The sequence below is a fragment of the Serratia sp. BNK-4 genome (genome assembly GCF_048685115.1).
GTDB lineage: Bacteria > Pseudomonadota > Gammaproteobacteria > Enterobacterales > Enterobacteriaceae > Serratia > Serratia bockelmannii.
Genome location: NZ_JBLQTM010000001.1, coordinates 3908453 through 3965167, shown reverse-complemented (window position 1 = coordinate 3965167; position 56715 = coordinate 3908453). Strand labels below are relative to the sequence as shown.

General features: G+C 60.8%; 51 protein-coding genes and 1 other RNA gene (2 of these 52 only partly in view). 23 read left to right on the top strand and 29 right to left on the bottom strand.

Annotated features, from left to right (window positions below; translation table 11 throughout):
- A protein-coding gene (locus ACMGGW_RS18970; protein ID WP_025304191.1) for a 2OG-Fe dioxygenase family protein crosses the window boundary here: on the bottom strand, window positions 1-849 show its 5' portion. It extends 33 nt beyond the left edge of the window; only the first 849 of its 882 coding nucleotides appear in the window; it begins with the start codon at window positions 847-849; its stop codon lies beyond the left edge, outside the window.
- A 30-nt stretch (window positions 850-879) separates the two neighbouring features.
- The gene (locus tag ACMGGW_RS18965; protein WP_025304190.1) at window positions 880-1212 is read right to left on the bottom strand and encodes a tRNA-binding protein; all 333 of its coding nucleotides are present in this window, start codon (window positions 1210-1212) and stop codon (window positions 880-882) included.
- Between the two features lie 290 nt (window positions 1213-1502).
- Here ACMGGW_RS18965 and ACMGGW_RS18960 point away from each other — a divergent pair, with 290 nt between their 5' ends.
- The 4 genes from ACMGGW_RS18960 to ACMGGW_RS18945 all read left to right on the top strand — a co-directional run bounded on the left by ACMGGW_RS18960 (window position 1503) and on the right by ACMGGW_RS18945 (window position 6584).
- A complete protein-coding gene (locus ACMGGW_RS18960) occupies window positions 1503-2420 on the top strand; it encodes a DMT family transporter (protein WP_089196249.1) in 918 nt (305 codons plus the stop codon).
- A gap of 164 nt (window positions 2421-2584) precedes the next feature.
- Window positions 2585-3673, top strand: coding sequence for an ABC transporter substrate-binding protein (locus tag ACMGGW_RS18955; RefSeq protein ID WP_043142713.1), 1089 nt, complete (start codon window positions 2585-2587; stop codon window positions 3671-3673).
- Window positions 3674-3751: 78 nt separating this feature from the next.
- Window positions 3752-5521, top strand: coding sequence for an ABC transporter permease (locus ACMGGW_RS18950; protein ID WP_025304187.1), 1770 nt, complete (start codon window positions 3752-3754; stop codon window positions 5519-5521).
- Window positions 5514-6584, top strand: coding sequence for an ABC transporter ATP-binding protein (locus tag ACMGGW_RS18945; protein WP_025304186.1), 1071 nt, complete (start codon window positions 5514-5516; stop codon window positions 6582-6584). The genes ACMGGW_RS18950 and ACMGGW_RS18945 overlap by 8 nt, the downstream gene beginning before the upstream one ends.
- Window positions 6585-6614: 30 nt before the next feature.
- On the opposite strand, the gene ACMGGW_RS18940 is transcribed toward ACMGGW_RS18945, so the two are convergent.
- The 5 genes from ACMGGW_RS18940 to ACMGGW_RS18920 all read right to left on the bottom strand — a co-directional run bounded on the left by ACMGGW_RS18940 (window position 6615) and on the right by ACMGGW_RS18920 (window position 13328).
- Window positions 6615-7580, bottom strand: a complete 966-nt coding sequence (locus ACMGGW_RS18940; protein WP_197832475.1) for a 2Fe-2S iron-sulfur cluster-binding protein — start codon at window positions 7578-7580, stop codon at window positions 6615-6617.
- A gap of 41 nt (window positions 7581-7621) precedes the next feature.
- Window positions 7622-9070 carry an NAD-dependent succinate-semialdehyde dehydrogenase gene (locus ACMGGW_RS18935; RefSeq protein WP_025304184.1) on the bottom strand — a complete coding sequence of 483 codons (1449 nt, stop codon included), beginning with the start codon at window positions 9068-9070 and terminating at the stop codon, window positions 7622-7624.
- Window positions 9071-9116: 46 nt separating this feature from the next.
- Complete coding sequence (locus ACMGGW_RS18930; protein WP_025304183.1) at window positions 9117-10241, bottom strand: aromatic ring-hydroxylating oxygenase subunit alpha; 1125 nt, start codon at window positions 10239-10241, stop codon at window positions 9117-9119.
- Between the two features lie 26 nt (window positions 10242-10267).
- Entirely contained in the window at window positions 10268-11878 is a 1611-nt protein-coding gene (locus tag ACMGGW_RS18925) for a BCCT family transporter (RefSeq protein WP_025304182.1), read from the bottom strand.
- Window positions 11879-12242: 364 nt separating this feature from the next.
- Complete coding sequence (locus ACMGGW_RS18920; protein ID WP_025304181.1) at window positions 12243-13328, bottom strand: tartrate dehydrogenase; 1086 nt, start codon at window positions 13326-13328, stop codon at window positions 12243-12245.
- A gap of 82 nt (window positions 13329-13410) precedes the next feature.
- Here ACMGGW_RS18920 and ACMGGW_RS18915 point away from each other — a divergent pair, with 82 nt between their 5' ends.
- The 4 genes from ACMGGW_RS18915 to fbaA all read left to right on the top strand — a co-directional run bounded on the left by ACMGGW_RS18915 (window position 13411) and on the right by fbaA (window position 18128).
- Window positions 13411-14370 (top strand): LysR substrate-binding domain-containing protein, encoded by a 960-nt coding sequence (locus tag ACMGGW_RS18915; protein ID WP_269149643.1) that lies wholly within the window; start codon window positions 13411-13413, stop codon window positions 14368-14370.
- A 311-nt stretch (window positions 14371-14681) separates the two neighbouring features.
- The gene (gene epd, locus ACMGGW_RS18910) at window positions 14682-15698 is read left to right on the top strand and encodes an erythrose-4-phosphate dehydrogenase (protein ID WP_004931582.1); all 1017 of its coding nucleotides are present in this window, start codon (window positions 14682-14684) and stop codon (window positions 15696-15698) included.
- A gap of 70 nt (window positions 15699-15768) precedes the next feature.
- Complete coding sequence (gene pgk / locus ACMGGW_RS18905; RefSeq protein ID WP_197832474.1) at window positions 15769-16932, top strand: phosphoglycerate kinase; 1164 nt, start codon at window positions 15769-15771, stop codon at window positions 16930-16932.
- A 116-nt stretch (window positions 16933-17048) separates the two neighbouring features.
- Window positions 17049-18128: a class II fructose-bisphosphate aldolase gene (fbaA, locus tag ACMGGW_RS18900; RefSeq protein ID WP_025304179.1), complete on the top strand. Its 1080-nt coding sequence runs from the start codon at window positions 17049-17051 to the stop codon at window positions 18126-18128.
- A 55-nt stretch (window positions 18129-18183) separates the two neighbouring features.
- Here fbaA and ACMGGW_RS18895 read toward each other — a convergent pair whose 3' ends face one another.
- On the bottom strand, window positions 18184-18852 hold the full coding sequence (locus ACMGGW_RS18895) for a DUF1345 domain-containing protein (protein ID WP_025304178.1): 669 nt from the start codon (window positions 18850-18852) through the stop codon (window positions 18184-18186).
- Window positions 18853-19057: 205 nt separating this feature from the next.
- Between ACMGGW_RS18895 and mscS the strand changes: the two genes are divergently transcribed.
- On the top strand, window positions 19058-19924 hold the full coding sequence (gene mscS / locus ACMGGW_RS18890; protein ID WP_025304177.1) for a small-conductance mechanosensitive channel MscS: 867 nt from the start codon (window positions 19058-19060) through the stop codon (window positions 19922-19924).
- A gap of 81 nt (window positions 19925-20005) precedes the next feature.
- On the opposite strand, the gene ACMGGW_RS18885 is transcribed toward mscS, so the two are convergent.
- The 3 genes from ACMGGW_RS18885 to ACMGGW_RS18875 form a co-directional block, all read right to left on the bottom strand.
- Complete coding sequence (locus ACMGGW_RS18885; protein ID WP_025304176.1) at window positions 20006-21355, bottom strand: MFS transporter; 1350 nt, start codon at window positions 21353-21355, stop codon at window positions 20006-20008.
- Between the two features lie 187 nt (window positions 21356-21542).
- Window positions 21543-22574: a methionine synthase gene (locus tag ACMGGW_RS18880; protein ID WP_025304175.1), complete on the bottom strand. Its 1032-nt coding sequence runs from the start codon at window positions 22572-22574 to the stop codon at window positions 21543-21545.
- A gap of 25 nt (window positions 22575-22599) precedes the next feature.
- Window positions 22600-23577 carry a DUF1852 domain-containing protein gene (locus ACMGGW_RS18875; RefSeq protein ID WP_025304174.1) on the bottom strand — a complete coding sequence of 326 codons (978 nt, stop codon included), beginning with the start codon at window positions 23575-23577 and terminating at the stop codon, window positions 22600-22602.
- A 317-nt stretch (window positions 23578-23894) separates the two neighbouring features.
- On the opposite strand from ACMGGW_RS18875, the gene ACMGGW_RS18870 reads away from it, so the two are divergent.
- Entirely contained in the window at window positions 23895-24434 is a 540-nt protein-coding gene (locus ACMGGW_RS18870; protein WP_025304173.1) for a DUF2058 domain-containing protein, read from the top strand.
- Between the two features lie 7 nt (window positions 24435-24441).
- Here ACMGGW_RS18870 and ACMGGW_RS18865 read toward each other — a convergent pair whose 3' ends face one another.
- From ACMGGW_RS18865 to ACMGGW_RS18810, 12 genes are all read right to left on the bottom strand, one after another.
- On the bottom strand, window positions 24442-25140 hold the full coding sequence (locus tag ACMGGW_RS18865; RefSeq protein WP_025304172.1) for an RluA family pseudouridine synthase: 699 nt from the start codon (window positions 25138-25140) through the stop codon (window positions 24442-24444).
- Window positions 25141-25282: 142 nt separating this feature from the next.
- Window positions 25283-25978: an L-ribulose-5-phosphate 4-epimerase gene (gene araD, locus ACMGGW_RS18860; protein ID WP_025304171.1), complete on the bottom strand. Its 696-nt coding sequence runs from the start codon at window positions 25976-25978 to the stop codon at window positions 25283-25285.
- A complete protein-coding gene (locus ACMGGW_RS18855) occupies window positions 25972-26832 on the bottom strand; it encodes an L-ribulose-5-phosphate 3-epimerase (protein WP_025304170.1) in 861 nt (286 codons plus the stop codon). The genes araD and ACMGGW_RS18855 overlap by 7 nt, the downstream gene beginning before the upstream one ends.
- Before the next feature lies 1 nt (window position 26833).
- On the bottom strand, window positions 26834-27490 hold the full coding sequence (gene ulaD, locus ACMGGW_RS18850) for a 3-keto-L-gulonate-6-phosphate decarboxylase UlaD (protein ID WP_025304169.1): 657 nt from the start codon (window positions 27488-27490) through the stop codon (window positions 26834-26836).
- Window positions 27487-28977 carry an FGGY-family carbohydrate kinase gene (locus ACMGGW_RS18845; protein WP_089181259.1) on the bottom strand — a complete coding sequence of 497 codons (1491 nt, stop codon included), beginning with the start codon at window positions 28975-28977 and terminating at the stop codon, window positions 27487-27489. Before ACMGGW_RS18845 ends, ulaD begins: the two co-directional genes overlap by 4 nt.
- Window positions 28977-30272 carry an MFS transporter gene (locus tag ACMGGW_RS18840; RefSeq protein ID WP_025304167.1) on the bottom strand — a complete coding sequence of 432 codons (1296 nt, stop codon included), beginning with the start codon at window positions 30270-30272 and terminating at the stop codon, window positions 28977-28979. Before ACMGGW_RS18840 ends, ACMGGW_RS18845 begins: the two co-directional genes overlap by 1 nt.
- A 122-nt stretch (window positions 30273-30394) precedes the next feature.
- Complete coding sequence (locus tag ACMGGW_RS18835; RefSeq protein WP_049206147.1) at window positions 30395-30868, bottom strand: YhcH/YjgK/YiaL family protein; 474 nt, start codon at window positions 30866-30868, stop codon at window positions 30395-30397.
- Between the two features lie 13 nt (window positions 30869-30881).
- Entirely contained in the window at window positions 30882-31880 is a 999-nt protein-coding gene (gene yiaK, locus ACMGGW_RS18830; protein WP_025304165.1) for a 3-dehydro-L-gulonate 2-dehydrogenase, read from the bottom strand.
- A gap of 256 nt (window positions 31881-32136) precedes the next feature.
- Entirely contained in the window at window positions 32137-33012 is an 876-nt protein-coding gene (locus ACMGGW_RS18825) for an SMP-30/gluconolactonase/LRE family protein (protein ID WP_025304164.1), read from the bottom strand.
- On the bottom strand, window positions 33009-34109 hold the full coding sequence (locus tag ACMGGW_RS18820; protein ID WP_043142668.1) for a substrate-binding domain-containing protein: 1101 nt from the start codon (window positions 34107-34109) through the stop codon (window positions 33009-33011). The genes ACMGGW_RS18825 and ACMGGW_RS18820 overlap by 4 nt, the downstream gene beginning before the upstream one ends.
- Window positions 34110-34123: 14 nt before the next feature.
- Window positions 34124-35206, bottom strand: coding sequence for an ABC transporter permease (locus ACMGGW_RS18815; RefSeq protein WP_016930014.1), 1083 nt, complete (start codon window positions 35204-35206; stop codon window positions 34124-34126).
- Window positions 35199-36752, bottom strand: coding sequence for a sugar ABC transporter ATP-binding protein (locus ACMGGW_RS18810; protein ID WP_025304161.1), 1554 nt, complete (start codon window positions 36750-36752; stop codon window positions 35199-35201). Before ACMGGW_RS18810 ends, ACMGGW_RS18815 begins: the two co-directional genes overlap by 8 nt.
- 374 nt (window positions 36753-37126) lie before the next feature.
- Here ACMGGW_RS18810 and ACMGGW_RS18805 point away from each other — a divergent pair, with 374 nt between their 5' ends.
- From ACMGGW_RS18805 to ACMGGW_RS18795, 3 genes are all read left to right on the top strand, one after another.
- Window positions 37127-37945: an IclR family transcriptional regulator gene (locus ACMGGW_RS18805; protein WP_025304160.1), complete on the top strand. Its 819-nt coding sequence runs from the start codon at window positions 37127-37129 to the stop codon at window positions 37943-37945.
- 124 nt (window positions 37946-38069) lie between these two features.
- Window positions 38070-38687 (top strand): arginine exporter ArgO, encoded by a 618-nt coding sequence (argO, locus tag ACMGGW_RS18800; RefSeq protein ID WP_025304159.1) that lies wholly within the window; start codon window positions 38070-38072, stop codon window positions 38685-38687.
- 121 nt (window positions 38688-38808) lie between these two features.
- Window positions 38809-39540 carry an oxidative stress defense protein gene (locus ACMGGW_RS18795; protein ID WP_025160209.1) on the top strand — a complete coding sequence of 244 codons (732 nt, stop codon included), beginning with the start codon at window positions 38809-38811 and terminating at the stop codon, window positions 39538-39540.
- A 48-nt stretch (window positions 39541-39588) separates the two neighbouring features.
- On the opposite strand, the gene ACMGGW_RS18790 is transcribed toward ACMGGW_RS18795, so the two are convergent.
- Window positions 39589-40482 carry a LysR family transcriptional regulator ArgP gene (locus ACMGGW_RS18790; protein WP_025304158.1) on the bottom strand — a complete coding sequence of 298 codons (894 nt, stop codon included), beginning with the start codon at window positions 40480-40482 and terminating at the stop codon, window positions 39589-39591.
- Window positions 40483-40686: 204 nt separating this feature from the next.
- Between ACMGGW_RS18790 and rpiA the strand changes: the two genes are divergently transcribed.
- Entirely contained in the window at window positions 40687-41343 is a 657-nt protein-coding gene (gene rpiA, locus ACMGGW_RS18785) for a ribose-5-phosphate isomerase RpiA (RefSeq protein ID WP_025304157.1), read from the top strand.
- Between the two features lie 292 nt (window positions 41344-41635).
- Window positions 41636-42874 carry a phosphoglycerate dehydrogenase gene (gene serA, locus ACMGGW_RS18780; protein ID WP_025304156.1) on the top strand — a complete coding sequence of 413 codons (1239 nt, stop codon included), beginning with the start codon at window positions 41636-41638 and terminating at the stop codon, window positions 42872-42874.
- Window positions 42875-42921: 47 nt separating this feature from the next.
- On the opposite strand, the gene ACMGGW_RS18775 is transcribed toward serA, so the two are convergent.
- From ACMGGW_RS18775 to zapA, 3 genes are all read right to left on the bottom strand, one after another.
- Window positions 42922-43530: a 5-formyltetrahydrofolate cyclo-ligase gene (locus ACMGGW_RS18775; RefSeq protein ID WP_089181256.1), complete on the bottom strand. Its 609-nt coding sequence runs from the start codon at window positions 43528-43530 to the stop codon at window positions 42922-42924.
- Between the two features lie 52 nt (window positions 43531-43582).
- A non-coding RNA gene (gene ssrS / locus ACMGGW_RS18770) (6S RNA) lies at window positions 43583-43765 on the bottom strand.
- A 40-nt stretch (window positions 43766-43805) separates the two neighbouring features.
- Window positions 43806-44135, bottom strand: coding sequence for a cell division protein ZapA (gene zapA / locus ACMGGW_RS18765; protein ID WP_004931621.1), 330 nt, complete (start codon window positions 44133-44135; stop codon window positions 43806-43808).
- A 319-nt stretch (window positions 44136-44454) separates the two neighbouring features.
- On the opposite strand from zapA, the gene ACMGGW_RS18760 reads away from it, so the two are divergent.
- From ACMGGW_RS18760 to ACMGGW_RS18725, 8 genes are all read left to right on the top strand, one after another.
- A complete protein-coding gene (locus tag ACMGGW_RS18760; RefSeq protein ID WP_049296197.1) occupies window positions 44455-45033 on the top strand; it encodes a YecA family protein in 579 nt (192 codons plus the stop codon).
- Between the two features lie 55 nt (window positions 45034-45088).
- On the top strand, window positions 45089-46405 hold the full coding sequence (pepP, locus tag ACMGGW_RS18755) for a Xaa-Pro aminopeptidase (RefSeq protein WP_025304153.1): 1317 nt from the start codon (window positions 45089-45091) through the stop codon (window positions 46403-46405).
- Window position 46406: 1 nt separating this feature from the next.
- Window positions 46407-47585 (top strand): 2-octaprenyl-6-methoxyphenyl hydroxylase, encoded by a 1179-nt coding sequence (gene ubiH, locus ACMGGW_RS18750; protein WP_197832472.1) that lies wholly within the window; start codon window positions 46407-46409, stop codon window positions 47583-47585.
- Between the two features lie 78 nt (window positions 47586-47663).
- Window positions 47664-48866, top strand: a complete 1203-nt coding sequence (ubiI, locus tag ACMGGW_RS18745) for an FAD-dependent 2-octaprenylphenol hydroxylase (RefSeq protein WP_197832471.1) — start codon at window positions 47664-47666, stop codon at window positions 48864-48866.
- Window positions 48867-49372: 506 nt separating this feature from the next.
- Window positions 49373-50470 (top strand): glycine cleavage system aminomethyltransferase GcvT, encoded by a 1098-nt coding sequence (gene gcvT / locus ACMGGW_RS18740; RefSeq protein ID WP_004931631.1) that lies wholly within the window; start codon window positions 49373-49375, stop codon window positions 50468-50470.
- A gap of 46 nt (window positions 50471-50516) precedes the next feature.
- A complete protein-coding gene (gcvH, locus tag ACMGGW_RS18735) occupies window positions 50517-50903 on the top strand; it encodes a glycine cleavage system protein GcvH (RefSeq protein ID WP_025304150.1) in 387 nt (128 codons plus the stop codon).
- Window positions 50904-50995: 92 nt separating this feature from the next.
- Window positions 50996-53875 carry an aminomethyl-transferring glycine dehydrogenase gene (gene gcvP, locus ACMGGW_RS18730; protein WP_049296196.1) on the top strand — a complete coding sequence of 960 codons (2880 nt, stop codon included), beginning with the start codon at window positions 50996-50998 and terminating at the stop codon, window positions 53873-53875.
- Window positions 53876-53983: 108 nt separating this feature from the next.
- On the top strand, window positions 53984-54949 hold the full coding sequence (locus tag ACMGGW_RS18725) for a zinc-binding alcohol dehydrogenase family protein (protein ID WP_197832470.1): 966 nt from the start codon (window positions 53984-53986) through the stop codon (window positions 54947-54949).
- Window positions 54950-54958: 9 nt separating this feature from the next.
- Here ACMGGW_RS18725 and ACMGGW_RS18720 read toward each other — a convergent pair whose 3' ends face one another.
- Window positions 54959-55486 (bottom strand): GNAT family N-acetyltransferase, encoded by a 528-nt coding sequence (locus tag ACMGGW_RS18720; protein WP_025304147.1) that lies wholly within the window; start codon window positions 55484-55486, stop codon window positions 54959-54961.
- A gap of 11 nt (window positions 55487-55497) precedes the next feature.
- Window positions 55498-56715, bottom strand: partial view of an ATP-binding protein gene (locus ACMGGW_RS18715; RefSeq protein ID WP_049206140.1) — the 3' portion only. It continues 189 nt past the right edge of the window; only the last 1218 of its 1407 coding nucleotides appear in the window; its start codon lies beyond the right edge, outside the window — the gene reads right to left on this strand; its stop codon occupies window positions 55498-55500.

Here is a 56715-nt window from a genome sequence, read left to right as displayed (position 1 = left end):
CGGGATTTCGATATGCGGTTTAAAAGAGTCATACGCGAAGGAGACGTGGCCGTCTTCGACCGGTTTACGGGTGAAAAAGATCAGCATATCACGGGTCGAATGCCGGCGTTTGTCCTGCGCTTCCACCGGTGAGAGGCTGTGTTTGCGCTCATGGTCGACAATCAGCAGGGTATCGAGGAAATGCCGATGCTGTATTTCGCCCAAAATCCATTCCGGCCGGGCGCGATCGAATTTGATCCCGCTGGTTTCGCGCATATCGTGAATAAAGGTCTTGGCGCTGTCGTCGGTCATGTTGTCGCAGCCGAGGAAGGTCGTCATGGTGTGGTCGACGCCGTCGCTGTGTACGCCTTCCAGCGCCGGTTCGCCCAACATCTGCGGCGTGGTGACGGTGCGCAGGTTGAACACCGTGCAGACGAATTTGTTGATCTCCTGATTAAGCCGGGGGCGCGGCGTCACGCTCACGCCATCGATCACGTAGGCTTTGAATTTCATCAGTGCCTGAAATGCCGTATTCAACTGCAGATCGTCGTTGATGCCGCGGAAATGGCGCACCTTTCCCGAATCGTAGCGGATGAAGTCTTCCTCGACCGAGAGCACGAAAGGCTGGAACTCCAGCCGCTCAATCTGGGCGCGATCGAAGTCGAAGCAGAAGCGGCCGTTTCTGGACTTGCGGAAAGGCAGTGTGGGATCGTCCGCCAGATTGGCGCTGACCTGCTGCAGCCTGGCGAAATCTTCCGGCCGCGCGCCCAGCGCCAGCAGGATCGCTTGCATGGTGGCGCCGGGGATAAAGGCTGAACGGTGTTCCTGGTACGCCTTCTTAACTTCATCAAGCAGGGATAACTGTCGCATTTCTCGGTGGCCTCACGAATGATGTGGCGATTATAAAATCTTGCTGCCGATCTCCACGTCGACATCGGGTTTCAGCAAGACAGTGCCTTGATCCCGGGTGACCGCGGCAAGTACCAGCACTTCAGATTTAAATCCGGCAACCCGCCTGGCGGGGAAATTAACGACGGAGATGACTTTTTTTCCAAGCAGATCATCTTCCTGATAGTTTTCGCATAATTGCGCCGAGCTGTTTTTAATGCCAATTTCTTCGCCGAAATCAATGCGCAGCTTATAGGCGGGTTTTAATGCCTTGTCGTTATATTCCACGGAAATAATTTCGCCAATACGCATATCCAGTTTCATAAAATCAGTGATTTCGGCCATGAGTCAGTCCAGTTAATTAAGTGGCTTCAGGAAGGCTAGCAAAGGGGAATTATTCCGACAATGCCGCCAGGAGGGGAATAGTTATACCGGATGTAGCAATTAATTTACATTATCGTAACGTGGTGGAATTAATTATAAGCTTGGTGAATTATATAAGATTGAAACTTCATTATTTCCCGCAATTATGTTCACCACGCCTGCTTGGTGCCAGCGTCGATACTGTTAAGCCCGTGTTAAATTGGTTAGTATGCTCTGCATTAATTCATCAACGGCATTTTTTAGGTAGTGATATGGAAATAACCCAGCGCGAAAAACGCGATCGGCGAAAGGCATTTATTGCGCCGTTTTTCCTGATATTAATTTGGTCGACAGGTTTTATTGCCGCGCGGGCGGTGGCGGATCATGCCGATCCCAACCTTTTCCTGACCTTTCGCTTTTTGATCGCCGCGGCAGTATTCGCTCTGCTGGCGCTGCATTGCGCCTGGCCCAAGGGGCGACAGTTCGTGATGCACCTGCTGACCGGCATGTTGATGAACGGTGTTTACCTTGCCGCAAGCTGGTGGGCGGTGGCGAACGGCCTGGCAGCCGGAGTGATGTCGCTGATCGGCGGATTGCAGCCGCTGTTTACCGCGCTGATTTTCGCGCTGGTGCTGCGTAAGCCGATCGGGTTACGTTCCTGGGCCGGGCTGGCGGTCGGTTTTATCGGCGTTGCGCTGGTGCTCTCCCCGCGGCTGACCGGCATCGACGTCGGCAATATGGCGCTGCTGCCGATCCTGATGGGGTTTGGCAGCATCGTTGCGCTGACGATAGGCATCATGGTGCAGAAGTCTTCGCTGGCAGCGGCCGATCTGCGGGCGGCAGGCGCCATTCAGCACCTCGGCGCGGCGATCGTGACCGGCGTACTGGCGGCCGTGATGGGCTCAGGCGCCTGGGACAATTCGCCAACGCTGTGGTTCTCGCTGCTGTGGTCGGCCGGCGTGTTGTCGCTGGGCGGCACCGCGCTGTTCATTTGGATGGTGCGCCACGGCGATTTGACTCGCATTACCGCGCTGATGCTGCTGGTGCCGCCGGCGGCGGCGCTGCAGGCTTACGCGCTGTTTGGTGAGGCGTTGTCGCTGGTGCAGCTGGCGGGATTTGTTCTGACGCTGCTGGGGGTTGCCATCGTACAGCGAATTCGCCTGCGGCGGCGCTCTCACCTGGCCGAATAGTCTGCGATAGGAAGTGCTGTAAAGCCCGCGCTGCCGGGCTTTTTATTGGCTGAAAAACGTCCAACCTCACAAAACCGAAAGATAACAAGCAACGCCGTTGCCTCGTCATAAATATTAACTGTATGTTAATTTTTGGTTTATTAAATGTGATCATGGGATGGATGATGATGAAAAAAATCAGCGCGACCGTAGCTGCTATCACCTTACTGGGCTCCGTTTCCGCCTATGCGGCCTTCCCGGCGGGCTACCCTGCCGACTATCAGAAACTGGTCGACGGCGCGAAGAAAGAAGGCAAGGTGGTGATTTATTCAACCACCGACACCAAGGCGGCGGCGCCGCTGATCCAGGGGTTCGAGGCGTTGTATCCGGGCATCAAGGTCGAATACAACGACATGAACAGCACCGAACTGTATAACCGCTTTATCAGCGAGCAGGCGGCCGGCGGCACCAGCGGCGACCTGGTGTGGAGTTCGTCGATGGACACCATTTTGAAACTGGCGGGCGATTACGCGCAGGAGTATGCCTCTCCGGAGCGGGCTCAGCTGCCAAAATGGGCGGTATGGCAAGATAAAGTGTATGGCACCACCTATGAGCCGGTGGTGTTTATCTATAACAAACGGCTGATCCCGCAGGGCGATGTGCCGGATTCACACGCGGCGCTGGCTAAACTGATCGCCGGCCAGACGGACAAATTCAAGAAGAAAGTCACCACCTACGACATCGAAAAATCCGGCGTCGGCTTCATGCTGTCGGTGCAGGACTTCAAGGCCGATCCTAACTACTTCAAAACGCTGGCCGACGTGGCCAAGGGCGGGCTGGCGGTGCAATCTTCCACCGGCACCATGATGGAGCGCGTCTCCTCCGGTGAAAACCTGATCGGCTTCAATATCCTCGGTTCATACGCCGAGGCCCGCGCCAAGAGCGATCCGTCGCTCGGCATCGTCTATCCGAAAGACTATACCCTGGTGCTGTCGCGCGTGAGCTTCATCAGCAAAGAGGCCGGCAACCCTAATGCCGCCAAGCTGTGGTTCGACTACGTGCTGTCGGAGAAAGGGCAAAATATTCTCGCCAATCAGGCGGATATCCCCTCGATCCGCAACGACATCGAAGGCAAGAACGACATCGATGGCATGACCAAGCTGTTGGGTAACGCGCTCAAGCCGATCCCGGTCGATGACAGCCTGCTGGAATATCTGCAGCCGGCCAAACGTCTCGACTACATCAAACAATGGCGCGCCGCCGCGGCGAAATAACAGGGACTGCATTCGGACGCGCGCCTGCCGCACGGGCGCGCGCCCTTTGGTCGTCGTTTACAACCATAGGGAGCATTTATGCAAGCATGGCGCAGAAAGTGGCAGAGCCTGCCGCGCGGCCTGGTGGTGTTGATAACCGCGCTGGTTATCTATGTCCCCCTGTCGTTTATCATCATTCAAAGCTTCCTCTCGGCTCCGTTTTTCTCTCCCTCCAAGGTCTTCAGCCTGGAGGCCTTCGAGTTCATCTTTACCGATCCGGATTTCTACAAGGCGCTGAAAAGCGGCTTTATTCTGGCATTCGGCCTGGTGATTATCGCCATCCCGCTCGGCGGCATTTTGGCCTTCCTGATGGTGCGCACCGATCTGCCGGGGCGGCGGATCATCGAACCGCTGATTTTGGTGCCGATCTTCGTGTCGCCGATGGTGCTGGGTTTCGGTTACGTTGTGGCGGCGGGGCCGGTCGGCTTCTTCTCGCTGTGGGCGGAGGCGCTGCTGGGTTTCGTGCCGTGGAACATCTATTCGATGGCCAGCATCGTGGTGATAGCCGGGTTGACGCACGTGCCCCACGCGTATCTGTACATCTCCTCGGCGCTGCGCAGCGTGGGCTCCGACGTTGAAGAAGCGGCGCGCACCGCCGGCGCTACGCCGCTGCAGGTGATGACCGCCGTCAGTCTGCCGATGGTGCGGCCGTCTATCTTGTACGCCGGGGTGCTGCTGTTCTTCCTCGGGCTGGAGGTGTTCGGCCTGATGCTGGTGCTGGGCGATCCGGAAGGCAACCTGGTGCTGGCGACCTACCTGTATCAGTTGACCAACAAGCTGGGCACGCCTTCTTACCACCTGATGGCGGCGGTAGCGGTGGTGCTGATCTGCATCACCATTCCATTGGTGATGCTGCAGCGCAGGCTGATGCGTACCGCCAACCGTTTCGTCACCGTCAAGGGCAAAGCCTCGCAGGCGCGCGCGCTGCCGCTGGGCAAATGGCGCTGGGTGGCCGGCGCGGTGGTGATGTTCTGGCTGACCGTGACCATCGGCGTGCCGCTGATCGGCGTAGTGCTGCGCGCCTTTATCTCCAACTGGGGCGTGGGCGTGTCTGTCTGGGACGAACTGTCGATCAACACCTTCCGCACCATCTGGGCGCAACCCAACCTGCTGCGCGCCATCGTCAACTCGATGGCGATCGGGGTGATCGGCGGGGCGCTGGCGGTGGCGTGCTATCTGTTTATCGGCATTGCCATGCACCGCAAGCCGGATGGCGCCACGCGCTTCCTCGACTACAGCGTGCTGGTGCCGCGCGCGGTGCCGGGGCTGTTGGCCGGCCTGGCGTTCCTGTGGGTGTTTCTGTTCCTGCCGATGTGGCTGGACAAATCGCTTAAGGAAGGCTGGCTGTCAGTGCTGCCGATGGCAGAATGGCTGCGCGAGAACGTGATCGTCTGGCTGCGTTCGCTGCGCAGCACCATCTTCAGCGTCTGGCTGGCCTACACCGTGGTGTGGATGGCTTACGGCCTGCGGCTGATCTCTTCTACGCTGCTGCAGGTGGGACCGGAGCTGGAGGAGGCGGCGCGCAGCGCCGGCGCCAGCCGCGGCCAGATCACCCGCCACGTCACCATTCCGCTGTCGCGCTACGGCCTGATCGGCTCCTGGTTGCTGATGTTCCTGATCTTTGAACGCGAATATTCCACCGGGGTGTATCTGCTGTCTCCGGGCACGGAAACCATCGGCTCGATGCTGGTTTCCCTGTGGGCCGCGGGCGCTATCGATATCGTCGCCGCGCTGTCGTTCATCAATATCCTGCTGGTGGTGCTGGGGCTGGGGATCGCCTTGCGCTTTGGAGTGAAATTACATGATTGAACTTTCGGTAGAGAACCTGCATTTGACCTATGGCGACAACCCGGTGTTGAAAGGGGTGTCGATGGATCTGAAACGGGGCGAAGTGGTCTCGCTGCTGGGCCCGTCGGGCAGCGGCAAAACCACGCTGCTGCGGGCGGTAGCCGGGCTGGAGAAACCGAGCCAGGGGCGGATCGTCATCGGCAACAGCGCGGTGTACAACGGCAGCGCACGCAGTGAAATTCCCGCCGAAGAGCGCAATCTGGGGCTGGTGTTTCAGTCCTACGCCCTGTGGCCGCATAAAACGGTGTTTGAGAACGTCGCTTACCCGCTGAAACTGCGTAAGACTGCCTCGGCGGAAATCGCCCAGCGGGTGCAGGCGGTGCTGGATCAGCTCGGGCTGGGGCATTTGGCCAAACGCCATCCGCACCAACTCTCCGGCGGCCAACAGCAGCGCGTGGCGATCGGGCGCGCGCTGGTCTACAACCCGCCGGTGATCCTGCTGGATGAGCCGCTGTCCAACCTTGACGCCAAGCTGCGCGAAGAGGCGCGAGTATTCCTGCGCGAGTTGATCATCAAGCTGGGTCTGTCGGCGCTGATGGTGACCCACGATCAGAACGAGGCGATGGCCATTTCCGATCGCATCCTGCTGCTCAATAACGGCAAAATCGAACAGCAGGGCACGCCGCAGGAGATGTACGGTTCGCCCACCACGCTGTTCACCGCCGAGTTCATGGGCAGCAACAACCGGTTGCCGGGCAAGGTCGTCGCGCTGGAAGGCGATCGGGCGCGCATCGAAGGTAAGGATTGGGCGCTGTGGGGCAAAGCGGGCGAAGGCGTGCAGGTCGGGCAGGAGGGCACGGCGGTGATCCGCGTCGAGCGCGTGCGGTTGGGTGAAGATCCGCAGGGCAACCAGCTTGAGCTGCCGTTGCTGACCAGCATGTATCTCGGCGATCGCTGGGAATACCTGTTCCGCACCGTGGCCGAAGATTTTGTAGTGCGCGCCTATGGCCACGAGGCGCGCGATCGGGCGCTGTGCCGGCTCTCCCTGCCGGCCGAGCATCTGTGGATATTCCCGAAAGCCTAACCAGGACGCCCGCCGATGCGGGCGCTCCGTTTACAAATCCAGCACCAGCCGGCTGCCTTTGGCGCGCGAGCAGCAGATCAACAGGGTCTGCTGCGCCGCGCGCTCTTCCTCACTGAGATATTGATCGCGGTGATCGGCTTCCCCTTCGACGATGCGGGTTTCGCAGGTGCCGCAAATGCCTTCGCGGCACAGGCACTCGACCCTGGCCGCCTTGCTGTTTTCCAGCGCCTGCAGGATGGTCATGTCTTGCGCCACTTCAAGCTCAATGCCCGATCGAGCCAGCACCAGCGTAAAGGCGCCGCCCGCTGTGTCTTCGGCGGCGAAGGCTTCGCTGTGTAAACGCGCGGCGTCGATACCCCGTTCGGCGGCGATCCGGTAGACCGCTTCATTTAGCGCCGCCGGGCCGCAGACGTAGATATGGGCGCCGGGTTCCACATCGGCCAGCGTGCGCGCCAGATCCAACCGGCCGCCAAGGCTGGAGACATGGCAACTGACGTTGTCTGCGAACGGCGCTTGCATCAACTGCTGCTGGAAGGTGTTGTGTTCCTCGCTGTGGAAGCAGTAGTGCAGATGGTAGCGTTGGCCGCTGCGTTGCAGCTCATGCAGATGGGCCATAAACGGCGTGATGCCGATGCCGCCGGCGATCAGCACGTGATGTTGCGCCTCCGGCGCCAGCGCGAACAGGTTATTCGGGGTGCTGATGGTCAGCGTATCGCCGACCGCCAGCCGGTCATGCATGAAGTCGGAACCGCCTTTGGAAGGGGACTCACGGCGCACGGCGATCTGGTAACGGTCGAGCTCGAACGGTGAGCTCAGCAGCGAATAGGCGTTGCTGTAGCGCTGCTCGCCGTCCTGCATTTGCACGATGATGTGGCTGCCGCCGCTGAAGGCGGGCAGCGGGCGGCCTTGCGGATCCGCCAGGGTAAAGCGCTTGACCTGTGCGGTGACGGTTTCGATGTCGACGACGCGAACATCAAGCATCTGATAGCTGGTCATTCATTGGCTCCAAAGCGCGGGCGTCCCCGCGCATGAAAAAGTTATACCGCCTGGCACAGGTATTTGAGCTCCAGATAGTCTTCGATGCCGTATTCGGAGCCTTCACGCCCCAGCCCCGACTGTTTCACCCCGCCGAACGGCGCCACCTCGTTGGAGATAAGCCCGGTATTGATGCCGACCATGCCGTACTCCAGCTGTTCCGAAACGCGCCAGATGCGCGCCGCATCGCGGGTGTAGAAGTAAGCGGCCAAGCCGTAGATGGTGTCGTTGGCCTGACGGATCGCCTCGGCTTCGTCATCGAACACTACCAGCGGCGCGACCGGGCCGAAGATCTCTTCTTCCAGCAGCAGCGAGCCGGGCTGCACGTCGCCCAGCACCGTCGGCGTGAAGAAATTGCCGCCCAGCGCGTGCGGCGTGGCACCGGTCAGCACCTGAGCGCCTTTGCTCAGCGCGTCATCGAGCAGCTCCAGCACCTTGTCGCGTGCCTTGCGGTTGATCAGCGGGCCGATCTGCACGCCGGCTTCGAAGCCGTTGCCGACCTGCAGCGCCGCCACGCGGGCGACAAACTTCTTGGCGAACTGCGGGTAAACGCCGCGCTGCACGTAGAACCGGTTGACGCAGACGCAGGTCTGCCCGGCGTTGCGGTATTTGGCGATCAGCGCGCCTTCCACCGCGGCATCGATGTCCGCATCGTCAAACACGATGAACGGCGCGTTGCCGCCCAGCTCCAGCGACACTTTCTTGATGGTGTCCGCGCTCTGGCGCATCAGCAGCCTGCCCACCGGCGTGGAGCCGGTAAAGCTGAGTTTGCGCACCTGCGGGTGGCGAGTCAGCTCGGCGCCGATCGCCTGTGAATTGCCGGTCACCACGTTGAATACCCCGGCGGGAATGCCGGCGCGTTCGGCCAGCTCGGCCATCGCCAGCGCCGAATAAGGGGTTTCGTTGGCGGGTTTGACCACCAGCGTACAGCCGGCCGCCAGCGCCGGCGCGGCCTTGCGGGTGATCATCGCCGCCGGAAAGTTCCAGGGCGTGATCGCCGCGCACACGCCGATGCCCTGTTTCAGCACCATCAGGCGTTTATCGCTGCTCGGCGACGGAATGATGTCGCCGTTGGCGCGCTTGGCCTGTTCGGCGAACCATTCGATAAAGGAGGCGGCGTAGCGGATCTCACCCAGCGATTCCGCCAGCGGTTTGCCTTGCTCCAGCGTCATCAGGTTGGCCAGATCCTGCTGGTGCTCCAGCATCAGTTCGAACCAGCGGCGCAACAGCTGCGCGCGCTGTTGCGCCGGCAGCGCGCGCCAGCCTTCCAGCGCCTGCTGGGCGGCGTCGATCGCCTGTTCGGTTTCGGCCGTCGCCATGTTGGGCACGCTGCCGATTGGCCGGCCGGTGGCGGGATCGCTCACCGGCAGGGTTTCCTGGTTGTCGGCGTCGCGCCATTGGCCGTTGATATATGCCTGTTGGCGGAATAGCGCCCGATCGGAAATTTTCACAAGAACCTCACAAGTCAGGGGAAAGGGGCCCGCGGGCCCCGTCGCATCAAGGTTGATAAACCTGCGCCAGCAGGTTGTGGAAGTGGGCGATGCCGTGTTCGCTGACGCCGCTGCCGGCGCCGTCGGCCATGATGCGCCCCTGGCCGCGATAGCCGCGCGACTTCAGGCCTTTTTGCACGCTTTCCACCAGCCGCAAATCTTCCGGGCGGAACACGTCGCGGTACCAGTCGATCAGTTTGAGCTGTTCGTCGCTCAAATCGGTGTTGGTGAAGTAGATGTCGTAGTGCTGCAGGGTGGTTTCCGCATCGACCGGGAACTCATAGATCACCGTCATCATGCCTTCCAGCGGCGGCATGTTGAACATGGTGCACGGCCACAGCCAGATGCCGTGGAAGCTGGATTCTTTGCCCTCTTCAAACTTGAACGACTGCTCGGAAGGGCGGGCGTAGCCGAACTGCAGCGTCCAGTTGCCGTGCAGGGTGTGCCAGTAGCGATCGACCTGCACCGAGTCGGCGAAGCCGGGGTGTGCCGGGCCGCAGTGGTAGCACTCGAGGTAGTTGTCGACGATGTTCTTCCAGTTGGCCGGAGTGCGGGTGACGAAGCGTGCCGCCAGCTTGAGATCGTCGACCTGCGGGCAGGCCTCGCGCACTTTGGCGCCGAGGCCCGGCAACTGGTCTTCCACCGTGCCGGCCTGCGAGTCCAGATTGACGTAAATAAACCCGGCGTACTCTTCGACCCGCACCGGCATCAGGTGCGAGTTTTCCTTATCAAAGTTCTGCACGTTTTCGCAGTTGCGCGCGTGCGCCAGCTCGCCGTCCAGCTTGAACGCCCAGGCGTGATAAGGGCAAGTGATGACGTTCTTCGCCCGGCCGTCGCCCGCCAGCAGTTGGTGGCCGCGGTGCGGGCAGACGTTGTAAAAGGCGCGCAGCACGTTGTCGCGGCCGCGCACCACCAGAATGTTTTCACCGATGATCTCGCGGGTGATGTAGTCGTTCGGTTGGGCAAGCTCGCTGCGGTGCGCCACACAAATCCAACTGGTGGCGAACACCTGCTCTTTTTCGTGCTCGAACGCCGCCTGGTGGGTATAGAACCGGGCTGGAATGGTGTAAGCCTCGCGGGCGTCGGCGCAGAAATCTTTCGGTAAGGTAAATTCAGGGATCAGAGTGCTCATAAGTTAACCTTCCTCTTTTCTTATTGTCATTTCGCCATAGGGCGCGGTTGATACGACGATGGAGCGGGGAGTTCGGCGGCCGCCGGTGCTTCGGGCAGCGCCGGCGGGCTGCTTTCGATCAGGTGCGCCGGGATGGCCGCGTAGTCCTGCTTTAGCCAGCGGGCAAAGCCGTAGGTTTTCACCAGCAGCACCAGCAGGAACGGCAGCGCGGTCAGGATCACCGTGGTTTTCATGGTGTCCAGCGAGGCGCCGGTAAACAGGATCGACAGCGGGATCAGGGTGATCACCACGCACCAGAACAGGCGCAGCATCGGACTGGGATCTTGCCCCTCCTGCAGGTTGCGGGTGCTGGTGGCGGCCATGGTGTAGGCCACCGCGTCCATGTGCGAGGCCAGGAAAATGATCATGATGAACAGATAGGCGGCCAGGAACAGCTTGCCGAGCGGCAGCGCCGTCAGCAGCATCTGCACGGCGGTTTCGCCACCCTGGGTGCTGAGGATCTCCGGCACGTTGAGCTGCCCGCTGATGAACTGGTGCATGGCGTAGCTTTCCAGCGAGCCGAAGAAGAACCAGCAACCGAGGGTGCTGCCGAGCAACAAGGCCCAGATCACCTCTTTAATCTTGCGGCCGCGCGAGACGCGGGTGACGAACATCGCCACGCCCGGGGTATAGGAGATCCACCACAGCCAGTAGAACACCGTCCAGCTGCGGCTGAAGCTGCCGTCGCCCATCGGATCGGTGAACAGGCTCATCTGCAGGAAGTTTTGCGCCGTCAGGCCGATGGCGTTGATGGTGTTGTTGATGGTGAACTCGGTCGGGCCGACCAGCAGCACCAGCCCGGCGAAGGCGAAGGCACCCCAGCCGACCATTTTGCTCAGGCGCTGCATGCCGCCGTCGATGCCGATGTAAGAGCTGAGACAGAAGATCACCGCGGCCAGCAGGATCACCGTCGCCTGCACCACGAAATTGTCCGGGATGCCGGTCAGTGCCGTCAGCCCACGGGTAAAGGTAGAGGCCGTCAGCACCAGTGAAATTGTGAGGGCGCCGACGGTGGCGACCAGGAAGATCAGATCCACCAACCGCCCGATCGGGCCGTTGGCGCGCACACCGGTGATGGCGGAAATGATCCCCGATAGGCTGAGCCCTTTGTTCTTACGCACGTGGAAGTGGTAGGCCATGATCAGCGAGGCGAGGGCATAGGTCGCCCAGGCGCTCAGGCCCCAGTGGAAGAAGGAGTAGCTGATGCTGTATTCCAGCGCCTTCGGGGTGCGCGGCGCGATGTTCAGCCCCGGCGTCTGGTAATAATACGCCCATTCCATCACCCCCCAGTACAGGGTGGACGAGCCCAGGCCAGCGCAGATGAACATGAACAGCCAGGCTAACGTGGAGTACTGCGGTTTGCCTTCGCCGAGGCGGATGTTGCCGTATTTGCTCAACGCCAGATACAGCACCACCAGCAGGGCGATCAGCACCAGGATTTGAATGGTTGAGCCGAACAGCCGGGTGACGCCGTTGAAAATGGTGTTGGCGATAAGCGCGGATTGAGCTGGAAAGAGCATCAGGCAAATGGCGATCAGCGCAATACTGCACAGGCTGATGGCGATGAGCGTGACATCCTTTTTAGGGGTGCTCTGCATGGGAGTGAACTCCTGTTATCGGTGGTGGGCCGGTGCGCGAAGCGTAGGGTGCGCCCGGGCCTTATTGGTTTGAACCCTTTGTTTTGTTACACCGCGAGGAGCAACCGCCCCGGCAGAACGCCACCGGAAATGTTTACTCTTCATTAACATTTTTGAGTGTGCACAAATTACGGGAGGGCCACAATTGGGGCATCTGTAAAAGGATAAAACACAGTATGTAAACAATTTGTTGTGATCTTGGCCGGGGTATTGGCGTGCTTTCTGCGGTGGTTTTCAACGGATTTGCGGCGGCGATCGAAGCGGAAAAGCGGACATGGCAAAGCAGGGCGCGAAAACGCGCCCTGCGCAGGAAAATCAGCGGTGTTTAGCGTTGCAGCAGGGCGGCGATCGCCTGGCCGACTTGCTGAGTGGAGGCATCGCCGCGCATATCCGGCGTGCGCGGCCCGTCGGCGATGATGCGCTCGATCGCCTGCAGGATGCCGTCGTGTGCCTGGCGGTAACGGGCATCGCCGTCGCCGAGGAAGTCCAGCATCATCGCGCCGCTCCAGATCATGGCGATCGGGTTGGCGATGTTTTTGCCGAAAATGTCCGGCGCCGAGCCGTGCACCGGCTCGAACAGCGACGGGAAGTTGCGCTCCGGGTTCAGGTTGGCCGACGGCGCAATGCCGATAGTGCCGGTGCAGGCCGGGCCGAGATCAGACAAAATATCGCCGAACAGGTTGGAGGCCACCACCACGTCGAAGCGTTCGGGGTTCAGCACGAAGCGCGCGCATAGAATATCTATGTGCTGCTTGTCCCAGGCGATGTCCGGATACCGGCGCGCCATCTCCGCCACGCGCTCATCCCAGTACGGCATGCTGATGGCCATGCCGTTGGACTTGGTGGCTGCGGTCAGGCGCTTGCGCGGGCGCTGTTGCGCCAGCTCAAAGGCGTACTTGAGGATGCGGTCCACGCCCTGACGGGTGAAGACCGATTCCTGGATCACCATCTCGCGTTCAGTGCCTTCGAACATCCGTCCGCCGAGCGAGGAGTATTCCCCTTCGGTATTTTCGCGCACCACGTAGAAATCGATATCGCCCGGCTGTTTGTTCGCCAGCGGGCAGGGCACGCCGGGAAACAGCCGTACTGGGCGCAGGTTGACGTACTGCTCGAAGTCGCGGCGGAATTTCAACAGCGACCCCCACAGCGAAATGTGATCGGGCACCGTATCCGGCCAGCCGACGGCGCCGAAGTAGATGGCATCGAAGCCCTTGAGCTGCTCAAACCAATCGTCCGGCATCATCTGGCCGTGGTGCTGGTAGTAGTCGCAGCTGGCCCACTCGAAAGTGTCGAATTCCAGCGACAGATCCCAGCGTGCCGCCGCCGCTTGCAACACTCGTATGCCTTCCGGCAACACTTCCCGCCCGATACCGTCCCCGGGGATGGCGGCAATTTTATAGGTTTTGCTCATACAGAGGTCTCATTTGTAGGTAGGGGAGATTGACAACACTCTTATCCTATAATTGACTAACTGTTAATCAACCCTGAAAACGGTGAAACATAAAACACGAATCATGAACAATATGCCGATCCTGAGTGACCTGCGGGTGTTCGTGCTGGTGGCGCGCCGCGCCGGGTTTGCCGCCGCCGCCGAAGAGCTGGGCGTGTCGCCGGCCTTTATCAGCAAACGCATTGCGTTGCTGGAAAAAGCGCTGGACGTGTCGTTGCTGCACCGCACCACGCGGCGAGTGGCGATCACCGAAGACGGCGAACGCATCTACGAATGGGCGCAGCGCATTCTCAACGACGTCGATCAGATGATGGACGAGCTGTCCGAGGTGCGTCAGGCGCCGCAGGGCATGCTGCGCGTGGTCAGCAGCTTCGGCTTCGGCCGGCGTTTCGTGGCGCCGGCGCTGTCGGCGCTGGCGCGGCAGTACCCGCAGCTGGAGCTGCGGCTCGACGTGTCCGATAGGCTGGTGGATCTGGTCAGCGAAGGGTTCGATCTGGATATCCGCATCGGCGACGATATCGCCCCCAATTTGATTGCGCGCAAGCTGGCGGACAATCAGCGCATCTTGTGCGCTTCGCCGGCGTACCTGCAGCGCCACGGCGTGCCGAAAAACCCGGCGGAGCTGGCGGGCCGCACCTGTTTGGTGATCAAGGAACGCGATCACCCGTTCGGGCTGTGGCGGCTGCAGGGGCCGGGCGGCGAAGAGACGGTGAAGGTGACGGGGGCGCTGGCGTCGAACCACGGCGAGATCGTGCACCAGTGGTGCCTGGACGGGCAGGGCGTTGCGCTGCGTTCCGCCTGGGACGTAAAAGAGAACATCGACAGCGGCAGATTGGTGCACATCCTGCCGGAGTATTATCAGCCGGCCAACATCTGGGCGGTGTACGTTTCCCGGCTGGCAACGTCGGCGAAAGTGCGGGTGACGGTCGAATTTTTGCGCGACTATTTTCGTGAGCACTACGGCGAAACGGGGCCGGCGAGCGAAAATTCGTCGCGGTCTTGAGGCCAAAAATGTGCGCCAGATCATCTTATGCTCGTAAAACTCCCCTCCGTTACCTGAGGAACTGTCGCACCTGTTCCTTTTGCCAAAACTTTGGTTTATGCTCAGCTGAAGCGTTTCAGTTGAAGCACTCTTCAACAGAAATGCCGATGTGACGGCGGTGAAAAACCGCTGAAGCGCGGGAATAATGCAAACTCGGCGATTCACAGCGGGCGGTACGATCCACTACTCTATGCGGGTTAGTGAGACAACCAGTCAGCGCCGGGCGGCGCCGGTGAGTCACCCGGCGTGGACGGCCCTTTTTCAGGAGCAGCATGACCATCCGCATAGCGATAAACGGCTTTGGCCGCATCGGCCGCAGCGTATTGCGCGCACTGTACGAATCGGGACGACGGGCGGAAATCTCCGTGGTGGCGATCAACGAGCTGGCGAACGCCGAAGGCATGGCCCATCTGCTGAAGTACGATTCCAGCCACGGCCGCTTTGCGTGGGATGTGCGGCAAGAGTGCGACACGCTGAGCGTCGGAGACGACGCGATTCGCCTGTTGCATCAGCCGGCGGTGGAGCAGTTGCCCTGGGGCGAACTGGGCGTCGACGTGGTGCTGGACTGCAGCGGCGTGTACGGCAGCCGGGCGGATGGCGAAGCCCATCTGGCGGCGGGGGCGAAGAAAGTGCTGTTCGCCCATCCGGGCGGCAACGATCTGGACGCCACCATCGTGTTTGGCGTCAACCATCAGACGCTGCTGGCGGAACACCGCATCGTGTCCAACGCCTCGTGCACCACCAACTGCATTATTCCGGTGATCAAGCTGCTGGACGACGCCTACAGCATCGAGTCCGGCACCGTGACCACCATTCACTCGGCGATGAACGATCAGCCGGTGATCGACGCGTATCACGCGGATTTGCGGCGCACCCGCGCGGCGAGCCAGTCGATCATTCCGGTCGATACCAAGCTGGCCGCGGGCATCACCCGCATCTTCCCGCAGTTTTGCGATCGCTTCGAGGCTATCTCGGTGCGCGTGCCGACCATCAACGTGACGGCTATCGATCTTAGCGTCAGCGTGAGCGCCGCGGTGAAGGTGGCGGAGGTCAACCAGCTGTTGCAAAAGGCCGCACGGGAATCATTTCGTGGTATAGTTGACTACACGGAATTACCATTGGTCTCGATTGATTTTAACCATGACCCGCACAGCGCTATCGTCGACGGTACGCAGACCCGGGTCAGCGGGCAGCACCTGATAAAGACCTTGGTCTGGTGCGACAATGAATGGGGCTTTGCCAATCGGATGTTGGATACAACACGGGCAATGGCCGCCAGCGGTTTCTAGTACGGCGGCGCCGGCGTGATTGGCGCGCTGCTCAGGCAATTTTATAGAGATTCAATAAAGAGGGTTCACCATGTCTGTAATTAAGATGACCGATCTGGATCTGGCGGGTAAACGCGTACTGATCCGCTCCGATCTGAACGTGCCGGTAAAAGACGGTAAAGTGACTTCCGACGCGCGTATCCGCGCTTCCCTGCCGACTATCGAAGCTGCGCTGAAGCAAGGCGCCCGCGTGATGGTAACCTCCCACCTGGGTCGTCCTACCGAAGGCGAGTACAACGAAGAATTCTCCCTGCTGCCTGTGGTCAACTACCTGAAAGATCATCTGAAATCCCCAGTGCGTCTGGCGAAGGATTATCTGGATGGCGTCGACGTCGCCGAAGGCGAACTGGTGGTGCTGGAAAACGTTCGCTTCAACAAGGGCGAGAAGAAAGACGACGAAACCCTGTCCAAGAAATACGCGGCGCTGTGCGACGTGTACGTGATGGACGCGTTCGGCACCGCGCACCGCGCGCAGGCTTCCACCCACGGCGTGGGCAAGTTCGCGCCTGTCGCCTGTGCCGGCCCGCTGCTGTCCGCCGAGCTGGAAGCGCTGGGCAAGGCCCTGGGCAACCCGGCCCGTCCGATGGTCGCCATCGTGGGCGGCTCTAAAGTCTCCACCAAACTGACCGTGCTGGATTCCCTGTCCAAAATCGCCGATCAGCTGATCGTCGGCGGCGGCATCGCCAACACCTTCGTGGCGGCGCAGGGCAACAACGTGGGCCAGTCCCTGTACGAACCGGATCTGATCCCGAACGCGCAGAAACTGCTGGAAACCTGCGACATCCCGATTCCGACCGACGTGCGCGTGGCGACCGAGTTCTCCGAAACCGCGACCGCGACCGTGAAGCAGGCCAACGAGATCCAGGACAACGAGCAAATTCTGGATATGGGCGACGTCTCTGCCGAGCGTCTGGCCGTTATCCTGAAGAACGCCAAGACCATTCTGTGGAATGGCCCGGTTGGCGTATTCGAGTTCCCTAACTTCCGTAAGGGCACCGAAATTGTCGCCCGCGCGATCGCCGATAGCGACGCCTTCTCTATCGCTGGCGGCGGCGACACTCTGGCAGCCATCGATCTGTTCGGTATCGCTGACAAAATTTCCTACATCTCCACCGGCGGTGGCGCATTCCTGGAATTCGTTGAAGGGAAACCGCTGCCTGCAGTCGTGATGCTGGAAGAGCGCGCTAAGCAGTAATTCAGACAACGGGAGGCGAAAGCCGCCCGTTTGTTTTATACCGCGCGGCTCACGCTGCGCGGCGTGAAAACATCGATTTACATCCATCTACGGCCGACGAAACAGGACAAAGTAACATGTCTAAAATTTTTGATTTCGTAAAACCGGGTGTCATCACGGGTGATGACGTTCAGAAAGTCTTCGCAGTTGCTAAAGAGAACAACTTTGCGCTGCCAGCGGTAAACTGCGTGGGTACCGACTCCATCAACGCAGTGCTGGAAGCCGCGGCTAAAGTGCGCGCGCCGGTTATCGTTCAGTTCTCCAACGGCGGCGCCGCGTTCATCGCCGGCAAAGGCGTGAAGACCGATGTGCCTCAGGGTGCAGCGATTCTGGGCGCTATCTCTGGCGCACACCACGTTCACCAGATGGCTGAACACTACGGCGTGCCGGTGATCCTGCACACCGACCACTGCGCGAAGAAACTGCTGCCATGGCTGGACGGCCTGCTGGACGCCGGCGAGAAGCACTTCGCCGCTACCGGCAAACCGCTGTTCTCTTCCCACATGATCGATCTGTCTGAAGAATCTCTGGAAGAAAACATCGAGATCTGCAGCGCCTACCTGAAGCGCATGGCCAAAATCGGCATGACGTTGGAAATCGAACTGGGCTGCACCGGCGGTGAAGAAGATGGCGTGGACAACAGCCATATGGACGCTTCCGCACTGTACACCCAGCCGGAAGACGTGGCTTACGCGTACGAAAAACTGAACGCCATCAGCCCGCGCTTCACCATCGCAGCCTCCTTCGGTAACGTGCACGGCGTGTACAAGCCAGGCAACGTTAAGCTGACTCCGACCATCCTGCGTGATTCTCAGGACTACGTGTCCAAGAAATTCAACCTGCCGCACAACAGCCTGAACTTCGTGTTCCACGGCGGTTCCGGTTCTACCGACGCAGAGATCAAAGAGTCTGTGGGTTACGGCGTGATCAAAATGAACATCGACACCGACACCCAATGGGCGACCTGGGATGGCATCCTGCAGTACTACAAAGCGAACGAAGCTTACCTGCAGGGCCAGCTGGGCAACCCGAAAGGCGCCGATCAGCCGAACAAGAAATACTATGATCCACGCGTATGGCTGCGCGCAGCGCAGACCAGCATGGTGACGCGTCTGGAGCAGGCTTTCAAAGATCTGAACGCGGTAGACGTTCTGTAATCTTCGGCACCTGTTGCACGTGCATAAGGCTCCCTGCGGGGAGCCTTTTTCGTTTTCAGCCCAGCAGGCCGGCACCGACGTTGATCGACAGGCCCAGGATCAGCATGTTGAACACGAACGAAATAACCGACTGCACGAGCGCGATTTTACGCACCTCCGCGGCGCCGACCGCCACGTCGGCCGTTTGCGACGCGACCGCGATGGTGAAGGAGAAGTAGGCAAAGTCCAGATAGGTCGGCTCGGTGAGATTGCCGGGAAACAGCAGCGGCAAGGGATCCTGCTGTGCGCCCTGACGGTAAAACTGATGGGCATAGTGCATGGTGAAGGCGGTCGGCAGCAGCAGCCAGGAGACTGCCAGCGTTGCGCCGGTTAACGCCAGATGTAGCGTTTTCAGCGAGTCGCTGGCCTGTTTGGCGCTGCTCAATTCGAACAGGATCGCCAGAATGCTCACCAGACAACCGAAACTGACCAGCGCCAACACCGTGCTGGCGCTTTCATCCTGTCGCCGAGCGATCTGGCGAATGTGCTGCGGTGTGCTGACCAGCATCAGCCGCCAGAGAAACAGCAGATAGAGCCAGGCCAGCGTATTCCAGCCGATCATCAGGCGCTGCAGCAACGAGAGCTGGGCGGGCAGCAGCAGAAAGCACAACAGCCCGGCACCGACGGAAAACAGCAGCCTGGGCCGCACTTGCCAATAGTGTTTGAGCGAAGAGCGAATGTGCATGAAGAACGGATCCCTAGTCGTGAAATAGCCAACGCGCTGTTTTCAGCATAGAAGACGCGGCGGGCGGTTTCGGCTATTTTTAACGCTGACGGTTGGCATGAGCCTTTAATGTTGGTTACCCTTAGGCGGTGGTTTCCTACTGGCTGCCGAGGCCAGTGTATTTTTGCGAGTTTCTCCCGTTAGGGACTGAGTTAGGACGACACGAATGAAAGATTTGAATGTAGTAGACGGCATCAACGGTGCCGGCAACTGGTTGGTGAAGAACCAGGATCTGTTGATCCAGTACGCGGTGAATATCGTCGCCGCCATCGTTATCCTGATCATCGGTTCGATCGTGGCCCGCGTGGTCGGCAATGCGCTGAACCGCGTGATGAAGCTGCGCGGCATCGACGCCACGGTGGCAGACTTCCTGTCGGCGATCGTGCGCTACGGCGTGCTGGCGTTCACCTTCATCGCCGTGCTGGGGCGTGTCGGCGTGCAGACCACCTCGGTGATCGCCGTGCTGGGTGCCGCCGGTTTGGCTGTCGGTCTGGCGCTGCAAGGCTCGCTGTCTAACTTCGCCGCCGGCGTGCTGCTGGTGATCTTCCGCCCGCTGCGCGTGGGTGAATATGTCGATCTGGGCGGCGTGGCCGGTACCGTCGATCAGGTGCAGATTTTCTCCACCACCCTGCGCACCGCAGACAACAAAACCATCGTGGTGCCGAACGGTAAAATCATCGCCGGCAACATCATCAACTACTCCCGCGAGCCGAACCGCCGTGTGGATATCGTGGTGGGCGTGGCCTACAACGCCGATATCGACGTGGTGAAGAAGGTGCTGGGCGATGTGATCGCCGCCGACAAACGCATCATGCACGCTAAAGGCGTGACTGTGCGTCTGAACGAGATGGCGCCATCTTCCCTGAACTTTGTGACCCGTTCCTGGACCACCAATGCGGAATACTGGAACGTGTACTTCGATCTGATGGAAAACTTCAAGCGCGCGCTGGATGCCCACAACATCGGCATTCCGTTCCCGCAAATGGACGTGCACCTGTATCGCACCGAAGACGCTTCCGCCAAGGCGGAATAACACAGAAGGGGGCCTTGGCCCCCTTTTTTACTGCAGGCCGAGACGCTACCGATGGCGTCTCGGCCTTTTCTTTTAGGGCGGTCAGATGTCCGCTGCCGGCTCCGTGAGCGGCACGCGGCGGCGCAGGCTGAGGCGATAAAGCAGGAAGATGGCGGCGGCGCCCAACAGCGCCGGCAGCGCCAGCCAGAGGAAGAACACCTCCGTCGAGCCGGCGGCGGTCATCATCCAGGCGCCGAGCATCGAGCCGACGATCGAACCAAAGCGGCCATTGGCCATGGCCCAACTGACGCCGGTCACGCGGGCTGCGGTCGGGTAAAGGGTGGCGGAAACCAGGTTCAGGCCGTTCTGCGCGCCGGCCACGCCGAAGCCGATAAGGAACACGACGGCGGCCAGCGTGTAGACGTCGCCCATCAGATACCCGGTCGCGCCAATCACCAGCGCGGCGCCCAGGTAGGAGACGGCCAGCACGCGGTAGGGCCCGACCCGATCCATCAGCAGCGCCATCAGAATGGCGCCCAGGGTGCCGCCGAGCGGCACCATCGCGCCGATGCGCGAGGCATGGGCGATATCGTAACCGGCGTCTTTGAGGATCGTCGGCAGCCAACTGGTGAGCAGGTAAAACACGAACAGCGAACAGAAGAATGCCGCCCACAGCAGCAGGGTGCGCACGGCGCGCCCTTCGATAAACAGGTGCGAGATCGGCGACCTGGCCTGCGCCGGGCGCTCGTCATCGACGATGGTTACCCCCGTCCAACGCTGGCCGGTGATACGCTCGACCACCCGGCGCAGCCGATCGGCATGTTTGGCGCTGGCGGCCATAAAGCGTACTGATTCGGGCATCTGCCAGGCCAACAGCGGCAGCAGCGCCAACGGCGCGATGCCACCGACCAGCAGCAGGCCGCGCCAGCCGAACGCCGGGATGATCTGCCCGGCCAGCAGGCCGCCCAGGGCTAACCCAGCGGTAAAGCCGCTCCAACTCAGGGTGACCATCAGCATGCGGCGGCGCGCCGGTGAGTACTCTGAGCTGAGGGTAATGCAAGTCGGTATCGCGCCCCCGAGGCCAATGCCGGTGATGAAGCGCAGCAGGGTCAGGGACTCGATTGAATGCGTATAGGCCGAAGCCAGGGTGCAGCCGCCAAACACCAGCACCGCGACGAGCAGCACGCGTTTGCGGCCGAAGGCGTCGGCGATCGGTCCGAACAGCAGGCTGCCGATCAGCAGGCCGAACAGTCCTGCACCGAAGGCGGGAGAGAGCTGAGCGGGCAGCAGATCCCACTCTTCGCGCAGCGCCGGGGCGATATAGCCGATGATGGCGGTATCGAAACCGTCCAGCAGGGCAATGAGGAAACACAGGGTGAGGATCAGGATTTGGTAGGGGGAGATCCTGGCGCGATCGATGATTTCGCTGATGCGAGCGGTATTTGGGCTCATGGTTATTCCACTGTTATTCGGCTGGTGTGGGCTGGCTGAGGGCTGTTCAGGCCAGGCCTGAACCAAAACCGCTGTGGCTGGCATCGCGTAGAAATCCGAGTATACACCAGAGCGGGGACGTTGCGGGGAGGGGGAATTGATGATAATCGCCCGCCACAGGAGGTGCCTGTGGCGGGCGCTGGCAAGGTTATTTGGCTAACAGCTCTCGGCGCACGATCTCGGCACCTGCGCTTAACGCATTCAGCTTGCCGCGGGCGACCTGACGGGGCAGGGGGGCCATGCCGCAGTTGGTCGACGGATAGAGCTTGTCGGCATCGACAAACTGCAGCGCTTTGCGCAGCGTAGCGGCCACTTCTTCCGGCGTCTCAACGGCATGATTCGCTACGTCGATGGCGCCGACCATCACCTTTTTGCCGCGGATCAGTTCAAGCAGATCCATCGGCACGTGCGAGTTATGGCACTCCAGGGAGATGATATCGATGTTGGACGTTTGCAGTTTCGGAAACGCCTCTTCATATTGCCGCCATTCCGAGCCCAGCGTCTTTTTCCAGTCGGTATTGGCTTTAATCCCATATCCATAGCAGATATGTACGGCGGTTTCACACTTAAGCCCTTCAATGGCTCTTTCCAGGGCGGCAATGCCCCAGTCATTCACCTCGTCAAAGAACACGTTAAATGCGGGCTCATCAAACTGAATAATGTCGACGCCGGCGGCCTCGAGCTCTTTAGCTTCCTGATTGAGGATCTTGGCGAACTCCCAGGCCAATTTCTCGCGGCTTTTATAGTGGTTGTCATAAAGCGTGTCGATCATGGTCATCGGCCCCGGCAGGGCCCATTTAATCGGCTGCTTGGTCAGCTGGCGTAAAAATTTGGCGTCTTCAACGAAAACGGGTTTTTGGCGCGAGACCGCCCCCACAACGGTTGGCACGCTCGCCTCGTAGCGATTGCGGATTTTAACCACTTCGCGTTTCTCGAAATCGACGCCGCTGAGGTGTTCGATAAACGTCGTGACGAAGTGCTGGCGCGTTTGCTCGCCATCGCTGACGATATCGATGCCGGCCTGTTGTTGCTCTGCCAGCGACAAACGCAAGGCGTCCTGTTTCCCTTCGATTAATTCTTCATTCTGCAATTTCCAAGGCGACCACAGGGTTTCCGGTTGGGCCAGCCAGACAGGTTTGGGCAAGCTGCCGGCGGTCGACGTAGGGAGCAATATTTTCATAATAGATGACCTGTATTTGAGTGAATCAAAGCGCGTAGTGAGCAGACCATTGCTCAAGAAGAGGTTTGTAGGGTTTGATAAATTGCTCTTCCGTAAATTTCCCCTGCTCAATCGCTAACTGGCTACGCTCTTCGCGATCGTAAACAATCTTGGTTAATGAATGATCCTGGTTATTCAGGCTTGGCTGATAGCATTGCCCCGCCGCCGAGTTGGCATTGTAAATTTCAGGCCGATAAATTTTCTGGAAGGTCTCCATCGTGCTTATGGTGCCGATCAGTTCCAGATCGGTGTAATCGCTCAGCAAATCCCCGGGGAAATAAAACGCCAGGGGCGCGACGCTATTTTTCGGCATGAAGTAGCGCACCTGCAGGCCCATTTTTTTAAAATACCGGTCGGTCAGCGAAGCGCCGTCTTGCCGATACTCGTCGCCCAACACCGGGTGTTGATTGCCCGTCCGATGGTAGGTGTCTTTGCTGGACACGCTGAGGCAGATCACCGGCGGTTTGCTGAAATTTTCATGGTATTCGTTTGAATTGACGAAGTGCTTAAAGATATTGCCGTGCAAATCGCCGAAATCATCCGGAATGGTAAATTCCGCCGTGTTTTTATTGTGCGCCGGCAGCAAGACGCTAAAGTCGTAGTCGCGCACGTAAGAGGAGAAATTGTTCCCAACGATGCCCTCGATACGCTTTTGCGTTTTTTTATCAATGATGTTGGTTTTCAGGATTTCGATCACCGGGAAGCTGGCACCCTGATCTTCAACGCGCATCTCAACCGAAATGATTTCAAGTTCGACCGAATAGCGGTCGGCCTTGGGGTTATCCCAATGCGCCAACGTATTGAAGCGGTTGTTAATCATCACCAGCGTATTGCGCAGGTTCTCCCGGCGGTTTTCCCCTCTGGCCAAATTGGCGAAGTTGGTGGTGATACGCGTACTTTCAGAAGGGTTATAATCTTCATCGAAAGAACTGCTCTTAATCGTAAAGGTAAAGTCTCTATTCATCGTCTTATAGCATCCTGTTATATGGTATGACGGCTGGATTTATCCATTTTTTTCAATTGGTTGTTTTTCTCTTTTTTTCATTCAGCCGATTTCATATTGTCTGTCGTTAATGAGGTCTATTTTTGCCAGAGTCCCGCAGGGAGTGAAAGAGACTTAATTTCATTACCACATGAGCGCTATTCATGATCTGGCGTTCGGGTCGGTTTATCGCCGTTGCCCTGCAGCGCAAACCGCCAACGTACCGGGCCGGCAACCTGGTGCAGCCTGAAAAATTACGGGTATAATCCCCCCATGATCCCACGGCTTCAGACACGAACATGACAAAACTCACCTTACAAGAGCAGATGCTCAAAGCGGGCTTGGTAACCAGCAAGAAAATGGCCAAAGTCCAAAGAACGGCTAAAAAATCACGCGTTCAGGCCCGTGAGGCCAGAGAGGCGGTGGAAGAGAATAAAAAGGCGCAGCTTGAGCGCGATAAAGCGCTGAACGAGCAGCAAAAGCAAGCCGCGCTGTCCAAAGAATACAAGGCGCAGGTGAAGCAACTGATCGAGATGAACCGCATCGTTCTGGCGAAAGGTGATATCGGTTTCAACTTCACCGACGGCAACCTGATCAAGAAAATCCTGGTGGATAAGGCGACGCAGACTCAGCTGATCAATGGCCGTCTCGCCATTGCCCGCTTGGTGGTCGAGAACCGGGAAGAGTGTGAATACGCGATTATCCCCGCGAGCGTCGCCGATAAAATCGCGCAGCGCGATGCGGCCAGCATTGTGCTGCACAGTGCGCTGAGTCAGGAAGAGCAGGATGAAGACGATCCGTACGCCGACTTTAAAGTGCCCGACGATTTGATGTGGTAAGCCGCGTTCAGAACGGCGCGGCGTGACGAGCGGCGATCCGCTCTCCGCTGATGGGGTGCACAAAGTCCAGCTCGCTGGCGTGCAGCATCAGCCGCGGCGTCTGTTCGGTACCCGGCAGCAGGCGCCCGCCGTACAGATCGCAGCCTAAAATAGGGTGGCCCAACTGCCGGCTGTGAATACGCAGCTGGTGGGTGCGCCCGGTCTCCGGGGTGAGCTGCACCCGCGTCAGCGGCAGCGAGATCCCGCCTTCCGTTTCACGATAAAAACGCTCGACGACCCGATAGCGGGAGCGGGCGGGCTTGCCGTGGAGGGCGCAAATCGACATCAGCGGGAACAGCGCCGGATCTTTGGCGATCGCCGCGTCTATGACCCCTTCGTTATTCGCCAGATGGCCGCACAGCAGCGCGCTGTACACTTTGCTGACGGTGCGCTCGCTGAACTGCCGGCAGAGCGCGGCGTTGGCGGCCTTGTTGCGGGCCACCACCATCAACCCGGACGTGCCGAAATCCAGGCGGTGCACCAGGGCGCAGCCGGGGAAGATCTGTACCAGCCGGTGGTGTACCGAATCGAGATTCTGCGGATTCTTGCCCGAGAGGCTGAGCAGCCCGGCCGGTTTATTGATCAGCGCCAGATGATCGTCCTGATAGAGGATCTCTATTGGGTCATGGCATGGCGGGGCAATAAAGGTATCGGTGATCGTAGACATCGGGCGGCCGGCTGGTGGGTGGGGGCGGATGATAGCGAATTTCGCGTCGATGAGCGAATGCGGTTTTCGTTACACTGCGGCTCATGCCCGTTGGCACCCGATGCGGCAAAGCATCGGGTGCCACGGTTAAGTCCCCGGCGCTCTACTGCCCGTAGTAGGCGTTTTGGCCGTGTTTGCGCAGGTAGTGTTTGTCCAACAGCTCGCGTTGCATGCTGTGAATGCCCGGCGTCAGCTGGCGCGAGAAAATGCCCATGTAGGCGATCTCTTCTAGCACCACCGCATTATGCACCGCGTTGTGGGCGTCTTTGCCCCAGGCGAAGGGGCCGTGGGCATTGACCAGTACCGCCGGGATCGCGTTGGGATTGATATCGCGCTGGCGGAAGGTTTCGATAATCACGTTGCCGGTTTCCAGTTCGTAATCGTGCTCAATTTCATCCTGGGTCATCAGGCGAGTGCAGGGGATAGCGCCATAAAAATAGTCGGCGTGGGTGGTTCCCCAGGCGGGGATGTCCAGCCCGGCCTGCGCCCAGATGGTGGCGTGGCGCGAATGGGTGTGGACGATGCCGCCGATATCGGCAAATTCGCGGTACAGCGCCAGATGGGTGGCGGTGTCCGACGACGGTTTTTTTGCCCCCTCGACGGTGCGGCCGCTGGCCAGATCGACCACCACCATATCCTCCGCCGTCATATGCTCGTATTCAACGCCGGAAGGCTTGATCACCACCAGACCGCGTTCGCGATCCACCGCGCTGACGTTGCCCCAGGTAAAGGTCACCAGCTTATGGCGCGGCAGATCGAGATTGGCCTCCAGCACCTGTTGTTTTAACTGAGTCAGCATGTCATGCCCCCTTGTTGCATTTTCTGTTCGATCCAGCGGCGGGCCTGAACGATCTCGGCCACCGGCTCCTCGGCTTTTTCGGTCCACATCTCAATCAGGAATGCGCCGCGGTAATTGAGGCGCTGCAGCGTGCGAAACACCTCGACGAAGTCGACGCAGCCTTCGCCAAACGGCACGTCGCGGAATTGCCCCGGCGAAGTGGTGGTGACCGGGTAGGTGTCTTTCAGGTGAATGGCGGCGATGCGATCGATGCCCAGCTCCAGCTCGCGCGGCACGTCATTGCCCCAGGCGCTGAGGTTGCCGACGTCTGGATACACCGAGAACCACGGCGAGGCCAGCAGGGCGTCCCAGGCTTTCCATTTAGCGATCGAGTTCATAAAGGCGGTGTCCATAATTTCCACCGCCAGCATCACCTGGGCGGCGGCGGCACGGTCTACCGCCCACTGCATGCCTTCGCTAAAGCGCGCCAGCGTCCCCTCGTCCTGCTCTTCGTAATACACGTCGTAGCCGGCCAGCTGGATCGTCCGGATACCGACATCTTTGGCCAGCTGAATGGCCTGTTCCATCACGTCGAAGGCGCGCTGTCGCAGCGCCGGATCGTGGCTGCCAAACGGAAAGCGCCGGTGGCCGGAGAGGCACATCGACGGAATGCGGATGCCGGTTTCCAGCATGGCGTCCACCAGCGCCAGGCGCTGCGCCTTGCTCCAGCTCAGGCGCGCCAGACGTTCATCGCTTTCGTCCACCGACATTTCGACGAAGTCGAAGCCGCAGGCCTTGGCCAGAGCCAGGCGTTCGGGCCAGCTCAGGTGTTTCGGCAGCGCTTTCTCGTAAATTCCCAACGGGTGCTGACGCATATCATGATCTCCAGATGTCATCGATGGCGGTGCGGAACTGCCTGGCGGCGGCCGGCGGATCGCCGGCCTCGGCCAGCGCGCGGCCGGCGATAAAGGCGGTGACGGCGATTTCTTTAAACAGCGGCAGGTCGGCGGGCGTGATGCCGCCGGTCACCGACAGCTCGATGCCCAGATCGGACAGCGCCTTCATCCGATCCAGATCCTGCCGGCCCCAGGTTTGCCCGCTGGCCTGCGCGTCGCGGCCGCGGTGATAGATCGCCTGACGAATGCCGAGGCCGCGCCATTGCCGCGCGTCCTCCAATGTCCAGCGGCCGAACAGTTCGATCTGGATTTCACCGCCGTGACGCTCGGCGACCTCCCGCGCGCTGGCCATGGTGGCCAACGGCGCGGCGCAGATCACCGTCATCCAGTCCGCGCCCTGGCCGAAGGCCTGATCGGCCAGCGTCGCACCGGCGTCGGCCACCTTGAGATCGGCCACCAGCGTGTGCTGCGGACAGCGTTCACGCAGCGCGCTAACCGCCTGAATACCGGCGCTGATGCACAAAATGGTACCGGCCTCGATGATGTCCACATGGGGGCTGAGGGTCTCGGCGGTGCGCAGCGCCGTATCCAAACGGGTTTGATCGAGCGCCAGCTGCAGGCGCGGTTTCGTGCTCATGGGGCCTCCTTGTTGGCGGGCTGCAGATTTTGCAATGCAGCAATCAGCGCCTGATAACGTTGGTGTTTGTGGTCGTAAGCTTCGGCGGCGGCCGCATCAGGCAGCAGCCGCTCGATACGCGGCGCCAGCCGGTGCTGGGCGGCGGTGAAATCGTTGAAGACGCCGCTGCCGACCATGGCCGCCATCGCCGCGCCCAGACAGCCGGTTTCTTCCACCTGCGGCAGCTCAACCGGCAGACCGCTGACGTCGGCGAACATTTGCATCCAGGGGCGGGATTTGGCGGGGCCGCCGGTCACGCGCAGCGCCTGCGCCTCAGGGAAACGCCGGCGCATGCGGTTAAGGTGTGTCATGTGGCAGAACACCACGCCTTCGTAGATCGCCTGCACCAGGTGCTCGCGCTGGTGGAAGGCCTGCAGGCCGTAGAAGCTGGCGCTCAGCCCCAGGCCGGCGTTGGAGCCATACAGGAAAGGGGCGAACAGCAGATCGCCGGCGGCTTTCGGCAGGGCGGCAACCCAGCGGTTAAGCTGGTCGTAGTCCTGCAGCCCCCATTGGTGACAGAACCATTCCAGGTTGGCGGCGGAAGTGGGGCTGGCTTCGTGCACGATGTATTGGCCGTTTTCGGCGTGGCGGCCATAGACAAAGGGATGATCGAAACCCTCGATGATGGCGTCGGTGATGCCGCTGGTGACCGACCAGGTCCCCATCACCGCGTTGAGCCGGGTTTCGTCCTGCAGGCCGGCGCACAACGCGGTGGACACCACGTCGAACAACCCGCCGACCACCGGAGTGCCGGTTTGCAGGCCGGTGATGGCCGCGGCGTTTGCCTCGACGCGCCCGGCGATCTCGGCCGAACCGACGATCGTCGGCAGGGCGGGCATGATGTCGCCGATACCCAGCAGCTGCGCCAGCGCCGGGTCATAGCGTCCGCTGCGCATCTGATACAGGTTGGATTCGGAGATATTGGTTTCTTCGCAGGCCAGCTCGCCGGTCAGGCAATAGCGCAGGTAGTCGTGCGCCATCAGCACGCTCCCGATGCGGGCGTAACGTTCCGGCTGATGCCGCTTCAGCCAGCGCAGCAGCGAGACCGGGTGCCCGGTCCACAGCGTTTGGCGCGTTTGCGGATACAGCGCCTGCGGCACGCCCTGTCGCTGCCATTCCTGCACCAGCGCCAGCGCGCGCTGATCGGAAGAGAGCATGGCGTTGCCCAGCGGCTGCCCCTGCTTATCCAGCAGAAACGCCCCCTTACCCTGCGCCGAGATGCCGATGGCCTGGATGGCGCCGGCGGCGACGCCACTGGCGGATAGCACTTCACGGATCACGTCGGCGGCGGTGCGCCACAGCGATGCCATATCGCGCTCGGCCCAGCCGGGCTGCGGCGCGACGATCGCCAGATTGCGCCGCGCAACGCCGTGTTCATGGCCGCTGCGGTCGTATAATCCCGCCTTGATGAAGGTACCGCCGCAGTCGAGCCCCAGCCAATATTCCATCATTCGCTCCTCGCGCTGTGGTCGCATTTATTGGGCAGCATCAACGCCAGCACGGAGGCGATCGCCAACGAGGCCGCCAGGCTGTAGACGCCGACATCCTTGTTGAACAGGCTGATCAGGACGCCGACCATATACGGGCCGCAAAAGCCGCCGAGGTTGCCCAGCGCATTGATCACGCCACGTGCGCCGCCGGCCACTTCGGCGTTGAACAATTTGGGCGGGATGGTCCAGAACACCCCGGCCGCCGCCTGAATAAATACGCCGCAGCCGACCAGCGCAGCGTAAGACCACCAGATGTGATCCTTCAGCAGCACCGACAGCGCCATGCAGGCGGCAAAGCAGGCCAGCGGCAGGGCGACGAAGACTTTGCGCTTACCGGTGCGATCGGAGAGGGTGGAGATGATCAGCATGCCGAAGATGGCGCCGATATAGGGCAAGATAGCCAGCAGGCCCACTTGCTCCATATCGCCGTGGGTCAGCCCTTTCAAAATGGTCGGCAGCCACAGGGTGTAACCGTAGATACCGGTCTGGTAGAAGAAATTCACCAGGATCAGCTGCCACATGATCCGGTCGCCCAGCACTCGGCGCAGCGAGGCGTTGCGCACCGTTTTTCCTTTGATCAGCAGCTGTTCGTCGTGCAGGGTCTTCACCAGATACTCTTTCTCCGCCTGCGAGATCCATTTGGCTTCCTGCGGCCGGTTGCTGATGGTGAAGTACCACAGCGCCATGACTACCAGCGACAGAGCGCCCTCCACCAGAAACAGCATGCGCCAGTCCCAGGCGGTGATGATCCAACCCGACAGCGGGGCGGTGAGAATGCCGGCGATCGGCACGAACATGATGACGATGGCGTTGGCGCGGCCGCGCTCCTTATCCGGGAACCAGTTGCTGATCATGGTCAGCACCACCGGCAGCATGCCGCCTTCGGAAACGCCGAGGGCGAAGCGCAGGAACAGCAGCTGGTACTGGTTGGTGACCAGCCCGGTCAGCACCGAGATCACCGCCCAGGCCAACAGTGACCAGCCGATGAATTTCTTGCCGTTTCCGTATACCGCCAGCTTGCCGCCGGGCACCTGCAGAAACAGGTAACCGATAAAGAAGATGCCGCCGGCCAGCCCGGCCATCGAGGCGGTGATGCCGAGTTCGTCATCCATGCCGCCGGGCATGGCGAAGGCGATGTTGACCCGATCCATGTAAGAAATGATGCAGGTGATGAGGATCGGCGGCACGATCCTCAGCCAGCGGAGCTTGGGAATAGCCTGGCTTTGGCTGACGGAAACGGAGGCTGTATTCATAAGGACCTCTTTCGATGTTCACTTTTTTGTAGGGTCGGGCGTTATTGTTTTGCTTAATTTGGGCGCAAGGGCGCCCGCACAGGCCTCATGGACCGGTGTTGTTATCGTTACGGGTGCTGCGTCTATCGGGCGCTAAACGACGCCAGCGGTATCTTCACCACCACCTTGCGTATCGCGCAGGGGCGTTGGTTAATGCAGGCCGGGCGATGCACGTCCTGCGGAAAAAATACCGCGAAGTTGCCGGGCCGCATCGTGAGCCAGGATTCGTCGGCCACGTCCTGATAAAACAGGATGTCGCGCTGCGCCAGCAGCTCCTGATGAATGACGTTGTCGCCGTTGTCCGTCGCTACGCCGATAAGCTCGGTACCGCTGACCAGAAACTGCACGTCGACGTTTTGCCGGTGGACTTCCGGGCGTAGCGCATCCGGTGGTTGGGTATGCAGATCCAGCACTTGCACCACGTAGCCGGTGGCGGGATCTTCATAGCGCCCTGTGGGCAAGACGCTGAAATCGGTGCGCTGCAAATAGGCGACGGCGTTGGCGACCGGCGTCGGGTACTGCTCGGGCGCGGTGTTGGCGATGTGGCCGAATATCATGATGATCCTCCCGTTACAGCGCCTGAATGCGCGCCCAGACTCGTTCGTCAACCGGAATGCCGTCGCGCAGGTTTTCTTCCAGAATGCGCGGGAACTTGTGGCCCGGCAGGCGAATGGCGACGTCGGGGTTGTCCCGTTCGGCGCTGGTGACGTAATCCATGATGCGCTGCAGTTTTTGATCGCGGCTGTCGCCGTCGATCAACCGGTCTATCTCAATCGCGATGAACACCTGCGAGACGCCGTATTCGTCGCGGTGATCTTCCGTCACTTCCGCCACCGAGGCGCCGCCGGACAGCAGGGTGGCGATCATGTCCAGCACGATCGACAGTGCCGATCCCTTCCAATACCCCATCGGCAAAATGCGCCGGTTCTCTTCGATGGTGGCCGGATCGCGGGTCAGGCGGCCGTCGTTGTCGAAGCCGCCGTCCACCGGCAGGGTTTTGCCCGCCAGCCGGTTCAGCTCCAGCGCGCCGTAGGAAAACATCGACATCGACATGTCCACCATGGTGATCGGGTTGCCGGGCACGGCGACGATCAGCGGGTTGGTGCCGATACGGCACGTTTTGGCGCCCCACGGTGGCATCACGGCGATCGAGTTGGTCCAGCAAATGCCGATATAGCCTTTCTCCGCCGCCTGCCAGCCGTAACCGCCGCCGCGCATCCAATGGTTGGCGTTGCGCAGCGCCACCAGGCCGATGCCATGCTCGTCGGCTAACTGCATGGCGCGATCCATCATGCGGCGGGCGGTAAGGTTGCCGATGCCCTGGTGCGCATCCCATTGCTCGATCGCCCCCAGAGACAACAGTTTGCTGGGTTCGGCGTCCGGCACGATATCGCCGGCGTCCAGCTGCTGAATAAAGCGCGGAAAGCGGTTAACGCCGTGGGAGTAAACGCCGCTGGCGGTGGTGTCGGCGAACATGCCGGCGCAGTCGTCGGCGAGATGTTCCGCCACGCCGCGCGCCAGCAGCACGCGTTTGAATTGCTGTTTTAACTCGCTGTAACTCACTCTCATGCCGGTTCTCCGCCTGTGCGAATCGTCTGTTTTTGGTTCGCTAAATTTCAATATGCGAAATTGCATTTCAAATAAATGCTATCCCGGCGATTCAGGGAAGTCAAAGCAAGGGGGAGTAAAATTATTCATGAAAAACATGACGTTAAAATTGAGTGGTGATTTTGTGATCGCCGCCACGTTTTGGTGGAGATGGCGTGCTTCAGACGTGACAAAGCAGGGCGGATCAAAACCCACCCTGCGTCTTGCGGGACCCCGGTTAACCGCGGGTGTTCAGCACCATGCGGTAGAGCGAGGTGGTGGCGGTGATATAGAGCTCATCGCCGTTCGGGCCGCCGAAGGTACAATTGGAGACGCGTTCCGGCACGTTGATTTTGTCGATCTGTCGCCCCTCTGGATCGAAGACCAGCACGCCGTCGGCGCAGCTGCAAAACAGATTGCCGGCCCGATCGACGCAGAAGCCGTCCGGGAAACCGGGTTCCACGGTTGCAAAACGGCGGCCGGCTTCCAGCTCGCGACCGTTGACCGCATAGACGCGCAGCTCGCGGCGGCCCAGCGTCGGAAAATCCACGATCGACATGTCCGCCACGTACAGCCATTTTTCATCCGGTGAAAACGCCAGGCCGTTCGGGCGCTGCAGGTCGCAGGCGGCGATGGTCAGCGAACCGTCGCGCGGATCGAAGCTGTAGAGATAGCAGCCGATCACCTGGCTTTCCGATTTGTAACCCTCTTCGTCGCCGATGATGCCGTAGGGCGGATCGGTGAACCACAGGGTGCCGTCGGAACACACCGCCACGTCGTTCGGCGAGTTAAAGCGCTTGCCGTCGACGCGGTCGATCAACAGGCGCACTTCGCCATCGCTTTCGGTGCGGCTGATGCCGCGCCGCCCGTGTTCACAGCTGACCACGCGCCCCTCGCCGTCGCGCGCATTGCCGTTGGCGTAGTGCGACGGCGAGCGGTATAGGCTTAGCTCACCCCGGCGCGACCAGCGGAACATGCGATTGCCTTTCACGTCGCTGAACACCACCGCATCCTCTTGCGGCAGCCAGACCGGCCCTTCGGCCCAAATCGCCGGTGAGCACAAGCGCTCGAGCTGAGCGTGCGTGCGCAATGAATGCCGAATGCCGCCGTTCACTTCACGCCCCAGATCGCTTTGTAATGGCCCTGGTAATCGTTTTGCGGGTCATACAGGTTATTGGCGCCGCCGTCGGCGGCGATATTGTCGCGGGTGACCAGATGCGCCGGGGTGACGTAGCCGGAAGGCGGCTGCTTGGCGAAGGCGCGGTTGAATTCGTCCAGCAGCTGCCAACCGTGCAGTTTCAAGGGCTCCGGCACCGTCGCCGACTGGCTGTCGCCCGACCGGATACGCTGGTAAGCGGAGATTGAACCGTCGCCGGCCGACACGTTGTAAGGCGCGTTCTTGCCGCCTTTGCCGGCGGTTTTCAGCGCCGGCGCCATAAAGTCGAAATACAGATCGTTGATTGCCAGCGCATATTGGAATTTGTCGCCGTACTTCTGCAGCAGGCTGAAGGTCATCGCCGGCATGCGGTTGGCGGTATCTGCCAGCGGCGTGTCGATGAATTCCAGCAGCGTACAGCCGCTGCATTTGGCGATCTCTTCTTTCATGACGTTGGCCTTGTCCAAGGCGATTTGGTACAGCGAGTCGGTGAAGATCAACACGCTCGCCTTGCCGCCGGACTGCACCACCGCGTATTGCGCGGCGATGCGCGCCACTTCGTTGGAATCCGACGTGACGTTATAGAACACATTGTATTTGGCGATGGGGCCCGGTTCCGGCACCGCATGCCAGGCGGTCAGCACGATGCCCTGCTGTACGGCCTTTTTCAGCGGGATCTTGGCGACGTTAGGGTTCCAGCCGCCGATCACGATGCCGTCTGGTTTCTGGGCGATGGCCTGATTGAGCGATGCCAGCTGATCTTTCACCGAGCCGCCGCCGTCGAGCGTTTCCAGCTTCCAGCCGGCGGCTTTCGCCGCTTCGCTCAACCCCTGTTGCACCCCTTGCACGCCGCCGTTCTTCATGTCGGAGGCGATAAAAATGATCTTCTTGTTGGCCTGCAGCTGCGGGCCGCTGGTGGGGCCGTCCCACTGGGTGGCGCTGGCGGTAGCCTTCGCCACGGCGGCGGTGGCCTGATCGAGATAGGCGTCGGCCCAGACCGGCGATGCGGCGAGCAAGAATGTGGTGAACCCCGGTAACAGCCAAATGCGTTTCATGGTGTGCTCCTGGTTTAAGGGTGAGTCGCTGTCTGATTGTTGTTGTCAGCCGGCGTCGCCTGGCTGCGTTGTACCGCTTTCTGATTGAGCAGCCGGCGGCGTTGGGCATAGCCGGCCAGAGTGATCGACAGCAACAGCGTCGCGCCGTTGAACAGCGGCTCGACCCAGAATTCGCCGCCGAACTGCTGGATGCCGGCGATGCCGATAGCCAGAATGGCGATGCCGACCACGGTGCCCCAGACGTTGACGCGCCCTGGGCGAATGGTGGTGCTGCCGAGGAAGGCGCCGACCAGCGCTGGCAGCAGATAGTCCATGCCGACGCTGGCCTGGCCGACGCCCTGTTCGGCAGCGATCAACACGCCGCTGAAACCGGTGAGCACGCTGGAGGCGATGAAGGCGCCGATGGTAAAGCGGTTGACCGAGATGCCGTTCAGGCGCGCCGCCGCCGGGTTGCCGCCCACCGCATACATGCAGCGGCCGAGCGGGGTGTGTTCGGTGATGAGCCACAGCACCACCGCGACGATCAGCACGTAAAATGCCACGATCGGAATGCCGGCGATCTCGGTGTGGTGCAGCGCGATGAAGGCATCCGGCAAGTCGCCGACGATCTGCCGCCCGCCGGAGTGCCACAGGGCAATGGCGTACAGTACGGTGCCGGAGCCGAGGGTGGCGACGAAGCTGTCGATATCGGCCAGCGCCACCAGAATGCCGTTCAGCAACCCGTACAGCGCCGAGATCGCCAGCACCGTCAGCACCGCCATCTGCCAGGAGAAGCCGTATTCCACCTGCAGCGTGATCGCCAGAATGTGCCACAGCACAATGCCGAAACCGACGTTAAGATCGATCTTGCCCACGATCATCGGGATGGTCGCCGCCAGCGCCAACAGGGCGATTTTGGCCTTGCTCGACAAGATAGCCTGAAGCGTCAGCATTGATGCGAAGGAGGGGGTGAGCAGTGAGAACAGCACGACCAGCGCGATGCACAGCAGCAGCAGGCCATAGCGGGTGAGAACCTGCATCAGCCACGGGCCGGCGCCGTCCTGCGCCAGGCTGACGCGCTGCTCCAGTGCGGTTGATTTAACGGATGTTTTAGACATGGCCTACCTCGGATTCTGACGTGATTGCGACGTTTTCCCCGGTGCTGGCAGAGGCCAGCTCCAATAAATTGGCGAATGACACCTGCTGATTTTTCAGCTCGCCGACCACTTTCCCGCGGTTGAATACCAGTGCGCGGTTGCAAATATGGGCGATCTCCTCGAAATCGTTGGAGATAACCAGCACTGCCACGCCTTCCGCCAGGGATTTATTCAGCAGATGGTAGATTTCCGCGCGCGCGCCGACGTCCACGCCGGCGGTGGGATCTTCCAGGATCAGCAGCGGCGCCCCCAGATGCATCCAGCGCGCCATCACCACCTTTTGCTGGTTGCCGCCGGATAGCGCGCTGATATCGATATTGACGTCCTTGGGGCGTACGTCGAACAGCTGCACCTTCCACCAACTGGCGCCGATCTCCGCTCGCCGCCCGTAGCGGGAGAGCAGCCGGTGGCCGCTGGCGCAGGGGTTGATAAACAGGTTTTCACGCACGCTCATCGACATCACCAGGCTTTCGCCGGTGCGATCGCCCGCCACCAGCGAAACGCCGCAGGCCATCGCCTGCTGCGGGGTGCTCGCCTGATAGGGCCGATCGCGAAATCGAATCGCGCCGCCGTCGGCCTGGCGCAACCCGAACAGCAGCCGGCCAATCTCTTCTTGCCCGGCCCCGCGCAGGCCGGCCAGCGCCAGCATCTCGCCCGGCTGCAAGTCGAAGCTCACCGGGCCGATGTCGCCCACCGTGACGCTATCGAGCTGCAGCACCGGCGGACGATGTTCCGGCAGCGGTTCGCGCTGATCGTCCGCCATCGCTTCGCCGACGATGGTTTGCACCAGATCGCGCAGCGAGTAGTCGGCGGTGCGACCGCCGGCGACATAGCGCCCGTCGCGCATCACGCAGATCCGATCGGCGATTTCGATCACTTCGTCCAGACGGTGGGTGACATAAATCATGCCGACCTTTTTGGCGCGCAGCCGGTTGATCACGGCGAACAGATGACGCACGTCGTTGGCGGGCAGGGAGGCGGTCGGTTCATCCAGCACCAGCAGCTCGGCGTTGACCGCCACCGCGCGAGCGATCGCCAGCAGCGATTTTTCGGTGCGCGACAGTTCGAAGACGCGCGCATCGGGATCGAGCGCGATGCCGACGTCTTGCAGCGCCTGCGCCGCCCGGCGGCGAATGGCGCGCCAGTCGATCAGCCCAAAGCGGCGGGGAAACCCCATCACCAGCGCCATGTTCTCCGCCACCGTCATCCATTCGATCAGGCCGAGATCCTGATGAATAAAGGCGATCGGCTGGCGGCTGGTGCTTTTTATCGCGGCGGCGGAGGCGATGCTTGCGCCCTGAAAGCGAATATCGCCGCCGTCGCGCGGGTAGACGCCAGCCAGCACTTTGATCAGCGTCGATTTGCCGGCGCCATTTTCGCCCAGCAACGCCAGAACTTCGCCCGGCATCACCTGCAGGCTGACGTCGTTGACCGCCACGTTGCCGCCAAATCGTTTGACGATGTGGCTGAGGGTAAGGATGGGTTGTGCCGCATTATCCATAGTCATGTGATGCGCCCCTGGTGTCGTGCCCGTGCGAAGATGTCGGGCAAATTAGCCAAACTGCTGGTGAGTATCTGGTCTTTAAATTTCAATATGCGAAATTCAATTTCAAAAATAATATGACGTTCGTTGCGCTAAATCAAAGGCGGTGAGGTTTTAATTATTGTTATTAAACAATGAGTTATTTTTTACTTTGCGGAAGTGTGACCGATGGCTCACTTCAACACGGGGGAAATATTGCGGATTTTTATCCCGCTGCGGACAATGAAACGGCGTTCCGTCTTCACCTGATGCGGGCCTTGGGGTAACATGCCCGGCAAAGAGCCTGCTGACTTTGCCGCAGCGCCGGTTGGCGGTTCGACACTGGAGAGATTTTCGCTATGAGCCTGAAAGCCGTCGACGAGAAAGATGACAAGAAAGACAAACCGCTGGGCAGCCAAAGCCTGTTCCGCGGTTTGCAGTTGATTGAGATCCTGAGTAATTTCCCCAACGGATGTCCGCTGGCGCATTTGTCCGAGCTGGCCGGCATGAACAAGAGCACGGTGCACCGCCTGCTGCAGGGGTTGCACACCAGCGGCTATGTGACCCAGGCGCCGTCGCCGGGCAGCTACCGCCTGACCACCAAGTTCATTTCCATCGGCCAGAAGGCGCTGTCGTCACTCAACATCATTCACGTGGCCGCGCCGCATTTGGAACAGCTGAATCTGGAAGTGGGGGAGACGGTCAACTTCTCCAGCCGCGAAGACGACCACGTCATCCTGATCTACAAGTTGGAGCCGACCACCGGCATGATGCGCACCCGCGCCTATATCGGCCAGCATATGCCGCTGTACTGTTCGGCGATGGGTAAAATCTTCATGGCTTACGGCAACGATGATTACCCGGCTCACTACTGGCAGACTCACCAGCAAGAGATTCAGACGCTGACGCGCAATACCATTACCGAGCTGCCGAAGATGTATGAGGAACTGGCCGATATTCGCCAGCGCGGCATGGCGATGGATCGCGAGGAAAACGAGCTGGGGGTCTCCTGCGTGGCGGCACCGGTGTTCGATATTCAACAGCGCGTGCCTTATGCGGTGTCGGTTTCTCTGCCGACCGCCAAGCTGCAGCAGATCGGCGTCAAAAGCCTGATTAAACCGGTGCTGGCCACCGCGCAACGCATCTCTCAGGAGCTGGGGTTCGTCACGCCGATTTAAGTATTAGCGTCTCTGATACTGGATTAGAAACATCAATTTCACCTAATGATCGCTTCCTCGTATGATGCGCGTGTTGACCGACACGCGCCCTCGTCCGGCGCCTTTTATCATTCGAGGAATCCCCATGTTAGCCGTCTTCCTGCAGGGCTTTGCCCTGAGCGCCGCCATGATCCTGCCGCTGGGCCCGCAGAACGTATTCGTGATGAACCAGGGCATTCGCCGCCAGTATCATTTGATGATTGCCTCGTTGTGCGCGTTGAGCGATATCGTGCTGATCTGCGCCGGTATTTTCGGCGGCAGCGCATTGCTGACCCGCTCGCCGTTGCTGCTGGCGCTGGTCACCTGGGGCGGGGTGGCGTTTCTGCTGTGGTACGGCTGGGGCGCGTTCCGTTCCGCCTTCAGCCCGCAACCTGCGCAGGCCGCGGCGCAGGAGCTGGCGCAGAGCCGCTGGCGCCTCGTGGTCACCATGCTGGCGGTCACCTGGCTGAACCCGCACGTCTATCTGGATACCTTTGTGGTGCTCGGCAGCCTGGGCGGGCAGCTGACGGCGGACGTGCGTTCCTGGTTCGCGCTTGGCGCGGTCAGCGCGTCGGCGGTGTGGTTCTTCGGGTTGGCGCTGCTGGCCTCCTGGCTGGCGCCGTGGCTGAACACGCAGCGGGCGCAGCGCATCATCAACGCGCTGGTCGGGCTGGTGATGTGGGGCATCGCGCTGCAGCTGGCCTGGCAGGGGGCAAATTTATAAGAATTTGTCACTAATCCGAATTCAAAACGCCGCGCGATATGCTACGTTTGATGCCAGGAAACCGGCGGTTCTCACAGGGAAAAGCCGGCGATCAGAGACAGCCTGTCATTAAGGAGACACTGTGAAGCTAAAAGCATTGGCTATGGCCGCAATGGTCGGATTAGGGACGTTACCGATGGCGCTGCAGGCGGCTGAAGTGCCTGAAGGGCCGCACGTCGTCACCTCCGGCACCGCCAGCGTGGACGCCACGCCGGATATCGCCACCCTGGCGATCGAAGTGAGCGTCTCCTCCAAAGACGCCGCCCAAGCGAAGAAGCAGGTAGACGAGCGCGTGGCGCAGTACTTTGATTTCCTGCAGAAAAACAACATCGAGAAGAAAGACATCAGCGCCGCCAACCTGCGCACCCAGCCGGAATACGATTACCTGAAAACCGGCGAGTCGGTGTTGAAGGGCTACCGGGCGGTGCGCCAGGTGCAGGTGACTCTGCGTCAGCTGGACAAGCTGAACGAGCTGCTGGACGGCGCGCTGAAATCCGGCCTGAACGAGATCCGTGCGGTGGAGCTGGGCGTCGCCAAGCCGGACGTGTATCGCGAGCAGGCGCGGCAAAAAGCGATCGAGAACGCGACTCAACAGGCAGAATCCCTGGCCAAAGGCTTCCACGCCAAGCTGGGGCCGGTGTACAGCATTCGCTACCGGGTCGCCAACTACCAGCCGATGCCGGTGGCGCGGATGTATAAAGCGGCCGGTGCGGCGGCGGAAAGCGACGCGGCGCAAACCTATGAACAGCAAAGCATTCACTTCGACGATCAGGTGGACGTGGTGTTCGAGCTGCAGCGTAACGCCGCGCAGTAAGGTTATCGTATTGAAGAAAAGGTTCGCTGCGGCGAACCTTTTTTCGTTTTAATCCTGACGCAGCACCAGATGACCGTGTTCCAGCAGCGCGTCGGTCACTTTGCGCATCATGCGGCTTTCCGGCGCGAAACGGTGCCAGTACAGCATGCGGCGCTGGTATAGCCCGGGCGTCAGATCGATCAGTTCACCGGATGCCAGCTCCTTTTCGATCTGCAGATGCGGGATCATACAGCAGGTGGTGCCCTGACGCGCCAGCTGCACGAAGGCTTCCGATGAGTTCACGATGTGGCAGGGCACGCTGCCCGGCGACAGATCGAAGTTCTGCTGCAGAAATGCCTGGTGCATGTCGTCGAGATGATCGAAGGCCACCGCCGGCGCTTTCAGCAGCGCGGAGCGGGTGACGCCGTTCGGGAAATAGCGCTCGGCGAAGCCGCGGGAGGCCACGAACAGGTAGTCCAGCGCCCCCAGCCGATCCACCAGGCAGCTCGGCAGCGGCTGCGGCTGAATACTCACCGCGCCCACCACCTCACCGCGGCGCAGCCGCTCCTGGGTGCGGGTTTCATCTTCCACCTGCAGATTCAGGCGAATGGGGGAGTCCGCCAGCACCGGCTTCAGCGCCGGCAGCAGCCAGGTTGCCAGACTGTCGGCGTTGACCGCCAGCGACAGCAGCAGCGGCGTATCGACGCCGGTGTCATTGCCGAGCCACTCTTCTTCCAGCAGCTCCACCTGATGCAGCAGCGCCAGCAGCTTTTGCCCTTGTTCGGTCGGGCGCGGCGGCACGGTACGAACCAGCAGCGGTTGGCCGAACAGGTTTTCCAGCTGTTTGATGCGTTGGGATACCGCCGATTGCGTGATACAGAGTTTTTGCGCGGCGCGCTCGAAGCCGCGCTCACGGATCACCGCGTCCAGCGCTTGCAGCGTACGATAGTCTGGGCGTTTCATCGGAAAGATATCCCTTAAATTAGAATGATACCGGCACTATGCCACATTTTGCGTGCGGCGCAGGTGGAAAAATCACGCCCCCAGCTCGCCGCCAAGCGGGTAAAAATGCGGGCTGCGGTAAATAAGTGTGATCCTGCCGGCGTGAAAAATAGCGTTTTACCCTATAATACGCACACGTTTTCGTACAGAGGCAAGGGACATATTATGACGCAGGATGAACTGAAAAAAGCGGTGGGCTGGGCGGCGCTGGAATACGTGACGCCGGGCACCATCGTCGGGGTCGGCACCGGTTCTACCGCCGCCCACTTTATTGACGCGCTGGGCTCCATCAAGCACCAGATCGAAGGCGCGGTGTCCAGCTCAGACGCCTCCACCGCCAAGTTGAAAAGCCTCGGCATCCACGTGTTCGACAGCAACGAAGTGGACTCGCTCGATATCTACGTGGACGGCGCGGACGAAATCAACGGCCATATGCAGATGATCAAGGGCGGCGGCGCTGCGCTGACGCGCGAGAAGATCATCGCCGCCATCGCCAAGAAATTTATCTGCATTGTCGACGCCAGCAAGCAGGTGGACGTGCTGGGCAAGTTCCCGCTGCCGGTGGAAGTGATCCCGATGGCTCGCTCTTACGTGGCGCGCGAGCTGGTGAAACTCGGCGGCCTGCCGGAGTATCGCCAGAACGTGGTGACCGACAACGGCAACGTGATCCTCGATGTGCATAACCTGAGCATCACCGACGCCATCGCGCTGGAGAACAAGATCAACGGCATCGCCGGCGTGGTGACCGTGGGGCTGTTCGCCAACCGCGGCGCGGACGTGGCGCTGGTCGGCACCCCGGAAGGCGTGAAAGTAGTCAAATAAGCCTCTGCCGTCTGTGGCCCGGTAGTGCCGGGCCGCATAATTCTTCGGTTAAAATATCTTTTCTGAAAAACGGCAAATTTGGTGACTTATGTCACATTGTGAAAGCTGACTCCCCAAAGCTTCTGCTGAAAACTTTCCCTATGGCATTTTCTGCCGTAAACCGCCATCAACGCTGCGCCTTGTCCTGCCGGGCAGGCAATCGTTTGTATTGCCGCCCGCGTTATTTTTGTTATGTTGGATGGGAGCTGTGTCGTCACAGCCGCTTCTGAAGTCTGAACATAGGGTCGGGTAAATGGCAAAAGTATCATTGGAGAAAGACAGGATTAAATTCCTGTTGGTGGAAGGGGTTCATCAGAGCACGGTCGATAATTTACGTGCCGCCGGTTATACCAACATCGAATACCACAAGGGTGCGTTAGACACCGAATCGCTGAAGGCATCCATCCGCGATGCACACTTCGTCGGCATCCGATCGCGTACGCATCTGACCGAAGAGGTGTTCGCCGCCGCAGAAAAACTGGTGGCGGTGGGCTGCTTCTGCATCGGCACCAACCAGGTTGATCTGAAAGCGGCGACCAAACGCGGTATTCCGGTCTTCAACGCCCCCTTCTCCAATACCCGATCCGTGGCCGAAATGGTGCTGGGCGAGCTGCTGTTGATGCTGCGCGGCATTCCGGCCGCCAACGCCAAGGCGCACCGCGGCGTGTGGCACAAATTGGCCGTGGGCTCTTATGAGGCGCGCGGCAAAAAGCTGGGCATCATCGGCTACGGCCATATCGGCACCCAGCTGGGCATTCTGGCCGAAGGGCTGGGCATGAAGGTGTTCTTCTACGATATCGAGAACAAACTGCCGTTAGGCAACGCGCAGCAGGTGCGTCATCTGTCCGATCTGCTCAATATGAGCGACGTGGTGACGCTGCACGTGCCGGAAACGCTGGCCACCAAGAACATGATGGGGGCGGAAGAGCTGGCGCTGATGAAGCCGGGCGCGATTCTGATCAACGCCTCGCGCGGCACCGTGGTGGATATTCCCGCGCTGTGCGACGCGCTGGCCAGCAATCACCTGGCAGGCGCGGCGATCGACGTCTTCCCGGAAGAGCCGGCGACCAACAGCGATCCGTTCAACTCGCCGCTGTGCGAGTTCGATAACGTGCTGCTGACGCCGCACATCGGCGGTTCCACGCAGGAAGCGCAGGAGAACATCGGCGACGAAGTGGCCGGCAAGCTGGCGAAATACTCCGACAACGGTTCGACTCTGTCCGCCGTCAACTTCCCGGAAGTGTCGCTGCCGGCGCATGGTCCGAACGCCAGCCGCCTGCTGCACATCCACGAAAACCGTCCGGGCGTGCTGACGCAGATTAACCAGATCTTCGCCGAAGAGGGGGTTAACATCGCCGCGCAGTATCTGCAAACCGGGCCGGAAATCGGCTACGTGGTGATCGACATCGAAGCGGAAACCGCGCGCGCCGACGCCGCGCTGCAGCGTATGAAGGCCATCGACGGCACCATTCGCGCCCGACTGCTGTTCTGATTCGGCGGCTCGCCGCAACGAAAAAGGCCGGAGCGATCCGGCCTTCTCTATTTGGGCTCGTGCCACGCCCAGCTGCAGAGCGGGGTGAGGATTTCCGGCAACGGGATATCCCAGTGCTCGGTCGGCAGGTGCTCCACCTGCTGGCAATCATGGGCCAGGCCGATGGGATAGGGGCCGCCGCTGCGCCAGTTTTGCAGGGTGCGATCGTAAAAACCGCCGCCCATGCCCAGACGCTGTCCGGTATGATCGAATGCCACCAGCGGTGTCAGCACCACCTCCAGTTCGCCCAGCGGTAACACCTGGCGCACATCGAGCCGCGGCTCGAGAATATTGAAGCGGTTGCGCACCAGCGGTGTTTCCGGCGCATAGCGCAGAAACAGCAGGTGTCCTGAACTGAACGGATGCAGCACCGGCAGGTAAACCTGTTTGCCGAGCGTCCACAGTTGCTCGATCAGCGGCCCGGTGTCGAGTTCGCCGTCAAACGACAAAAATACCGCGATGTTGTGCGCGGCCTGAATACGTGTGTGCGCGGCGAGGCGTTCGGTTATCTTGTCTGCGGCAAAGCGTTGCTGGCCCGGCGTAAGCTCACGCCGACGTTGGCGAATGAGTTGACGAATGGCTTGGCGCTGCTGCGCGAATTGGGGTTGAAAAGACATCGTATCAGGCTTGCTCAGTGTGGCGTTCAGCACACATAAACCGCTGAGAAGGGGAATCTCCGAGATGCCGTCGCAGGCTGTAACCCTTGAACCCATGGTTCAAGGTGAACGTGCCGTCGCAATCTTAAGGCTTCTCGGCGCACCGAGCGTGCTCACCGATCGCGGAGCAACACATTCTGTTTGTACTAAATATCGGCTCAGGGGACTGGCCCGCTGGCGAACATCTCAGAGAAATTTTGTACTCGTTGCTGAAACTTTGATTTCAACAACTTAAGTTATTCGAATTGTGCATCCTGACGTTCAGAGATGCGACCTTGTTCAAGCAGCGCTTGTTCAATGGTCTGCTGCAGCATCCGTATGCGTTGTTCCATATTGGACGCATAGTCACGGGTTTTCAACCGTTCTTGAGCAAGTTCGTGACAGACGTTCAATGCCGCGATGAAAACCAGTTGCTCAGTATTGGAGACTCTAGTGCGAACTTTAAGATCTTGCAACCGTTGGTTAAGATCGTCCGCCGCCATATTCAACGCATCTTGTTGTTCTGGCGGGCAATTGACTCTTAACGAGCGGCCAAAAATTTGAATATCTACCGGTTGTGCAGACATGCCACCTTCCTGCCTAAATTTCGCGCCAGCCTTGTCCGCCCTGGCCGGGCCGTCAAAGCGGGCGCCACTATATATACCTCGGTACCAAGATACAACCCCTTTTTCAGTACCTGGTTGTAATCTACTGTGGCGCACATTGCCAGTCAAAAAAGGGTTTCAAAATGCGTATTTACCGCACTTTCGTCACCCGCCGGCGCAGTGTGAAACCTGCCACATCGCGATTATAACTAGCCACTGAGGTGTCGCGCTTATCTGGTATAGCGACGGACCTTGGTGGTAGCATAACACGAACTTATCCTGCCAACGATGACGAATGCGCATGTCTATACAGAATACATTTCCAAGTTACCAATCTTTGACCGTGGCCCTCAACCAGCAGTCGGTGGCGCTGACCGCGGCAGAAATGCACGGCCTGATCAGCGGCCTGCTGTGCGGCGGCAGCCGTGACGCCGGCTGGCAGGCGCTGGTGCACGATCTGACCAACGAAGGCGTCGCCTTCCCGCAGGCGCTTAGCCAACCGCTGCAGCAGCTGTATGAAGTGACGCGTGACACGCTGGAAGATGACGAATTCCTGTTCCAACTGATGCTGCCTGAAGGGGAGATCGTTAGCGTGTTCGATCGCGCCGACGCGCTGGGCGGTTGGGTCAACCACTTCCTGCTCGGGCTGGGCATGATGCAGCCGAAGCTGGCTCAGGTGAAAGACGAGGTCGGTGAAGCGATCGACGATCTGCGCAACATCGCGCAGCTGGGCTACGACGAAGACGAAGATCAGGAAGAATTGGAACAGTCGTTGGAAGAAGTGGCGGAGTATGTGCGGGTTGCCGCCATCATGTGCCACGGCGAATTCACCCGTCACAAGCCCACGGCGCCGGAAAACATCAAACCGACGTTGCACTAAACGTTCTATCGCCCCTCCGCCGGCGGTGCGGATGGCATGATTTCAGGAGAAGGTAATGACTCAGCAGGAATTCAACAACCGCCGCCAGGCGCTGTTGGCGAAAATGGCGCCGGCCAGCGCGGCGGTTATTTTCTCTGCGCCGGAAACGACGCGCAGTGCAGATTCAGACTATCCCTATCGGCAGAACAGCGACTTTTGGTACCTGACCGGCTTCAATGAGCCGGAAGCGGTGCTGGTGCTGATTAAAAGCGACGAAACGCACAACCACAGCGTGTTGTTCAACCGGGTGCGCGATCTGACGGCGGAAATCTGGTTTGGCCGCCGCCTGGGGCAAGACGCCGCGCCGGCGAAGCTGGGCGTGGATCGCGCGCTGCCGTTCGATGAAATCAATGACCAGCTGCACCTGCTGCTCAACGGCCTGGACGTGGTCTACCACGCGCAGGGCGAATACGCCTATGCCGATCAGATCCTGTTCGGCGCGCTGGACAAGCTGCGCAAGGGGTTCCGCCAGAGCCTGCAGGCGCCGGCCACCGTTACCGACTGGCGGCCGTGGCTGCACGACATGCGGCTGTTCAAGTCGCCGGAAGAGCTGGCGGTGATGCGCCGCGCCGGTGAGATCAGCGCGTTGGCGCATACCCGCGCGATGGAAAAATGCCGCCCGGGCATGTTCGAATACCAGCTGGAAGCGGAAATTCATCATGAATTCACCCGCCTCGGCGCCCGTTACCCGTCTTACAACACCATCGTCGGCAGCGGCGAAAACGGCTGTATCCTGCACTACACCGAGAACGAGAGCCAGATGCGCGACGGCGATCTGGTGCTGATCGACGCCGGCTGCGAGTACCAGGGGTACGCCGGCGACATCACCCGCACCTTCCCGGTCAACGGCAAGTTCAGCCGGCCGCAGCGCGCGGTGTACGACATTGTGCTGGCGTCGCTGCAGCGCGCTTTGGAACTGTTCAAACCCGGCACCAGCATTCGCGAAGTTAATGACGAAGTGGTGCGCATCATGGTGGTCGGGCTGGTGGAGCTGGGCGTATTGAAAGGTGAAGTCGACTCGCTGATCGCCGAGCAGGCGCACCGTCAGTTCTTCATGCACGGGCTGAGCCACTGGCTGGGTCTCGATGTGCACGACGTTGGTCACTACGGCACGCCGAGCCGCGATCGGCTGCTGGAGCCGGGCATGGTGCTGACCGTGGAGCCGGGGCTGTACATCGCGCCGGATGCGGACGTGCCGGCGGAGTACCGCGGCATCGGCATCCGCATCGAGGACGATATCGTGATCACCGCCGACGGCAATGAAAACCTGACCGCCACCGTGGTGAAAGACGCCGATGCCATCGAGGCCTTGATGGCGGCGGCAAGGTCGTAGCATGAGCGTTATTATCGTTGGCGGCGGTATGGCGGGCGCGACGTTGGCGCTGGCCATTTCGTCGCTCACTCAGGGAAGAATGGCGGTGGATCTAGTCGAGGCGACCCGGCCGGATGACCGCAGCCACCCAGGTTTTGACGCCCGCGCCATCGCATTGGCGCAGGGTACCTGCCAACAGCTGGCGCGCATCGGCGTTTGGCCGGCGCTGCGCGATTGCGCTACGCCGATCACTCAGGTGCACGTCAGCGATCGCGGGCACGCCGGCTTCGTGAATCTGCAGGCGCAAGATTATCAGGTCGATGCGCTCGGCCAGGTGATCGAACTGCACGACGCCGGGCAGCGGCTGTTCGCGCTGCTGGCCAAGGCGCCGGGTGTCACGCTGCACTGCCCGGCGCGGGTGGTGGACGTGATCCGCACCGCAGAGCGGGCGGAAGTGCTGCTGGACAACGGCCAGCGTCTGCGCGGGCAGCTGCTGGTGGCGGCCGACGGTTCGCGCTCTGCGCTGGCGCAGGCCTGCAACGTGCAGTGGCGGCAGGAGGACTATCCGCAGTTCGCCACCATCGCCAACGTCACCACGGCGGAAGATCCGCAGGGGCGCGCCTTTGAGCGCTTTACCCGCTATGGGCCGCTGGCGCTGTTGCCGATGTCGCAAGGGCGCAGTTCACTGGTGTGGTGCCATGCGCGCGAAGATCGCGCCCGAGTGGATGCCTGGGACGACGAGCGCTTTATCGCCGAGCTGCAACAAGCTTTCGGCTGGCGGCTGGGGCGTATCCTCAAGGCCGGTAAACGGCACAGTTATCCACTCGGGCTGCTGACCGCCGATCGCCATGTCAGCCACCGGCTGGCGCTGGTGGGCAACGCGGCGCAAACGCTGCATCCTATCGCCGGGCAGGGGTTCAACCTTGGCCTGCGCGACGTGATGTCGCTGGCGGAAACGCTGGCGGAAGCGGCAGACAGCGGCGAAGACGCCGGCGGTTACGCACTGCTGAGCCGTTATCAGCAGCGGCGGCAAAACGATCAACAGGCGACGATCGGCGTGACCGACGGGTTGATTCATCTGTTCGCCAACCGTTATGGCCCGCTGGTGATTGGCCGCAATCTGGGGCTGATGGCGATGGAACGTTTGCCGGCGATACGCGATGCCTTCGCCAAGCGTACGCTGGGCTGGGTGGAACGTTAGAGACATGGTCGGGCGCTTTAACGCGCCCAAAGCGCGGCGCGGCAAGGCGTCGCGCGTTATTTAAGGAAATCGAGCAGCATGCAATCATTTGACGTGATTATCGCCGGTGGCGGTATGGTGGGGCTGGCGTTGGCCTGCGGCCTGCAGGGCAGCGGGCTGCGCGTGGCGGTGCTGGAGCAGCGCCAGCCGGAGATGGCGCCGCCGTCGGAACAGCCGGCCCTGCGCGTCTCCGCCATCAATGCCGCCAGCGAGCGTTTGCTGCAGCACATCGGCGTGTGGGACGACATTCTCCAGCTGCGCGCCAGCGCCTACAATGCGATGGAAGTGTGGGATCGCGACAGCTTCGGCAAGATTGCTTTCCGCGGCGACGAGTGCGGCTTCAGCCATCTCGGCCACATCATCGAAAATTCGGTGATCCAGCAGGCGCTGTGGAAACGCGCCGAAAGCCTGTCGGACATCACGCTGATTACCCCGGCCGCGCTCAAGCAGGTAGCATGGGGCGAAAATGACGCCTTCGTCACGCTGGAGGACGGGCGCATGCTGACCGCCCGGTTGGTGATCGGCGCCGACGGCGCCCAGTCGTGGCTGCGCCAGCATGCCGATATCCCGCTCACCTTCTGGGATTACCGTCACCACGCGCTGGTGGCCACCGTTCGCACCGAAGAACCGCATCAGGCGACGGCGCGGCAAATTTTCCACGGCGACGGCATTCTGGCGTTCCTGCCGTTCAGCGATCCGCATTTGAGCTCTATCGTCTGGTCGGTGACGCCGGAAGAAGCCGAACGGCTCAAACGGCTGGAACCGGAGCAATTCAACCGCGAACTGGCGATGACCTTCGACATGCGCCTGGGGGCTTGCAGCCTGGAAAGCGAACGGCTGGCGTTCCCGTTGACCGGCCGCTATGCGCGCAGCTTCGCCGCGCACCGCCTGGCGCTGGTGGGAGATGCGGCGCATACCGTGCACCCGCTTGCCGGGCAGGGCGTGAACCTGGGCTTTATGGATGCCGCCGAGCTGATTTCCGAACTGCGCCGCCTGCAGCGGCAGGGCAAGGATATCGGCCAGCACCTCTATCTGCGCCGCTATGAGCGCCGCCGCAAACATGGCGCGGCGGTGATGCTGGCCAGCATGCAGGGTTTCCGCGAACTGTTTGACGGCAACCTCCCGGCCAAAAAGCTGCTGCGCGACGTGGGCCTGCGGCTGGCGGACAGCCTGCCGGGCGTCAAGCCTAAGCTGGTGCGTCAGGCGATGGGCCTGAACGATCTGCCCGAGTGGCTTGCCTGATCCCTTCCTTCTGCGGGCCCGCACCGGGCTCGCGCTTCTCGCCTTATTCCATCGCTTTTCCTTATATAACCCTTCATTTGAAATAATCTAATTTCAGCCGCTTTTTATCATTACTTTTTCTAATTCCATGTTCGGTTATCAAAAGTCGGGATCCCATGCGCGGCCATCTGTTTGTTATATAACTTCGGCGTTTTACCGCTTTAATTGTTAATTTTGTGCCTTAAGGCGCATTTTTCCAGTGAAAAACTCTGCACACTACCCCGGCATTTTACCGCACGGGAACGGCGATGAGCCTATTTTAACTTATGGTTAATGTGGTCGTTCGGTGATAAGTTCGAGGGAAAGGTATCGTTTGCGTCACGGCGGTTACACGCAGTTTCCGCCCGTCCCGGCGCAGCATTTGTGTTGAGCAGTCAGTGCGCCATGGCGATCGGGCCGCGAGCCAGGCTCCGCCGCATTGTGTGGCAGCACCCTAACTTCTAGCGACGAGTGGAAAGAGGGAAAAGATGGCAAAGCAAACCCCACTGTACGACCAGCACGTGGCGTGCGGTGCGCGCATGGTAGACTTTCACGGCTGGATGATGCCGCTGCACTACGGCTCGCAGCTCGATGAGCACCACGCGGTGCGTCAGGATGCCGGCATGTTCGACGTGTCTCACATGACCATTGTAGATCTGCACGGCGCCCGCACCCGCGAGTTCCTGCGCTACCTGCTGGCGAACGACGTCGCCAAACTGACCCAACCCGGCAAAGCGCTGTACACCGGCATGCTGAATGCCTCCGGCGGCGTGATCGACGACCTGATCGTTTATTTCCTCACTGAAGACTATTTCCGCCTGGTGGTGAACTCCGCCACCCGCGACAAAGACCTGGCCTGGATCGAAGAGCACGCCGCGCCGTATGGCGTCGCGCTGACGGTGCGCGACGATCTGGCGCTGATCGCAGTGCAGGGCCCGCAGGCCAAAGAGCGTGCCGGCACCCTGTTCACCCCGGAACAAAAAAGCGCGGTCGAAGGCATGAAGCCATTCTTCGGCGTGCAGGCCGGCGAGCTGTTCATCGCCACCACCGGTTACACCGGCGAGGCCGGCTATGAGATCGCGCTGCCGAAAGAGCAGGCGGCGGATTTCTGGCAAAAATTGCTGGCCGCGGGCGTCAAGCCGGCCGGTCTGGGCGCGCGCGACACGCTGCGTCTGGAAGCGGGCATGAACCTCTACGGGCAAGAGATGGATGAAGGCGTTTCGCCGCTGGCCGCCAACATGGGCTGGACCATCGCCTGGCAGCCGGAAGATCGCCGTTTCATCGGCCGCGAAGCGCTGGAGCAACAGCGCGAGCAGGGCACCGAGCAACTGGTCGGCTTGATCATGACGGAAAAAGGCGTATTACGTAATGAGCTGCCGGTGCGTTTCACCGACGCGGCGGGGCAAACCCACGAAGGCGTGATCACCAGCGGCTCGTTCTCTCCGACGCTGGGCTTCAGCATCGCGCTGGCGCGCGTGCCGGCAGGCATCGGCGAGCAGGCTATCGTGCAGATCCGCAACCGTGAAATGCCGGTCAAAGTGACCAAGCCCGGTTTCGTTCGCGCCGGCAAGCCGCTGACAAATTGATTTTTTATTGATTGATTCTTTTAATTCTTCGAAGGAGTAACCGGCGATGAGCAATGTGCCAACAGAATTGAAATACGCATCCTCCCACGAGTGGGTTCGTGCAGAAGGTAACGGCGTTTACACCGTAGGCATCACCGAACACGCGCAGGAACTGCTGGGCGATATGGTGTTTGTCGATCTGCCGGAAGTGGGCCGCAGCGTCGCCGCCGGTGAAGATTGCGCCGTGGCGGAATCCGTCAAGGCGGCGTCGGACATTTACGCGCCAATCAGCGGCGAAATCGTGGCGGTGAACGGCGAGCTGGAAAGTTCCCCGGAGCTGGTCAACAGCGAACCTTACGGTGACGGCTTCCTGTTCCAGATTAAAGCCTCCGACGAAGGCGAGCTGGCGAACCTGCTGGACGCCGCGGCTTATCAGGCCTCGATCGACGAGTAATCGTGACCACGCCCCAGGCCTCTCGGCCGGGGCGTTTTAGTTACCGTTCAAGCTATATCCCGTATCACGCAAGCATTCAGGAATTTGTAGCAATGACTCAGACACTCAGCCAACTCGAACACAGCGAAGCGTTCATTGAACGCCACATCGGCTCTTCTGCGGAACAACGCCAGGAGTTGCTGGCAGCGGTGGGCGCTCGCTCGCTCAGCGCGCTGATCCAACAGATCGTGCCGGCGGACATTCAGCTGCCGGGGCCGCCGCCGGTCGGCGACGCGGCGACCGAACACCAGGCGCTGGCTGAGCTGAAGGCGATCGCCTCGCAAAATCAGCGCTACAAATCCTATATCGGCATGGGCTACAGCGCCGTGCTGACGCCGCCGGTGATCCTGCGCAACATGCTGGAAAACCCGGGCTGGTACACCGCTTATACCCCTTATCAGCCGGAAGTGTCGCAGGGCCGCCTGGAAGCGCTGCTGAACTTCCAGACCGTGACCCTCGATCTGACCGGCCTGGATCTGGCCTCCGCGTCGCTGTTGGATGAAGCGACCGCCGCCGCCGAAGCGATGGCGTTGGCCAAACGCGCCAGCAAACTGAAAGACGCCAACCGCTTCTTCGTGGCTGACGACGTGCATCCGCAGACGCTGGACGTAGTGCGCACCCGCGCCGAAACCTTCGGCTTCGATGTCATCGTCGATAAAGCGGAAAAAGTGCTGGAGCTGGACGGCGTGTTCGGCGTGTTGCTGCAGCAGGTGGGCACCACCGGCGAGCTGCACGACTACAGCGCGCTGCTGGCCGAACTGAAATCGCGCAAAATCATCACCAGCGTGGCCGCCGACATCATGGCCCTGGTGCTGCTGACCGCGCCGGGCAAGCAGGGCGCCGACGTGGTGTTCGGCTCCGCGCAGCGCTTCGGCGTGCCGATGGGCTACGGCGGCCCGCACGCCGCCTTCTTCGCCTGCCGCGACGAGTTCAAGCGTTCGATGCCGGGCCGCATCATCGGCGTTTCCCGCGATGCCGCCGGCAACACCGCGCTGCGCATGGCGATGCAGACCCGCGAGCAGCATATCCGCCGCGAGAAGGCCAACTCGAATATCTGTACCTCGCAGGTGCTGTTGGCCAACATCGCCAGCCTGTACGCGGTGTACCATGGCCCGCAAGGGCTGCAGCGCATCGCCGGGCGTATCCACCGCCTGACCGACATTCTGGCCGCCGGGCTGCAGAAGGCCGGCCTGACGCTGCGTCATAACACCTGGTTCGACACCCTGACCGTTGAAGTGAAAGACAAGGCTGCCGTGCTGGAACGTGCGCTGAGCTTCGGCATCAACCTGCGTACCGACATTCACGGCGCCGTGGGCATCACGCTGGATGAAGCCACCTCGCGTGAAGACGTGCAAACGCTGTTCGCACTGCTGGCCGGCGACAACCACGGCCTGGACATCGACGCGCTGGACGCGGCGGTGAGCAAGAACAGCGCATCGATCCCGGCCGCCATGTTGCGCCAGGACCCGATCCTGACCCACCCGGTATTCAACCGCTATCACAGCGAAACCGAGATGATGCGTTACATGCATCGTCTGGAGCGTAAGGATCTGGCGCTGAACCAGGCAATGATCCCGCTGGGCTCTTGCACCATGAAATTGAACGCTGCGGCGGAAATGATCCCGATCACCTGGCCTGAATTCTCCGAACTGCACCCGTTCTGCCCGCCGGAGCAGGCTGCCGGTTACCAGCAGATGATCGGCCAACTGTCTCAGTGGCTGGTGCAGCTGACCGGCTATGACGCGGTGTGCATGCAGCCGAACTCCGGCGCGCAGGGCGAATACGCCGGCCTGCTGGCGATCCGTCGCTACCACGAAAGCCGCAACGAAGCGGGCCGCCACGTCTGCCTGATCCCGAGCTCGGCGCACGGCACCAACCCGGCCTCCGCCCAAATGGCGGGCATGAGCGTGGTCGTGGTCGCCTGCGACAAGAACGGCAACATCGATCTGCACGATCTGCGCGTCAAGGCAGAGCAGGCAGGTGAAGAACTCTCTTGCATCATGGTGACCTACCCGTCGACCCACGGCGTGTATGAAGAAACCATCCGTGAAGTGTGCCAGATCGTGCATCAGTTCGGCGGTCAGGTATATCTGGACGGCGCCAACATGAACGCCCAGGTGGGCATCACCACGCCGGGCTACATCGGCGCGGACGTTTCGCACCTCAACCTGCATAAAACCTTCTGCATCCCGCACGGCGGCGGCGGCCCGGGCATGGGCCCTATCGGCGTGAAAGCGCACCTGGCGCCGTTCGTACCGGGCCACAGTGTCGTGCAGATCGACGGCGTAACCACCCAGCAGGGCGCGGTCTCCGCGGCGCCGTTCGGCAGCGCCTCCATCCTGCCGATCAGCTGGATGTACATCCGCATGATGGGCGCGGAAGGCCTGAAGCAGGCCAGCCAGATGGCGATCCTGAATGCCAACTACATCGCAACTCGTCTGAAAGACGCGTATCCGATCCTGTATACCGGCCGCGATCACCGCGTGGCGCACGAATGTATCCTCGATATTCGTCCGCTGAAGGAAGAGACCGGCATCAGCGAAATGGACATCGCCAAGCGCCTGATCGACTTCGGCTTCCACGCGCCGACCATGTCGTTCCCGGTAGCGGGCACGCTGATGGTCGAGCCGACCGAGTCGGAAAGCAAAGTGGAGCTGGATCGCTTTATCGATGCGATGCTGGCGATCCGCAGCGAGATCGACCGCGTCGCCAAAGGCGAATGGCCGCTGGAAGACAACCCGCTGGTGAATGCGCCGCACGTGCAGGCGGAGCTGGTCAACGACTGGCAGCACCCGTACAGCCGCGAGCTGGCGGTGTTCCCGGTGGCCGGCGTGCGCGAGAACAAGTACTGGCCGAGCGTTAAGCGTCTGGACGACGTGTACGGCGACCGTAACCTGTTCTGCTCTTGCGTGCCGATGAGCGATTACGAATAACACGTTCGGCAAAGTTTGTGTTTGGGGGACACCGCATCATGCGGTGTCCCTTTTTATTTTATAGCGGCCTATTCTTTCCTGTGCGTTCCCACGATTTAAGGAGTCACCATGCAAGCGGCAATCGTAACAGCGCTGGGGCAAGCCCCGGTTTTCGGCACTTTTGAGGAGCCCCAGGCGCAGGCGAATGAAGTGCCGATCGACGTTCTGGCGGCCGGCATCAAACAGCTGGATCGCGCCACCGTCGCCGGCACCCACTATTCCAGCCCGAAGCAATTGCCAATTGTGCCCGGTACCGACGGCGTGGGCCGTACGGCGGACGGAAAACGGGTGTACTTTGCCTCCTTCCGCCGTCCTTACGGTGCGATGGCTGAGCGCAGCGTCGCGTCATGGACGGTGCCGGTACCGGAGGCGGTGGATGACGCCACGGCGGCAGCGCTGATCAATCCGGCCTTCGCCGCCTGGCTGCCGTTGCGCTGGCGAGCGGATCTGCAGCCCGGTGAAACGGTGCTGATCATCGGCGCCACCGGCACCTCAGGCAAACTGGCGGTTGCCGCGGCGCGTCAGGCAGGGGCTGGGCGTATCGTTGCCGCCGGCCGTCGGCTGAGCGTGCTGGAGGCATTGGGCGTGGATGCCACGGTGGATCTGAGCCTGCAGGGCGAGGCGCTGACGCAGGCCTTCGCGGTAGCGGCGGGGCCGGGCAGTTATCAGGTGATCGTCGATTACATCTGGGGGCCGGCGACCGAAGCGCTGCTCGCGACGCTCAATAATCACGATCTCTCGTCTTACGCCGGCGGACGCGGCATTCGCCTGGTCAACGTCGGTTCGATGGCCGCGCCGGACATCCGGCTGCCGGCGGCGGTGCTGCGCAGCAACCAGCTGCAGATCCTCGGCAGCGGCACCGGCAACTTCCCGCCGATCCCGGAGATGCAGCGCTACGCGGCCGAGATTTTGGCGCTGGCGGCGACCGGAGCGCTCACTATCGAGACGCAGGAGCACGCGTTGGCGGAGATCGCCGAGGTGTGGGATCTGAACAAGAAAAGCGACGTGCGTTCGGTGATGCGCATCGCCCGTTAACCCCGGCCGCTAGCGGCAAGGGCAGACCAGATGAATGTCTTCCGGCTCACGGGCGAACAATTCGGTATCCGGTTGTTCGATGAGCCGGCAACCCTGCGCCAGATAGAAGTCTACGGTGCTTTTGTTGGGAATGGAGGAGACATACAGCCCGGCGGCGCCGTCTTGCGCCGCCTGACGCAGGCAGAGCTGGAACAGCTGCCTGCCTAACCCCTGGCCGCGTTTGTGCGCGCTGACGTAAAAGAACAGCAGCTGGCGCAGATCCCGCTGTGGGCCGCGCGGTTCGGTGTCCAGCGCCGCCGCCGCCACGATCTCCTCGCCTTCGAACAGCGCGAAGAATGTCCCGCCGCGATCGAAGCAGGCTTCGTGGATCGGCGTATAGGTTTCCCGATCGTGCGGATCCCAGCCGCGCACGTCGTAGTAGTCCGGGTAGGCTTGCAGCTTGCCGTCCTGCAGGCGATACAGAGTGTCGATAATTTCGCTGCGGTCGATATCCCATAGCCGGTCGAGTTGCTGCCGTTGCAGCAGAACAGGGGCGATCATGGTCGTTGTTAACTCTCAGTCTGCGGCCGGTAACTTTCCGGCAAATCGATGATGAAGCCGATGCCGCGATCGTCAAGGCCTTCGGTGACGCGCAGCTGCGCGCCGATTTTGTCGGCCAGGTTTCGGGCGATGGCCAAGCCGAGCCCGCTGCCGGTTTGCTGCGTGCCGGGCACGCGGTAAAAGCGCTCAAACAGGCGGGAACGGTGTTCTTCGCTCACCCCCGGGCCGTTGTCGCGCAACGTAATATAGCAGCCGAGCGGCGCCAGCGAGCGGATATTGGCTTCGATACGGCTGCCGGGGGGCGCGTACTTGAGCGCATTGTCCAGCAGGTTGGTGAAGATGGCGATCAGCGCATGGCGATCGGTACTCACCACCACGTCCTCGCTGCCGTCGAGCGAGAGTTCCACATCCTTTTCCAGCGCATAGGGGACGTGCTGCGCGATGCATTTGCCGATCTCTGCGTAGATGTCCACCGCCTCAATTTTCAGTGGAAAATCTTCCGCCTCCAGCTTGGCCAGGTTGATCAGCTGGCGCGACAGCGATGCCGCGCGATCTAGCCCTTGCTGCATGTCGCCGATGATCTCCCGGCGCTCCTGCTGCTCGCCGACCTGGGTCAGCAGGTGCAGCTGTGCCAGCACGGCGGCGATCGGCGTGCGCAGCTCGTGCGCCGCATCGGCCATAAAGCGCTTCTCGCGCTGATTGGCGGCGTCGATGCGCGCCATCAGCTTGTTGACCTCCATCACCACCGGCCGGATTTCCTGATACTGCTCGCTGACGTTGATCGGCGACAGGTTGCCAGGCTGGCGATCGGAGATGGTGCGGGCGATCTGGCGCAGCGGCCGCAGGCTGAAATAGGCGGTAAACAGCAAGGTAACGATGATGGCTGCCAGAATGCCCAGCAGCGGTACGGCGGTGCTCTCCGCCGGGTTGCCGAACAGCGTGGTGCGATCGTTGAACGATTCGCCGACGATCACCCGGTACTGGTGCTTTTCGCTCCAGCTGCCGGCGAGATGCCAGTTGGCACCGGCGTAATTGACGGAGCCGGACAGCACCGAAGGCGGCAGGCGCAGCGGTTCTCCCTGCGTTTGCGAACTGTAAAGCACCCGGCTGTCCCGATCGTAAACCACAAACAGCGGGTGATAGTCGATTTCATCCTGCATGCCGTTATTGATGGAATCAATGTACATGCCTTCAATGGTCTTGATGATGCCGCGGTAATCGATATT

Excerpts from the sequence above, each read along its gene's own strand:
- ACMGGW_RS18805 (WP_025304160.1), top strand. The coding sequence starts at position 37,127 with ATGAGCCTGAAAGCCGTCGACGAGAAAGATGACAAGAAAGACAAACCG.
- araD (WP_025304171.1), bottom strand. The coding sequence starts at position 25,978 with ATGCTGACTCAGTTAAAACAACAGGTGCTGGAGGCCAATCTCGATCTG.
- ACMGGW_RS18865 (WP_025304172.1), bottom strand. The coding sequence starts at position 25,140 with ATGTCTACGATCACCGATACCTTTATTGCCCCGCCATGCCATGACCCA.
- ACMGGW_RS18885 (WP_025304176.1), bottom strand. The coding sequence starts at position 21,355 with ATGAGCCCAAATACCGCTCGCATCAGCGAAATCATCGATCGCGCCAGG.
- ACMGGW_RS18835 (WP_049206147.1), bottom strand. The coding sequence starts at position 30,868 with ATGATATTCGGCCACATCGCCAACACCGCGCCCGAGCAGTACCCGACG.
- ACMGGW_RS18810 (WP_025304161.1), bottom strand. The coding sequence starts at position 36,752 with ATGACTATGGATAATGCGGCACAACCCATCCTTACCCTCAGCCACATC.
- ACMGGW_RS18950 (WP_025304187.1), top strand. The coding sequence starts at position 3,752 with ATGCAAGCATGGCGCAGAAAGTGGCAGAGCCTGCCGCGCGGCCTGGTG.
- rpiA (WP_025304157.1), top strand. The coding sequence starts at position 40,687 with ATGACGCAGGATGAACTGAAAAAAGCGGTGGGCTGGGCGGCGCTGGAA.
- ACMGGW_RS18940 (WP_197832475.1), bottom strand. The coding sequence starts at position 7,580 with ATGACCAGCTATCAGATGCTTGATGTTCGCGTCGTCGACATCGAAACC.
- ACMGGW_RS18925 (WP_025304182.1), bottom strand. The coding sequence starts at position 11,878 with ATGCAGAGCACCCCTAAAAAGGATGTCACGCTCATCGCCATCAGCCTG.
- ACMGGW_RS18775 (WP_089181256.1), bottom strand. The coding sequence starts at position 43,530 with ATGTCTTTTCAACCCCAATTCGCGCAGCAGCGCCAAGCCATTCGTCAA.
- ACMGGW_RS18965 (WP_025304190.1), bottom strand. The coding sequence starts at position 1,212 with ATGGCCGAAATCACTGATTTTATGAAACTGGATATGCGTATTGGCGAA.
- ACMGGW_RS18870 (WP_025304173.1), top strand. The coding sequence starts at position 23,895 with ATGACAAAACTCACCTTACAAGAGCAGATGCTCAAAGCGGGCTTGGTA.
- zapA (WP_004931621.1), bottom strand. The coding sequence starts at position 44,135 with ATGTCTGCACAACCGGTAGATATTCAAATTTTTGGCCGCTCGTTAAGA.
- ACMGGW_RS18930 (WP_025304183.1), bottom strand. The coding sequence starts at position 10,241 with ATGAGCACTCTGATCCCTGAATTTACCTTACCGAAAGATTTCTGCGCC.
- serA (WP_025304156.1), top strand. The coding sequence starts at position 41,636 with ATGGCAAAAGTATCATTGGAGAAAGACAGGATTAAATTCCTGTTGGTG.
- ACMGGW_RS18845 (WP_089181259.1), bottom strand. The coding sequence starts at position 28,977 with ATGGAATATTGGCTGGGGCTCGACTGCGGCGGTACCTTCATCAAGGCG.
- ACMGGW_RS18955 (WP_043142713.1), top strand. The coding sequence starts at position 2,585 with ATGATGAAAAAAATCAGCGCGACCGTAGCTGCTATCACCTTACTGGGC.
- ubiH (WP_197832472.1), top strand. The coding sequence starts at position 46,407 with ATGAGCGTTATTATCGTTGGCGGCGGTATGGCGGGCGCGACGTTGGCG.
- pgk (WP_197832474.1), top strand. The coding sequence starts at position 15,769 with ATGTCTGTAATTAAGATGACCGATCTGGATCTGGCGGGTAAACGCGTA.
- epd (WP_004931582.1), top strand. The coding sequence starts at position 14,682 with ATGACCATCCGCATAGCGATAAACGGCTTTGGCCGCATCGGCCGCAGC.
- ACMGGW_RS18725 (WP_197832470.1), top strand. The coding sequence starts at position 53,984 with ATGCAAGCGGCAATCGTAACAGCGCTGGGGCAAGCCCCGGTTTTCGGC.
- ubiI (WP_197832471.1), top strand. The coding sequence starts at position 47,664 with ATGCAATCATTTGACGTGATTATCGCCGGTGGCGGTATGGTGGGGCTG.
- ACMGGW_RS18880 (WP_025304175.1), bottom strand. The coding sequence starts at position 22,574 with ATGAAAATATTGCTCCCTACGTCGACCGCCGGCAGCTTGCCCAAACCT.
- gcvT (WP_004931631.1), top strand. The coding sequence starts at position 49,373 with ATGGCAAAGCAAACCCCACTGTACGACCAGCACGTGGCGTGCGGTGCG.
- ACMGGW_RS18945 (WP_025304186.1), top strand. The coding sequence starts at position 5,514 with ATGATTGAACTTTCGGTAGAGAACCTGCATTTGACCTATGGCGACAAC.
- ACMGGW_RS18820 (WP_043142668.1), bottom strand. The coding sequence starts at position 34,109 with ATGAAACGCATTTGGCTGTTACCGGGGTTCACCACATTCTTGCTCGCC.
- ACMGGW_RS18840 (WP_025304167.1), bottom strand. The coding sequence starts at position 30,272 with ATGAATACAGCCTCCGTTTCCGTCAGCCAAAGCCAGGCTATTCCCAAG.
- ACMGGW_RS18855 (WP_025304170.1), bottom strand. The coding sequence starts at position 26,832 with ATGCGTCAGCACCCGTTGGGAATTTACGAGAAAGCGCTGCCGAAACAC.
- ACMGGW_RS18790 (WP_025304158.1), bottom strand. The coding sequence starts at position 40,482 with ATGAAACGCCCAGACTATCGTACGCTGCAAGCGCTGGACGCGGTGATC.
- ulaD (WP_025304169.1), bottom strand. The coding sequence starts at position 27,490 with ATGAGCACGAAACCGCGCCTGCAGCTGGCGCTCGATCAAACCCGTTTG.
- yiaK (WP_025304165.1), bottom strand. The coding sequence starts at position 31,880 with ATGAGAGTGAGTTACAGCGAGTTAAAACAGCAATTCAAACGCGTGCTG.
- mscS (WP_025304177.1), top strand. The coding sequence starts at position 19,058 with ATGAAAGATTTGAATGTAGTAGACGGCATCAACGGTGCCGGCAACTGG.
- ACMGGW_RS18875 (WP_025304174.1), bottom strand. The coding sequence starts at position 23,577 with ATGAATAGAGACTTTACCTTTACGATTAAGAGCAGTTCTTTCGATGAA.
- ACMGGW_RS18760 (WP_049296197.1), top strand. The coding sequence starts at position 44,455 with ATGTCTATACAGAATACATTTCCAAGTTACCAATCTTTGACCGTGGCC.
- pepP (WP_025304153.1), top strand. The coding sequence starts at position 45,089 with ATGACTCAGCAGGAATTCAACAACCGCCGCCAGGCGCTGTTGGCGAAA.
- ACMGGW_RS18960 (WP_089196249.1), top strand. The coding sequence starts at position 1,503 with ATGGAAATAACCCAGCGCGAAAAACGCGATCGGCGAAAGGCATTTATT.
- argO (WP_025304159.1), top strand. The coding sequence starts at position 38,070 with ATGTTAGCCGTCTTCCTGCAGGGCTTTGCCCTGAGCGCCGCCATGATC.
- ACMGGW_RS18895 (WP_025304178.1), bottom strand. The coding sequence starts at position 18,852 with ATGCACATTCGCTCTTCGCTCAAACACTATTGGCAAGTGCGGCCCAGG.
- ACMGGW_RS18815 (WP_016930014.1), bottom strand. The coding sequence starts at position 35,206 with ATGTCTAAAACATCCGTTAAATCAACCGCACTGGAGCAGCGCGTCAGC.
- gcvH (WP_025304150.1), top strand. The coding sequence starts at position 50,517 with ATGAGCAATGTGCCAACAGAATTGAAATACGCATCCTCCCACGAGTGG.
- gcvP (WP_049296196.1), top strand. The coding sequence starts at position 50,996 with ATGACTCAGACACTCAGCCAACTCGAACACAGCGAAGCGTTCATTGAA.
- ACMGGW_RS18920 (WP_025304181.1), bottom strand. The coding sequence starts at position 13,328 with ATGAGCAAAACCTATAAAATTGCCGCCATCCCCGGGGACGGTATCGGG.
- fbaA (WP_025304179.1), top strand. The coding sequence starts at position 17,049 with ATGTCTAAAATTTTTGATTTCGTAAAACCGGGTGTCATCACGGGTGAT.